Raw genomic sequence first — 45,104 nt, forward strand, 5'->3', positions numbered from 1 at the left:
GGCGTGAGTCAGGAAGCCAGTATCTTAGTGGATTCCATGTGAAGGGCGGGAGGGTACGCCTGCGAGGGGCGGGCGCACGTCTCCGAGAGATCACGATTCGCCGAGCCGAAACCGGCAGTCATGAGAAGGCACCTTGCAGCAGACAGCACCGCTCTCACTGCGCTGCCCGTTGCTCTCCCACAGCCTTGTCCATCACCTCGGCCTGCAACGCTTCACTTGGATTGGTGAATGTTTGCCGCCGCAGCGTTTCAAGCTGCTGCGCGCGGTCCTGTTCCGACAAACCGGCGAACGACACGATCTGCGAGCGCTGGGCTGCGTAATCGTCGTAGCGCTGCTGCCAGGCCTGCTCGGCCTGGGCCTGCTGCTGATAGCGTTGGGCGACCTCGGGACCGTATGCCTGAGCCAGGGACGCACCGATCTCCTGCGTGCTACGTCCTGCCGTCTGCATACTGGCAATCGTCTTGCTGATCGCCTGCGGCCTTGCTTCGGCTTCGCGCGCGGCACGCACGGATTCGGGCAGTGTGGCGTCCAGTGTGGACAGGCGGCGCTGTCGTTCGGCGTCGTCGAGTCCAGGCTGGGTAACTATCTCCAGGCGCGCGAGCATGGCGTCGTCGTAGGCTTGCTCGTCGTCGAACCAGATGGCCACGACGTCTGGCAAGTGGCGCGTTCGCGCGGCATTGCGGTCGGCTATCAATGCGCGCAGGCGTTGCACCTGACTGGTCTCTGGCACGCCGATCACACTGGTCATCGGTCCATCGGAGGCTTTGGGCTGCATCTCGGACAGGTACGCCCGGTAGCGTTGCCACAGTTGCCACGCCTGGTCCTCGGCCGGTTGCGGCACATGTTTGCGGATGTCGTCGCGCACCAACCGGTCCAATGCCGCGGCGTCGCCCACGTCATGGCTGGCGCTCAGAAAGAAGTCGAAGTAGGTGCGCAGCGCGCGCGTCAGGCGCAGATTGCCTTGCGCGTCGGCTTCCGGGCCGGGTGGAATATCGACACCCGCCAACGACGGCATCTCGGTGATGTTGCGTGCGCGCATGCTCTCAGCGGGTGATGCCGATAGCTCCGGCCTTGCGTCCGTGCGGGACCGTGCCTGCAGTGGACCTTGCGTCGGTTCCGTGGGTGCCGTTGCCCAATAGACGGCGGCACCCACGAGCCCGGCTACTACCAGGACCAGGTTGACCCCTGGCCTTCGCTCAGAGCTGATCATTGCGCAAGCGGTTGGCGTGATTCAGGATTACCGTGCGTGGGTCGACGTCCTGATACATACCGAGCATCTGATTGATCTCGTCGAGATGGTTCCAGTAGTAGTCGGTGGAAAGCACGCGTCCCCACTTGGCGCTGCACACCGACACCATCCCGTCGTTGGGGCCGGCGCCCTTCATGCCCATGACACTGGCAGCGGCCGCCATGGCTGCCGTGGATGGGTCAAGCAGGTTCGAGCGCAGCAGGTTGATCGGGCCGCCCCGGCCGGTCCAGGAGTAAGCGGCCTGGGTGTAGGTGACGAGATTTCCGTTGGCATTGCGCCCCTGCCGTTGCTCGGCGACTGCTCCCGGGGTGTCGCAATCCGGGCCCAGCGCGGATTGCGAGCCAGGCGCCAGGGTGGCGTTGAGCCGCGCGTTCTGCTCGGCGGCGCCCTGGCTGGTCAGGATGCGCGCCGAGGCAATCGCGTCCTGGTTCAGCGCCTGTCCATTGAACATGCCGTTGAACCAGCCCAGAAGATTCGTTACGCCCTGAATCACGTTAACCAGCGCCGGCCCCGCAAGTGGAATGCTGCTGATGCCGTTGATGACGTCCAGCACGACGTCGGCGAGTTGGCTGCCGCGGTGCGGGCTACCGATAGTCGTCACCGATGCCACATCCTGCGGCGACATGGCAGCCAGCATCCGCGAGGTGGGCCCGCCCTGGCTGTGTCCGATCAGATTGACCTTGTCGGCGCCGGTCTCCAGCTTGACCGCGCGTACATAGGCCTGCAGCGCCAGCGCGCGTTCTTCATCGCTGTTGAATGACGGCACCGTGGACACGTAGACTGTGGCGCCATTGGCTCGCAGCACCTCAGGAATGCCGTACCAGTAGTCGATCACGCCGCCAATTTTTGCCGCGCCGGTCAGGCCATGCACCAGCACGATCGGATAGCGTGTCTTTGCATAGTCGCTGCTGGCCGTGGCGCTGGCTGGCCAGGCCATGGCGATGGCTGCGGCGATGGCCGCCGCAGTTCCCGCCGCAGTTCCCGCCGCAGTTCCCGCGATGGCGCTCGTGGACCTGCGTGTCCCTGCCTTCAGCATGACGGTGTCATGATGCGCGCAAGCCCGGCCGGGCCCACGACGATTGCCGTGTTCCATCTGGTCTCCTCGGTGGTGGAATCATTTGTTTGAAACAGTAAAGACACCTGACTTTGCGAGCACAATCAAAACCTTAGGTGGTTTCCTCCAAACACTCGCGTATGTCGGGGTTATCCCTTGGGAAGGCTCCGCACTATCGGTAACGGCCACGGGCGGCGGCCCGCTATCGCATCCTCAAAGCCCACCTTCAACAAATGCAAATTGCCGGCCCAGCAGGTCTGCCGCAAAGTCTCCCCCAACTCACCGCACGACAAATTCGCGACAAAGCCGGTGAGCAATGGAAGTCCTGATGCAGAAAACAGGTGGAGACAATGCTACGAATTTTTCTTGCCGCGGTAATGCTTGTGCTTGCGAACGGCTCGGCACTTGCCGATGCCTACCCATCCCGTCCCATCAGATTGCTGGTTGGGTATGCGCCGGGTGGGCCGGTCGATACTGCCGCGCGCATCTACGCGGACTACCTCGGGCGTGTGCTCAAGCAGCCGGTAATCGTCGATAACCGAGCAGGTGCCAGCGGCGCCATCGCGGCCGGCATGACGGTCAGCGCCAAGCCTGACGGCTACACGCTCTATTTCGTGGCAAGCCCCACGATGACGATGACGCCGCTGATCCAGAAGTCCGTCAGCTTCAAGCCGGCACAGGACTTCAGCTATGTCGGCCTGATCACCGACTACACCAACGTGCTGCTGATCAACAAGGATTTCCCGGCCAAGAACGTGGACGAGCTGGTCACGTACGCACGCAAGCATCCCGGTGAAGTGAGCTTCGGTTCCGCGGGCGTGGGTGCATCGAACCATCTGTCGGCGGAACTGCTTGCGCAGATGACGGGGGTGAAGATGCTGCACGTGCCATACAAGGGCAATGCGCCGGCTATGGCCGACGTCATCAGCGGCAAGGTGACCTTCATGTTCGATATCACCGGAACGGCCATCGGTCATATCCGGGGCGGCAAGGTACGTGCGCTGGCCGTGACGTCGAAGACGCGCAACCCCGCGCTGCCCAATGTGCCGACACTGGTCGAATCCGGCCTCAAGCAGTACGACCTGACGGGCTGGTACGCGCTGGTTGGTCCTCCGGGGCTGCCTGCCGATGTGACGGATCGGCTCGTAAAGGCGCAGCAGGCCGTGGGGCAGGATGCGGCCTACCGGGAGCGGATGGTCGACGGTGGCTATGACCTGAACGTGTCCGGCCCGGCCGCGCTGCAAGGGCGTATCAAGAAGGAACTCGCGCTCTGGGGCAACGTGGTCAAGACGGCGAATATCGAGGTCGAGTAAAAGGTATAAGCGAGGTATAAGCGAGGCATAAGCGGTCGAAGAATGGAGGTCGGGCAAGCCGGATCACCCGGCGGTTTCGCGCGGGCGAAGTACTGCTTTTCGAACGGCGAATTGCGCCGGCACCTTGCTGACCCTAGACTTCGACGTGTGACCCGACCGCGCCCTGATCGGGCCCGGTCGGGCCGTGTTCCACTCTCCATGAGGATTTGAGCCAGATGCCGCAGGAGCGACCGATCGCGCATCGGATCAGCGATATCCCCCGCCATTGGGCGACCCGTACCCCGCACAATGTGGCGGTGCGCGAGGGCGACCGTGTCGTCAGCTATGCGCAACTCTGGGAAGGCGTCGAACTGGCCCAGCGTTATCTCGAAGCGCAGGGTGTCAGCACCGGCGATCGTGTGCTGATCGTCGCGGAGAACAGCCTGGCCATGATCACGCTGATCTTCGCCTTGTCGGAGCTTGGCGCGTGGCCGGTTGTGACGAATGCCAGGCTGACTGCGCGTGAGATCGAGGAGATCCGCGCGCATTGCACACCGCGGCTGATGCTCTTCACGCATGCCGCATCCCCCGATGCCTTGCGGCATGGCTTGCGCTATCGCGCCCGCGAAATCTCGCCACCGGGCCTAGGTCCGCTGATGGCCGCCGACGTGGATGCCGGCAGCGAGCGCGAGCCTGCTGAGCTGGCGCGCGACGTGGCCGCGCTGATCTACACGTCAGGCACTACCGGCCAACCCAAGGGCGTGATGGTTACGCATCGCGGGTTGCTGCACTACGCCCGCGTGACGGCGGAGATCCGCCGGATGGGGCCGGAAGACTGCGCGTTCGCGATCATGCCGATGTCGCACATCTTCGGGCTGGCGACGTTGCTGCTCGCCACGTTCCAGGCCGGTGGCAGCCTGTATCTGGTTGCACGCTTCAACGTGGCCGATACCTGCGCGGCGCTGCAACGCGACGATATCTCGATCCTGCAGGGTGTGCCGGCGATGTTCAGTCGCATCCTGGCTTACCTGGGCAAGACCGGCGTCACCACGCTGCATCCGAAGCGTTTGCGTTATCTCTATACCGGCGGTGGCCCGCTCGATCTCGCGCTCAAGCGCAACGTCGAGGCGATGTTCGGTCAGCCGCTGCATCACGGTTATGGCATGACCGAGTACGCAGGCTCGCTGTTCATCACGCGCACGGACCGGCCGCGCAGCGACAGCTCTGCCGGGGAGATCGTGGAAGGCGCGGAGTTGCGCGTGGTGGGGCCGGGTGGCGAACCAGTGCCCGAGGGCAGCCCCGGAGAGTTGTGGGTGAGAGGCCCCGGTGTCATGCGTGGCTACTATCGCGCACCCGAACAGACGGCGGAAGCATTGCGCCCCGATGGCTGGCTCAATACGGGCGACATCGGACGCATCGATCAGGATGGTGCGTTGTTCATCGTGGGCAGAACGCGCGATCTGATCATCCGTTCGGGCTTCAGCGTTTATCCGATCGAGGTGGAGTCGGTCATCAACTCGCATCCGTCGGTCCGCTTGTCTGCCGTGGTCGGCAATCCGGCGGAAGACGGCGACGAGGAGATCATCGCGTTCGTCGAGATTCGCGAAGGCGAGACGTTCGACGAAAGGGATCTTCACGCCTACCTTGCCGAAAGGCTCTCGCCGTACAAGCGCCCGGCGCGCATCGTGCGCGTGTCGGCGGTGCCGACGACGGCCAGCGGCAAGCTGCACAAGCACCGGCTGCGGGGAATGATTGCGGAACTGGTCTAGCCGGGGTCTAGCCGCGGTATGAGCGGCTCGGGGCGTCGGCAATCGTCAGACCGGGTTGCCGATGCCGTCCTCGACCAGCAGTTCCACCAGCTTGCGCGCGAACACGGGTAGCGCGTCCAGGTCCGCCACGCAGATCTGCAACTTGCGCTCGGCCCACTCATCCTCGATCGGTACGATCTTCAGCGCCATGGTCTGGGCAAGCCGGCGCGCGGTGCTCTCCGGCAGCACGCCGATCCCCACGTTTGCCTCGATCATGCGCGCGGCGGTCTCGAAGTTGCTGACCTGGATGCGCCAGCGCAGGTTGCGCTGCAGGTCCGATGCGGCACGCTTCAGGAAGTTGTGGATGGCGCTTTCTTCGGGCAGGCCGATGAAATCCTGATCGAGCGTTTCGACGAAGCGCACCCGCTTCTTCTGGGCAAACGGATGGCTGAGTGCCGTCGCCAGCACGAGCCTGTCGAGCCGATAGGGCATCACTTCCAGGCCTTCCATGTTGACGCCGCTGGCGGCGATGCCGATATCGACCATGCCTTCCTGCACGGCCCTGACGATATCCGGACTGAGGCGCTCCCGGATGTCGACCGTCACGTCGGGGTGATTGACGAGGTACGTACGCAGCACACCGGGCAGGAACTCGCTCATCGCGGTGGTGTTGGCGAACACGCGTACATGCCCCTTGATACCGGACGAATACTCCTGCAGGTCGCCGCTCAACTGCTCGATCTGGCGCAGCACGCGCCGCGCGTGCGCAAGCAGCGTCGCGCCCGCCGGCGTCACCTTGACGCCGAGGCTGCTGCGGCTCAGCAGTTTGACGCCAACCTGTTCTTCCAGGTTCTTGATGCGGGTGCTCGCAGCCGGCAGGGATAGGTGGCAACGTTCTGCACCGCGGGTCAGGCTGCTGGCCTCAGCGATATGCGTGAAGAGATTCAGATCGACCAGGTCGAAGCGCATGACGTTGTCTCCAGAATAGTCAGCGATTATCCCCCCAACGGGCCCATTCGATCTATTCGCGCAACTACGGGGGGGACTTCCGCGCAGGCGAACGCAGGATTCAACACATGCAAATGGCGGGATGGCCAAGGATCGGCCAAGCTGACCGTGGTAGACGAAAAATGGAGACAGGCATGACAGAAGAAGACGGCTTGCTGGTAGAAATTTCGGATGGCGTGGCAACGCTGACGCTCAACCGTCCGAAGCAGAAGAACGCCCTGAACGGTTCCATGCGCGATGGGCTATGCGACGCAGTACAGCGGATTCGCGCCGACCGCTCGGTGCGCGCCGTAGTGTTGCGCGGCGCCGGCGAGGACTTCTGCTCCGGTGGCGACATCCGCGCGATGAACGTGACGGAGGCGGATGCGGGCCGCGCGCGCATGGACGACATGCATGGCTGGATCGCCATGCTGGTGGATCTGGATCGTCCCGTGGTTGCGGCTGTCGATGGGGTGGCCTATGGGGCCGGCTTCAGCATTGCGCTGCTTGCCGATTTCATCGTGGCGTCGCCGCGCGCGCGCTTCTGCATGCCGTTCATGAAAGTTGGCCTGGTGCCCGATTGCGGTGCGCTATACACGCTGCCGCGAGTGGTAGGCATGGCGAAAGCGCGGGAACTGGTGTTCAGCGCGCGCGAAATCGGCGCGGAGGAAGCGCGCCAGATCGGCGCCGTGTTCGAGATCGTGCCGCAGGACAAGCTCCATGCCCGCGCCGACGAACTGGCTCGCGGCCTGGCCGGCGCTTCGCCGGCTGCATTCGCCATGGCCAAACGCGCGTTGAACCAGTCGCTCGGCAGCGATGTGCGTGCCATGCTGGAAATGGAGTCGCTGGGGCAGGGCATCGCGTTCACCACCAGCTACCACCGAGAAGCTGTGCGCCGCTTCAAGGAAAAGGAGCCGCCGCTGTTCCGCTGGCCTGCGGCTTCCCGGGACTGACTCTCGCGACTGATGGCTGCCGGGGGCATCGCCCCCGGTCTCACGTCACCCTCAGGGTCATCCGTCACCCAGCCGTAATGCCGGCTGTCTGGATGACCTTCTTCCATTTCTCGATTTCGCTGTGCAGTCGCTGGCGCATCTGTTCCTGCGTGCCCGGATCGGCATCCGCGCCGGCTTGCACCATGCGCTGGCGCACCGCCGGGTCGTTCATGGCGACGTTGAAATCGGCGTTGAGCTTGTTGAGGATTGGCTGCGGCGTGTGGGCCGGCGCGAACAGCGCGGCCCATGAGTAGGCCTCGTAGCCGGGCAGGCCCGATTCCGCAACGGTCGGCACGTCGGGCAGGATGGCCGAGCGCTGGCGGCTGGCCACGCCGAGCACCTTGATGCGGCCCGTCTTGATGTGCGGCAGGGCAGTCGGGGCGTCGCTGAACATTACCTGCACCTGTCCGCCGAGCAGGTCGCTCATGGCTGGGGCACTGCCCTTGTAGGGGATGTGCTGCAGCTTTGTGCCGGCTTCCATGTTGAACAGTTCGCCTGCCAGATGCGTACCGCCGCCATTGCCGGAAGAGCCGAACGCGAGCGGCTTGTCGCTCTTCTTTGCGTACGCGATGAATTCCTTGATGTTGTTGGCGGGCACGGACGGATGCACCACCACAAAGATCGGATACATCGTCGCGAAGCTGACCGGCGCGAAATCCTTCTCGATGTCATAGGGCAGCTTGCCCATCAGCGACGGATTGACCGAGTGATGGATGGCGCCCACGAACAGGCTGTAGCCGTCGGCAGGTTCCTTCGCCGCGACGGTCGCCCCGATCACGCCACCCGCGCCGGGACGGTTGTCGATGACGACCGGGACCTTCCACATCTCGCCGAGCTTCTGGCCGAAGATGCGCGCCGTGGTGTCCACCGGACCGCCAGGCGGAAATGGCACGATCATTCGCACGGGCTTGGACGGCCAGGTATCGGCCGCGAGCGCGGAAAGCGGATGCGCGACGGCGCCGAGCAGGCCGGCGGCCAGAAGCCGCCTGCGCATGGCGAAGGAACGGGGGGCTTGCATGGGGAGTCTCCTATGACAGCAGTGATGCGGCCTGTTCCTGCAGCTCGCGCTTGAGGATCTTGCCGTTGTTATTCGTTGGCAGCTCTGGCAGCGCCACGATGCGCGCGGGGCGCTTGTACGGGGCCAGACGTTCACGCAGGTGGTTCTGCAGCGCGGCAACGTCGAGCGTGGCGCCGGGGCGCAGTTCCACGAAGGCGATGATCTCCTCGTTGCCATCGCTTTCGCGGCAGCCGACCACCGCCGAGCGCTGGATGCTGGGGTGCGTGTTGAGCGCGGTCTCCACCTCAGCCGGATAGACGTTGAAGCCGGAGCGGATGATCATTTCCTTCAGGCGGCCCACCACGAACAGCGCGCCGTCCGCGTGCATTTCGCCAAGGTCGCCGCTCGCGTACCAGCCGCCTTCGCGCATGGCTTTCGCGGTGGCATCCGGATCGCGGAAATAGCCGGGCATCAGGCCTCGTCCGCGCAGCCACAGCTCGCCGCGTTCACCCAGGGGTAACGGTGTGCCGGTGACGGGGTCGGTGACCTGCACTTCGGCCTCGGCCACCGCATAACCCGCGCTGGTATCGGCACGCCGGTCGCCAAGCCGCGTCACGTGCACCGAGCCTGCGTACTCGGACAGCCCGTAGCCGTGGTGCAACGTCAGGCCAAAGGTGGCCTCCACACGCTGCTTGAGCGACAGATCCAGCGGACCGGCACCGGTGTAGAGGTAGCGCAGCGCGGGCGCCGTGGGTGTCGTGATGCCCTCATGTTGCAGGTGCGCCAGCAGACGCGAATACAGCGTCGGCGGCCCCTGCAATTGCGACACGCCGCAGTGCGCCAGCGCATCCAGCAGGTCGGTCGGATCGAAGTGCGGGCGCATGACCAGTTGCGCGCCGGCCAGCAGCGAACTGAGCAGGACGGTGCCGAGTCCGAAAATGTGGGTCATCGGCACAAACGCATAGCTGCGGTCCACCGGGCTCAGCGCGCGGGCCTCGCAAGTCACGCGGGCAAAGTGAATCAGGGCATCGTGCGTGAGCATCACGCCCTTGGGCTCGCCGGTGGTGCCGGAGGTGAAGATCAGCGCGGCCACCTGGGCCTGCAACGGCAGTCCTTCCGGCGTTGCGTCGGCGCGGACGTGGCTGTGTTCCATGCCGTTCAGCGCGGAAGGCACGGCGTCGAACCGGCGTGCATGGGTGGATGCGGCACGTGACGCCGCCGCGGTGAAGTAGATCACCCGGGCATCTGCCTTGGCGGCGAAAGCGTCGATTTCGGCCGGCGCCATCCGCGCGTTGACGCCGCAGGACCACGCCCCCACACGGCTGCAGGCGAGGATCAGCGCGGCGTGTTCGGGGCAGTTTTCCGCCACGACCAGGACGCGGTCACCCGGCAGGACGCCGAGCGCCAGCAATTCCGCTTCGGCCGCGGTGGTCAGCGCGCCCAGATCGGCGAAGGTCAGGCTGCGGCCGTCCGGCAGATGGATGAACGGTTGATCGGGCGACTCGGTCAGCCAGCGGTCTAGCAAGTGATGAATCCGGGTGGTCACGGGAATTGCCGTCCTTTGTGTTGCGGGGGAAAAGTCCGGCCAGCATCGCTGCAAAGCCTGGCCGGCGCCATTCGTAAATGGCAAGGGGCGGCTTCAAGGCGCTGAAACGGTCGGCTGGTGTGCATTTCGCGTTGTCAAAGGCAGGATTCGGCAAACTTGAACCAGCCCGGCCCGGGCGCCCATAGAATCTGTTCATTAGACCGGAGACAGATTCATGGACCTGCGTTTCACCAAGGAAGAAGAAGCCTTCCGAGAGGAAGTCCGCGCCTTTGTCCAGGCCAACTTGCCGACAGATATTCGCGACAAGGTACTGGGCCACAGGCGTGTGGAAAAGGACGACTACGTGCGGTGGCACCGCATCCTTCATGCGCATGGTTGGGGCGCCCCCACCTGGCCGAAGGAATGGGGCGGCACGGGCTGGAACGCGCTGCAGCGCCTGATTTTCGAGATCGAGACGCTGCGGGCTGGCGCCCCGCGCATGTTGCCGTTCGGTCTCACGATGATTGGCCCGGTGCTGATGAAGTACGCCAGCGCCGCGCACAAGGAGCGCTTCCTGCCACGCATCCCGACCGTGGAAGAGTTCTGGTGTCAGGGTTATTCCGAACCCGGTTCCGGTTCGGATCTCGCCTCGCTCCGGACCAGCGCCGTGCGCCGTGGCGACAAGTACATCGTCAATGGCCAGAAGACTTGGACGACGATGGCGCATTTCGCCGACTGGATCTTCTGCCTGGTGCGTACCGACCCGGAAGCCAAGGCCCAGGAAGGCATCTCGATGCTGCTGATCGACATGAAATCGCCCGGTGTGACCGTGCGACCGATCAAGACGCTCGACGGCGGCCACGACGTGAACGAGACCTGGTTCGAGGAGGTCGAGGTACCGGTCGAGAACCTGCTCGGCGAGGAGAACAAGGGCTGGACCTACGCCAAGTACCTGCTTGGCCACGAGCGCACCGGCATCGCCGGCATCGGGCACTGCTACCGCGAACTGCGCCTGCTCCGGAAGTACGCCACCGAGACCACCGATGGCCGCGGCGGCCGCCTGATCGACGACGTCCGTATGCGCGACAAGATCGCCCGTCTCGAGATGGATCTGATGGCGCTGGAAATGCTGCTGTTGCGCGTGGCCACGCAGGCCGCGGGCACCCCCGGCCCGGAAGCGTCGATCGTCAAGATCCGTGGCTCGGAGCTGCAGCAGGACATCGCCATGCTCCAGATGGAAGTGGCGGGCCCGAACGGCTGGCCTTACTCGACGGACTGGATGGAGCTGGGCGCGCCTCAGCCCGTTAGTGGCGCGGAATGGGCGGCACCGGCTGCCTCGACCTACTACGACATGCGCAAGACCACGATCTACGGTGGCTCGACCGAGGTTCAGAAGAACATCATCTCCAAGATGATCATCGGTTTCTAGGCGAAAGGACGACAAGCATGGATTTCACGTATAGCGAAGAACAGCGGATGCTCGCCGACAGCCTGCGCCGCTTTGTCGAATCCGAGTACACCTTCGAGAAGCGCCGCCGCAACGCGCGCGAACACGGCAGCTTCGACCGGGGCATCTGGTCGTCGCTGGCGGAGATGGGCGTGCTCGGGCTGGCCGTGCCGGCTGACCACGGTGGCTTTGGCCACGGCCCGACCAGCCAGGTTGTCGTGCAGCGAGAACTGGGGCGCGCGCTCGTGCAGGAGCCCGTGATCCCGAGCGGGGTCATCGCCACGGCGATCCTCGCGCATCACGCGCCTGCTGCCCTGCAGGCCGAGTGGCTGCCCGCCATCGCGAGTGGCGACAAGATCTTCACGCTGGCCTACCTGGAGCCGGACTCGCGTTATCGCCCCGAAGTTGCCAAGACGACGGCCCGCAAGGCCGGTGCCGACGGCTATGTGCTCAATGGCCGGAAGTCGGTGGTCTGGCATGGCGCGGTGGCTGATACGTACATTGTTTCGGCGATGCTCGACGGCGCGCTGGCGCTGTTCCTGGTGAGCCGCGACGCGACGGGGCTGACGGTAACCGGTTATCCGACCATGGACCGACTGTCGGGCGCGGACCTGCAACTCGCCGACGTGCCCGCCACGCTGGTCACGACGAACGGTCTCGAGGCCCTGGAGCTTGGACTCGATCACGGCGTTGCCGCGCAATGCGCGGCGGCGGCCGGCGCTATCGAACGCCTGATCGAGATCACCGCCGAGTACCTTGGCACCCGCAAGCAGTTCGGCAAGCCGCTGGCATCTTTCCAGGCCCTTCAGCACCGCGTGGCCGACATGCTGCTGCAGAAGGAACTGGCGCTGTCGATGGCCTACGTGGCCGCGCAGGGCCTCGATGCCACCGATGCGGCCGAGCGCCGCCGCAAGGTGTCCGCCGCGAAGGTCGTCACGGCAAAGGCCGCGCGCTTCGCCGGCCAGCAGGCGGTGCAGTTGCACGGCGGCATGGGTATGACCGATGAACTGGAGGTTGGCGACTATTTCAAGGCGCTGACCATGGTAGACGTCCTGCTGGGCGATACCGACCTCCACCTGGAACGCTACGGCGAAGCCATGGCGGCCTGACAAGACCCGATAACGGATGACTGTTCATGACCATCAATAGCAAGGCATATATCGTCGGGGCGTACGAGCACCCGACCCGCAAGGCACCGGACAAGACCGTGGCCCAGCTTCACGCGGAAAGCGCCAAGGGCGCGCTCGAGGATGCGGGCCTGTCACTGGCCGACGTCGACGGCTACTTCTGCGCCGGTGACGCCCCGGGCCTCGGTATGGTGAACATGGTCGACTATCTCGGCCTGAACGTGCGCCATGTGGATTCGACCGAAATGGGCGGGTCCTCCTACATCGCTCACGTCTCGCACGCCGCGCAGGCCATCGCCGCCGGCAAGTGCAACGTAGCGCTGATCACGCTGGCCGGCCGTCCGCGTTCGGAAGGTTCGAGCGGCACGCAGGCACGCAACTGGGGCGCGAACCTGCCGGACCAGCCGTTCGAGGCACCGTTCAACCCGGTGACGGTCAACCTGTACGCGATGGTCGCCCAGCGGCACATGTACGAATTCGGCACCACGCCCGAGCAGCTCGCGTGGGTCAAGGTGGCCGCGTCGCATCACGCCCAGTACAACCCGAACGCCATGTTGCGCGAAGTTGTCACCGTCGAGGACGTGGTGAACTCCCCGATGATCTCGGACCCGCTGCACCGGCTGGACTGCTGCGTGGTGTCCGATGGTGGCGGCGCCCTCATCGTGGCCCGCCCGGAAATCGCGGCCAAGCTCAATCGCCCGAAGATCAAGATCCTGGGCGCTGGCGAGCACGTGAAGGGTTTGCTGGGCGGCCAGGTGGACCTGTCGTGGTCCGCCGCGCGTTTCTCCGGCGCTGCAGCCTTCGAGGAAGCCCGTGTCACCCCGGCAGACATCAAGTACGCGTCGATCTACGACAGCTTCACGATCACCGTGCTGATGCAGCTGGAAGACCTGGGCTTCTGCAAGAAGGGCGAAGGCGGCAAGTTCGTGATGGACGGCAACCTGATCTCCGGCGTGGGCAAGCTGCCGTTCAATACCGATGGCGGCGGTCTCTGCAACAACCACCCGGCCAACCGTGGCGGTATCACCAAGGTGATCGAAGCCGTGCGCCAGTTGCGCGGCGAGGCCCACCCGGCGGTGCAGGTGAAGAACTGCGACCTGGCGCTGGCCCAGGGTACCGGCGGCTACATGGGCTCACGCCATGGTTCCGCCACGCTGATCCTCGAACGCGAATAACAGGGATGCCACAGATGACGACTCCTTACGTCCCCACTCCGTACAAGGCTCCCGACGAGCAGCCTGACAACACCGCCTTCTGGCAGGCCGCCCGCGAGGGGCGACTGCTGGTGCGCCAATGCAAGTCCTGCGGCAAGCCGCACTGGTATCCGCGCACGCTGTGCCCGTTCTGCATGGGTGACACCGAGTGGAAGACCGCCAGCGGGCAGGGCGAGATCTACTCGTTCAGCATCACGCGTCGCGCCGGCCCCAATCCGTTCTGCATCGCCTATGTGAAGCTTGATGACGGCGTGACGATGATGACGAATATCGTCGACACCGATCTCGATACCGTACACATCGGCCAGCGCGTGAAGGTGCGGTTCGCCGAGACCGACGGCGGCGCGCCGGTCCCTGTCTTCGCACCGGTCTGAACCAGAGGGAAGGATGCCGATCAGCTACCAGCACCTGCGGAACCGGCCGTTCGCGCCGGTCCGTCAGCACTACACCGCGCGCGACACCATGCTGTACGCGCTGAGCCTGGGCCTGGGCAATGATCCGATGAATGCATCGGCATTGCCTTTTGTCTACGAAGGCGCTGCCGGCGGGCTGCGCGCGCTGCCGTCGCAAGCGGTGGTGCTGGGCTATCCCGGCTTCTGGGCACGCGAGCCAGATACCGGTATCGACTGGGTCAAGCTGCTGCACGGCGAACAGCGGCTGCGGCTGCACCGTCCGCTGCCCGCAGAGGCTGAGGTTGTCGGTCATAACCGCATCACGCACCTGACCGACAAGGGCGCCGGCAAGGGAGCCATCATGGTGACCGAGCGGAAGCTGGAAACCGCACAGGGTGAACTGCTGGCGACCGTCCAGCAGGTGTCGTTCCTGCGTGGCGATGGCGGCTACAGTCAGGCGGAAGGCGGGCAACCGAGCGATGATCCACTGCCCGCGCTGCGGCCGACACCTGAAGACAGGGCGCCTGACTTTGTCGATACGCAGCCGACGCGTCCTGAAGCGGCGCTGTTGTATCGCCTGATGGGCGATTTCAATCCGCTGCACGCGGACCCTGCCGTGGCGGCGGCAGCGGGATTCGAGCGGCCGATCCTGCATGGCCTGGCCAGTTACGGCCTTGTTGCGCATGCGCTGCTGCGGCAATGCGCGGGTCACGACCCGGCACGGCTGCGCGCGTTCGATATCCGCTTCGCATCACCGGTGTTTCCGGGCGAAACGCTCGTCACCGAGATCTGGCGCGATCCCGCTCAGCCTAATCAGTTCCAGTTGCGCGCCAAGGTGCTGGAGCGCGACAAGGTCGTGCTCAGCCACGGCTGGGCGGAGATCGCCTGAATACCCAACGAATTCCCATGACGACACCCACCGATTCGACCACCGGTCTGCCGCTGCCGTCCCGGCAGACCGGCGCCCTGAGCCATATCCGCGTGCTGGATCTATCGCGCGTGCTGGCCGGGCCGTGGTGCACGCAGAACCTCGCCGACATGGGCGCGGACGTGATCAAGGTCGAGAAACCCGGCGCGGGTGATGACACCCGGCACTGGGGGCCTCCGTATCTGCAAGACGAAGATGGGCCCACGAGCCAGGCGAGCTACTTTGCCGCGTGCAATCGCAACAAGCGCTCGGTGACGATCGACATCGCCAAGCCGGAAGGGCAGAAGCTGATCCGTGAACTGGCGATGCAGAGCGACGTGGTCATCGAGAACTACAAGACCGGTGGCCTCAAGCGCTACGGGCTCGACTATGACTCGCTCAGCGCGCTGAATCCGCGCCTGATCTACTGCTCGGTCACGGGCTTCGGTCAGACCGGTCCCTACGCGGCACGTCCCGGCTATGACCTGCTGATCCAGGCCATGAGCGGCCTGATGAGCATCACTGGCCAAGCCGACGGAGAGCCCGGCGCGGGCCCGGTGCGCGTGGGCGTCGCCGTGATCGACGTGTTCACGGGCATGTACGCCACCACGGCCATTCTTGGCGCGCTGGAGGCGCGGCACTTCACCGGCCGAGGCCAGCATATCGATGTCGCGCTGCTCGACGTTGCCATGGCGGTCCTGGCGAATCAGGGCGCGGGATACCTGAATGCGGGTGTCGTGCCGACCCGCCAGGGGAACACGCACCCGAGCGTCGTGCCGTATCAGGATTTCCCGACACAGGACGGCGACATGCTGCTTGCCATCGGCAACGACGGCCAGTTCGTGCGTTTTTGCGAAGCCGCCGATGTCGACTGGGCGCGCGATGAGCGGTTCGCCACCAACAGCGCCCGGGTCACGCATCGCCGGACGCTGATTCCGATGATGAGCGAGGTCACGCGGACCCGGCCGACCAGCGAATGGATTCGTCTGCTGGAGGCTGCGTCAGTGCCTTGCGGTCCGATCAACGATATCGCCCAGGCATTTGCCGACGAGCATGTCCAGCATCGCGGGCTGCGCGTCGAGCAGGAGCGCTACGGGGAGGCAGGATGTCCCCCGTCGGATAGCGTGAACCGGATCTGCAGCACGGCCAGCCCGCTGAGGCTGTCGGAGACGCCCACGACGGTGCGTTACGCGCCACCGGGGCTCGGCCAGCATACGGACGAGGTGCTGCGCGACAATCTCAAGCTTGGTTCCGACGAAGTCGCGAACTTGCGCGCCAAGGGTATTCTGTAAAACAAGCCTTAAAAAAAGACCGACAGTGCAAGGCACTGCCGGTCTTTTTTTGTGTGTGGTGCTAGATCGCCCCTTGCTGGCGTAGCGCTTCCAGTTGCGCCTCGGTGTATCCAAGCTTGCCCAGAATGGCGGCAGTGTGTTCTCCGAGATCCGGCACATCACCCATGCGCGCTGGCGCGTTTGCCAGCGTGGCGGGCGGCAACAGGGCCTGGATCGATCCGGCGGGCGTCGCAACCTCACGCCAGCGTTGGCGCGCTGCCAGTTGCGGATGGTTCCAGACGTCGTGCATGTCGTTCAGCGGTGCGTTCGCAATGCCGCCCTGATCGAGACGTTCGATCAGTTCGTCGCGCGTCATCCGGTTCAGGTGCTTGCCGATTTCCACGTCCAGCGCCTCGCGATGATTCACGCGTTCCAGGTTCGTCGTGAAGCGTGGGTCGTTCGCCAGGGCCGCATCGTCCAGAACGTTCAGACAGAAGCGCTGCCACTCCCGATCGTTCTGCAGTCCAAAGATCACGCTGCCGCCGTCGCCGGTGCGATAGTGGCCGTACGGCGCGATCGAGGGATGTGCCAGGCCATGCCGGGCGGGCGGTGTGCCGCCATAGTGCGCGAAGTTCAGCGGATACGACATCCACTCGCCGAGCGCTTCCAGCATGGTGACTTCCACGCGCTCGCCCACGCCGGTGCGGGCACGCAGCAGCAGCGCCGAGAGGATGCCCGAGTAGGCGTACATGCCGGCCGCGATGTCGGCGATCGAGATCCCGGCGCGCGACGGCGCGTCCTCACCGCCGGTGACCGATATCAGGCCAGCCGCCGCCTGGATCAGCAGGTCGTAGGCCTTCTTGTCGCGATAGGGGCCGTGGTCGCCATAGCCCGATATGTCGCACACGATCAGCTTTGGAAAGCGGGTGTGCAGCGCGTCGAAGCCTAGTCCGAGCCGATCGGCGGCGCCGGGCGCGAGGTTCTGGATCAACACGTCAGCCTCGCCAAGCAATTGCTGAAGGATGTCTGCCGCGTCGGGATGCTTCAGATCGAGCGACAGGCTTTCCTTGCCCCGGTTGGCCCAAACGAAGAACGACGACATGCCGTGCACGGTCTTATCGTAGCCGCGCGCGAAATCACCGACACCAGGGCGTTCGATCTTGATGACGCGCGCGCCGAGATCGGCAAGCTGACGGCTGGCGAACGGGGCGGCGACGGCATGTTCCAGCGCGACGACGGTGACGCCTTCCAGGGGAAGAACTGCAGGGGGCACGGCGGGCTCCATTAGGCGTGGGATGGCCGAGTATGGAGTGACGTGTGTGACGAAGCCAGTCGATATTTCCTTACACGGCTTCAAACACATCTAACGCAGGACGGTGTCTGGGAGTGACTCGCTGGATTCCGTCAGAAAGCGAATGAACGCACGCGTGTAGTCCGGCAAGCTCTGAAGGCTGCGCGCGACCACGCGCTGCTCGCGCATGGCCCAGGGTTCGTCCAGCACCACGCCCTCGACGAGCCCTTGCGCGATGGCCGGCGCCGCCACGGAACGCGGTACCAGTGCGATGCCGGCGCCCTCCTGCACGCAGCGGATCACGGCCGGAAAATTCGGCGCATGGACGCGCACATGCGGGACGATGCCGGCGCGCGTTGCCATATCCTGCAGATAGAGGAAATTGCTGCTCTTGCTGCCGATCGATACGAGTTCGTGGCGCAACGCCTGGACCAGCGAGACGCTATCGCGCATGCCCAGCGGATGACGTGGCGGCACCACGAACAGTAGTTCGTCTGCGCCATAGAGGATGGAGTCGAGGCCATGCAGGTCGATGGCGCCTGCCACCAGCCCGATATCGGCGCGTTGCTCCTGCACCGCGCGAACGCTGTCCGCGCTCAGGTGCTCCTCGAGGTCGACATTGACGTTGGGATAGGCCGCCAGAAAGCGGCTGAGGGCCACGGGCAGGTTGCACATCGTGCTGCTGTTCGCGTAAACGCGAATGTGCCCTTCGATGCCATCGGTGTGGCGCCGCATGCCGATCTGCAACTGCTCCACATTGTCCAGAATCGTCCTGGCGTGCTGCAGCATGGTCTCGCCGGCCGCCGTCAGGACCATGCCTTTCTGCGTGCGATTGAACAGCGGCACGCCGACGGTCTGCTCCAGATTCTTCAGCCGATAGCTGGCGGAGGGCGCGGTCAGATGCATGTCGGAAGCACCCATCGTCAGGCTTCCCGCCTCGGCAATGGCCACGAAGACCCGAAGGTCGGTCAACTCAAATCGCAAGGTTGTCTCCTGTTGCCACGGCGCCGATCGGTGCCGTGGGGCCAGGGGCGCTTCAGGCATCGCGGTTCGAATTCTTCTAAGGGGGCTCAGTACTTTTCGACTGGCCCGAGCCGCGTTGTCGATTCTATAGTGATCGCTCGCGCCATGGCATGGCGACATTGCAACGACGTTACCGGTCACCACAGAACCGGACGGAGACAACCTCATGATTCCATCGCTTTACCGGCTTGGCGCAGCGCTGATCTGCGCCGGGGCGCTCCTGGCCACCGCAACGCCGGCAGCGGCTGACGCTGGCTATCCCGCGAAGCCAATCCGCCTGGTGGTGCCCTACGCGGCGGGTGGCCCCACCGATACGTTCGCGCGGGCGCTGGCAGCGGGCTGGAGCCGGCAATTGAAAGCCCAGATCGTGATCGAGAACCGGACCGGTGCGGGCACGCTGGTCGGTACCGAGTACGTGTCGAAGGCGACCCCGGATGGTTATACGCTGCTGCTGACCACGGTGGCGCACGCGGTCAATCCCAGCATCCATGACGCACTGCCGTATCGCACTATCGAGGACTTCGCCCCGGTGGGGCTGGCCGCGCGCGCGCCACTGGTGCTGGTGGTCAACAAGAAACTGCCGGTGGGGAACCTGAAGGAGTTCATCGCTTATCTGAAGGCGCATCCTGGCCAGGTCAACTACAGCTCTGCCGGGGTGGGCAGCGCGCCGCATCTCGGCGCGGAACTGCTCAACTACATGAGCGACACCAAGACCGTTCACGTGCCGTATCGCGGTAGCGCGCCGGCCATGGCCGACCTGATAGGCGGCCACGTGGCCTTCATGTTCGATAGCGCGCCGACCGGACTGGCGCAGGTCCGGGCCGGTACCGTGAAGCTGCTCGCCACCACCATGGCTGCCCGCTTGCCGCAGACGCCCGACGTGCCCGCGGTGGCTGAAGTTGTGCCCGGATACGAGGCCTATACATGGAATGCCGTGTTTGCGCCGGCCAACACGCCGCCGGAGGTTATCCGCAAGCTGACGGACACGCTGGGCGCAACGCTCAAGGAGCCCGCGCTGCAGGCCAAGGCCGTCGATCTCGGGTTGCAGCTGGAACCAAATCCAACACCGCAGGCGCTCGCGCAGTTCGTGCGCGCGGAGATCGCCAAGTGGAAGCCCGTGGCAGTCGCCGCCAACATGAAGGCTGACTGACGTCGCGCCGCAGGAAAAGGAAGACCGAACGATGATCAGACACGAACTCTGCGCCCAGCGCTATTTCGAGGATTTCGAAGTCGGGGAGCGGATGAACCTGCCCTCCCGGACCATGACCGATGCGCTGTTCGCCGCGTTTCAGCTGGCCAGTGGCGACAACCATCCGGTGCACTATGACGTGGAGTACTGCCGCGCGCATGGCATGCCCCATATGCTGGCGCATGGCTTCCAGGTGCTGATCCAGACCGCAGCGGGCGCCGGGTTGTTTCCGCATATGGTCGAGGAATCGCTGAAGGGGTTTATCGAGCAGAGCAGCCGCTTTCTGGCGCCGGTCTATGTCGGGGACACGCTGTATTGCAGCCTGACGGTCAGCGAGCTGATTCCGGGCCGCACCACCGGCGTGCTGGTGATGCAATCCGAGATCCGTAACCAGAACGACGTGCGCGTCATGGAAGGCACGCAGAAGTACCTGTTGCGCAAGCGGGTGCCGGATGCGCGCTAGCACCCGATCCACCCGATCCACCCGATCCACCCGATTCATTCGGCCCATCGCCCTGCTCGCGCTCGCCTTGTGCGCGAGCGCCGTGTCGGCGGAAGACAAGTTCCCGTCTGGCCCGGTCACGCTGATCGTCCCTTACGCGCCGGGTGGCACGACGGACGTCGTCGCGCGTCAGTACGCCGTGGCGTTGCAGACGGCGTTAGGGCAATCGGTGGTAGTGGAGAATCGGCCCGGCGTGTCGGGAACGCTGGGCGCCCAGGCATTGCTGCGGGCGAAACCCGATGGATACACGCTGGCCATGATTCCGGCCACGGTATTCCGTCAGCCGTTTATCCAGAAGACGGCTTACGATCCGGCGAGCGACTTCACATACCTCGCACGGATTTCGGGCTACACGTTCGGCATCGTGGTGCGTGCGGACTCGCCATGGCAATCCTGGGGTGATTTCCTGAAGTCGGCGCGTGCGGAGCCCGGCAAGTATTCATATGGCTCGCCGGGGCAGTTCAGTACGCCGCATGTCACGATGCTCGAGATCGGCGCGAAGACGGGCATCTCGCTGAATGCGATTCCGTACAAGAGCGATGCCGAGTGCATACCCGCGCTGCTTGGCGGTCACGTGTCGATGTGCGCGGCGGGCAGTTCTGCCGGGACGCTGGTCGATAGCGGCAAGCTGAGATGGCTGAACCTCTGGACCGAGCGTCGTTCCACGCGCTGGCCCGATGTGCCAACGCTGCGCGAACTCGGGCTGGATATCGTATCGGCATCCCCCTACGGCATTGCGGGGCCGAAGGGCATGAAGGAGCCGGTTGTGCGGATACTGGAAGACGCGCTGCACAAGGCGGCGGTCGATCCGGTTCACCTCGCGGCGCTGAAGCGGCAGGACCAGGCGCTCATGTACATGGATGGCGCCGCCTACAAGCGTTTCGTGGCGGAGCAGATCTCGGTTGAGCGGGCGATGGTCCAGCGTCTGGGACTGAAGGCGGACTAGCCCCCGGCGGCGTTCAGCGGTCCTGCTGCGCGGGCTTGAACGCCTCGCCTACGACACGGGCGTTGTCGAGGTACAGATCCCAGCCACCGGCCCAGTAGCTGCCCCACCACGACGACTTGTCCTGGTTGCTGGAAGGGGTCTTGTTGAAGGCTGCGCCGTAGGGCAGGAAGACGGTTTCGACTTGCGTGGACATGGTCTGGGCGCCAGATGGCGTGGTCAGGTTGGTCGGTCCCTTGGTTATCCTTGGTGGATTCCCTGATAGGGTTTTCCCGAAGTGTAGCAAGACCACTACTATTCGCGCCATGGGACCGATGGGCATACCGCCCATCAAGGCCGCATGATGAGACGCTTAGGGCATATTGAGGGCTGGCTGCCGCCAGCCCTAGCCCTGGCATTTCATCCCGGCGCCTTATCCCCAGTGCCGCACACGGCCGGTATCGACGTGCACGAAATCCTCTTGCTGGTAGAACCCGACGCCGCCAATCTTCAGCGAGGTGGCCGCATCGCGCAGATCAGCCAGCGCTACGCCGGGCAGCCGGATATCGATAGCCATGCCGTCCATATGCAGGCTGTGCTTGGCCACGCCGCCGCCCCGCGTGTTGCGCAGACGGGTGTTGGTGGCCGGGCTGCGATAGCCGGAAATGACCTGGAACGGGGTGTCTGTCTCAAGCTCCCGTCGCAACGAGAAAAGCAGGCCGAAAAGCTGGGGGTCGATTGTGCCGACCGAACCCGAATAGTGATCCCGCAGGAAGCGGTTCAGCGCCAGCTGTGCCTGTGGCAGCACTTCGCTACCCATCGCATACACCAGCGAGATGTTCTCGCCCGTGTGCGTGTGATGGAACGATAGCGAGCGGGCATTCGGCGGGTTGCCGGGGCCGCTGTCAGGTGTGTTCTCAAGTGTGTTCTCAGGTGTGTTGTCCGGCGTATTGGCCCGTGCCACGCCGGTCGAAAGTGCTGCAATGCCGGTGCCGAGGATCAGGCCGCTGGCGCGGTGCAGAAAGCGGCGGCGCGGGGGAGTCTTCGATTGCGTCATGGTGTGGTCTGCGCGAGCTTGCCGGCGCGTGCGGTGGCCGGCGGGTTGCGCTGCCGCAGCGCCTGCTCCAGCAGCTTGTCCTGTCCGTAGATATCAGGCAGAAAATATACACGTCCATCGGCTCTGGCAATGGCGGTGCCGTACGCCAATACAACAGGCAAAGGTTGCTTCAACGCAATTGTGTTGGATTTCCCCTTGCTCATCGCCTGCCGGATGCGCTCCTCGGTCCACTCGGGCATGTCTTGCAGCACGAACTGCGCCAACTGCACCGGCTCCTCGACGCGGATGCAGCCGTGGCTGAAATCGCGGCGGCCGCGCTGGAACAATTGCGGGGTCGGCGTGTGGTGCAAATAGATGTTCTGATTGTTCGGGAACACGAACTTGATGTCCCCCAGCGCGTTCAGCGGGCCGGGCCGTTGCCGGATGCGCATCTGGCCGTTCAGCACCGCATCGAGATTGGCCGACGACAGCGTGGTAATCGCCTGGCCACCCGAGACGAACTCGAAGCCCTGTCGCGTGAAATACCCGGGGTCGCGCCGCGATTTCGGCACCACCTCGCTGCGCGCGATGGATGGCGGTACGTTCCAGTACGGGCTGAACTCGATATAGCGCATGTCCTCGCGGAACATCGGCGTGCGGGTGTTGAGCGCCTTGCCGACGATGACCTTCATCTCCAGCTTGATGTCCAGCTTTCCGTCGACGTAGTCGTAGGCGCGCAGCATGAACTCGGGAATGTTGACGACGATGACGCGGGGGCCTGCCGTCAACGGTGTCCAGCGCAGGCGTTCCATCGTCAGCGCGATCTGCTTCACGCGTTCGGACGGTGTTGTGTTGAGTTGCGCCAGCGTGCCTTGTCCGATGACGCCGTCGGCATCTAGACCATGCCGCTTCTGGAATGACTCGACCGCGGTTACCAGCGCGCCTTCGTACTTTTTCGGAACCGGCGTGCCTTGGGGCAGATCGCCCAATGCCTCCAGACGCTGCGCCATTTGCGCCAGGCCGTCATAGGGCTGCCCGATGGTCAGCTTGTTGCCCGGCGGCGTCGGCAGCGGGGTGTTCCAGAGCGGCTGGGCGGCCAGGGCCCGATAGCGGCTCAGCGCGTCGCGCAACGTCGGATACAGCGGGAACGATGGCGCCGCCTCGTGAATCGCCGCGGGCAGCCGGTTCGCGGCGACGGCGGCGTGCAGATAGCTGTCGGGGTCGAACGGTGTTTCGTCCGCTACCGAGAAGTTCACGTGAATCTGGCGCGGGTCGATACGCCCCTTGTGCAGGTCCGACAGGTACTGGCGCATCGCCACGGTTAGCGCGTTGTCCAGCCGATCCAACGATTCCGGCGCCAGGGCCGTGCCGGAATCGGCCTGCGCGATGGCCCGCTTGAAGCCATCCGCGTCGTAATCCCGGGGTTCCAGCCCATCCGCGCCCGCATCCGCCAGCGCGGCCACGGCCTGTTGCGCGGCTTGCGTCGGGCGCCCGTTGGCAAACCACAGTGGCTGCGCCCAGGCGGACGTCGCGGCGCCGATGAACCAGGCGCATAGCGCGGCTCGCATCCATGTCCGTTTCCGGCGTGGGTGGGGGGTCGAGGGACGGGTCGAGATAACTGCGGTGGCGGTCATCGGCATTCCGGAAGTTTGAGAGAGAGGCTCACGATGGCATCGTATCCGAAGACGAAGGTCGGCTCGCGGGCGCGCACGATCTGGCGCGATCTAGCGCAATCTATTCGGCCTGCCTGATATTCAGCCGGGCTCGAAGCGGTGCATCCGGTAAGCCAGCGGCGCTTGAATCGACAGGTAACCATGCACCGCATTGCCCACCGCGCGTCGCAGCGCCACGGCATCGACGGGACGCGTCGCGGTCATCAAGGTTTGCGATACCAGACTGTACGTCATCGCGTGAACGGCAAAGGCAGTGGCGCCTAGCGGCGCATCGGCGGGCCAATCCGGTCCGTCGGACAGCGTTTCCATCCAGAGCTGCACGAACTCCGCGTACATGTTCCGGAACGCCTCGATGCCGGACACCTTGCGCTCGACCACAAACAGCGCCGCCCAGTGTTCGGGTTCGGCCAGCGGCGCGGCCGACTGGGCGTCGATCAGGGCATCCACACGTGCGGGCAGGGGCTCGGTGCGGTGGGCGTCGATGCTGGCGCGCATCGTGGCCGCGATTGCCTTGACGCGCAGATGGATGCAGACCGCCGCCAGCGCGTCCTTGCAGGAAAAATACTCGTAGAAGCTGCCAATGCCGACCCCGGCTAATCCGATCACCTGACGGATGGAGATGCGGTCATAAGGCTTTTCGGCCAGAAGCTGGAAGAACGCGTCGCGGATGGCGTCGGCCGTGGCGCGGGCCCGCGATTGCGCTGGCTTGCGGCGCCGGGCGCCGGACGGGTTCGGTGGAATGGGGGTGGTGGGAGCTTTGGGGCGCGCTGCTTTCATGTCTGAGAAACCCGAACACCTTGCGATGGACGGATTCTTATACTGGTTGTCGACAAGACCGGCTTGACTGACGAGCCGGCGCAACGGAGACATGCCCATGGAATGGAGCACGCACGAGGTCACCAACGTGGTGACGGAACTGCAGGATTATAACGTCTACACCACCGATCTTCCCTTGCAGGAGGCGGTGCGCCGCGCGGGGGCGGGTGCCCACGAAACCGAGCTATCCGCCTACGGCGCGCGGCTTGGCAGCGCCGAGACGATCCGCATGGCCGAGGAGGCCAACCACTTCAAGCCCGAGCTGCACACGTTCGATCGCCAGGGCCGCCGTATCGACCGCGTGGAGTTTCACCCGAGCTGGCACGGCATCATGCGCATGGCGCGCGAGCAGAACCTGGTGGCACAGCCGTTCGCCGATCCACGTCCCGGCGCATGGGCTGCCTATGCGGCCGGATTCTCGATGCACGGGCAGATCGAGGCGGGCTCGCAGTGCCCGAACTCGATGACTTTCGCGTGCATCCCGGTATTGCAGCGCGAACCCGAACTGTTCGCGGCGCTCGCGCCGAAGCTCTATTCGCGCACGTACGATGCGCGGGATATCCCGCTGGAACAGAAGGACTCGATCCTGGTCGGCATGGGCATGACGGAGAAGCAAGGTGGCTCCGACGTGCGGGCCAACACCACGCGCGCTGAACCGCTGCGTGGCGAGGGGCGCGGCGGCGAGTACCTGATCACCGGCCACAAGTGGTTCTTCTCGGCGCCGATGTGCGACGCGCACCTCGTGGTGGCCCGCACGGAAAGCGGCCCGGCCTGCTTCTACGTGCCGCGCTACCGGCCCGATGGCACCAAGAACGCGGTGCAGATTCAGCGGCTGAAGGACAAGGTGGGCAATCGTTCCAACTCCAGCAGCGAGGTGGAATTCCGTGGTGCCTGGGGGCGCATGATCGGCGAGGAAGGCCGTGGTATTCCCACCATCATCGAAATGGCCACTTTCACGCGCCTGAACTGCGTGATGGGCAGCACCGGCCTGATTCGCCAGTGCCTGGTCCAGGCGTTGCACCATACCCGCCACCGTAGCGCGTTCGGCAAGACGCTGATCGATCAGCCGCTGATGCGCAACGTGCTGGCCGACATGGCGCTCGAATCCGAAGCCGCCACGCTGATGATGATGCGGCTGACCGAGGCCTTCGCGCTGGCCGATGAAGATCCGCTGCAGCGTGCCTACAAGCGCATCGTCACGCCGGCGGCCAAGTTCTGGCTGGCCAAGCGCAGCGTGGAACTGTCTGGCGAGGCCATGGAGGTCTTTGGCGGCAACGGCTATATGGATGAAGGCCCGATGGGCCGCCTGTATCGCGAAACACCAGTGATTTCGATCTGGGAAGGATCGGGCAATGTGATGGCGCTGGACATGATCCGTGCCATCAGCCGGGAGCCGCAGGCCATGCACGCGTTGCTGGAAGACCTGGCGCCGTTCTGCCGTCAGGACGCGCGTCTGAGCGATGCGGCCACGGCGCTGGTCGCGGGGCTGCGGACCCAGGGCGAGGCGACGGAATGGCTTGCGCGCCGCCATGCGCAGCTTCTGGTGCTGCTGGTGCAGGCCCGCCTGCTCGGCGAACATGCGCCGGCGGCGGTGGCCGATGCGTTTATCGCCAGCCGGTTCGACGCGCAATGGGGCCGCGTGTTCGGCATGCTGCCGGACGGCGTGGCGCACGCCGCGATCCTGGGTCGCGCCTGGACGCAGTAAGGCGCCGCAAGGCCAGCACAAGGCCGGCCAACAAGAGAACATACAAAAGAGAACGTGGAGACGCCCCAATGAACATCGTTGCCTTGCTGGATAGCAACGTACGCAAGTATCCGGACAAGCCGTTCCTGCGGTATGCCGGACAGTCGATCACCTATGCGGAATTCGATGCGTTGTCGCGCGGCGCCGCCATCGTGCTTGCCGACCACGGCGTTGGCGTGGGTGACCGCGTGGCCGTGCTGTGCTTCAACACGCCGGGTATGGTGGCGGCGATGTTCGGTGCGTGGCGGCTCGGCGCGGTGGCGGTGCCGGTCAACCACAAGCTGCAGACGGCGGAGGTCGACTACATCCTCGAACATGCGGGCGTGAAGGTGTGTGTGTTCGACGGCAGCCTGGCTTCCGTGGTCTCTCGCCTGCAGACGCCAGTGAAGCTGTTGGCCACCAACACCGATGCGGCCGGGTTCGATTCGTTCGACGCGCAATTGCCGGCGGCCGCCACCTACGATGCGCCGCCGCCGGCCGACGACGCCATCGCCCAGATTCTCTACACGTCCGGCACCACGGGCCGGCCCAAGGGCTGCGTGCTGACCCATCGGGCCGTGTGCATGGCAGGGATGACCGCCGCGCTGGCGTTGTCGATGCAGCGCGACGAGCGCACGTTGATGGCGATGCCGCTGTGGCACTCGTCGCCGCTCAACAACTGGATGCTCGGCACGCTGTACGTCGGCGGCACCGTTATCTTGCTGCGCGAGTACCACCCGCTGCATTTCCTGCAGACGGCGCAGGACGAGCGCGCCACGCTGTACTTCGGCGCGCCAGTGTCATACCTGCTGCCGCTGCAGATGAAGATCGACGTTACCGCGTTCGATCTGGGGTCGGTCCGCGCATGGATCTATGGCGGCGGCCCGATCGGCGCGGACACCGCCCGCCAGCTTGCGCAGCTATATCGCAGCGATCGCTTCTATCAGGTCTTTGGCATGACCGAGACCGGGCCGTCCGGCACCGTGCTGTACCCGGAGGAACAGGTTGCCAAGGCGGGCTCGATTGGCCGCGTGGCCACGCCGGGTCTGGACATGCGCGTGGTGCGCACGGACGGTGCCGATGCTGGCCCCGGCGAGATTGGCGAAATCTGGATCAAGGCCGACTCCAATATGCTGGGCTACCTCGATAACGAAGCGGCCACACGTGAAGTCATGCGCGATGGTTGGTATCGCAGCGGAGATCTGGCCCGGCTGGACGCCGATGGCTTCCTGTTCGTGGTGGATCGCACCAAGGACATGATCATTACCGGTGGCGAGAACGTCTACTCGAAGGAAGTCGAGGACGTACTGGGGGCGCACCCCGACGTTCAGGACGTTGCCGTGATCGGCCGGCCACACGACCAGTGGGGCGAGACCGTGGTGGCGGTGCTGGTGCCCAGGCCCGGCACGCAGCCGGACCCGGAGGACATCAAGGCCTTCGCCGCCGAGCGGCTGGCGCGCTACAAGGTGCCGCGCGAGTTCCTGATTCGCGACACGCTGCCACGTACCCCCACGGGCAAGCTGATGAAGCACGTGCTGCGCGCGGACTTCACGTAGCGACTCCGGCCGACGGTTGTGCGCCGGACGATGCTTCCGGCCCGCAATCCGCGCCATCCGTATGCCCGGACTAAGCTGTAGGGATGACTGGCACGGTTCGGGCATGCGGGAGGCGCGATGGCAACGCGGAACGGTTTTATCGGCGCAGTCGGCAACACGCCGTTGATCAGGCTCGGCAAGCTCAGCGCGGAAACGGGCTGCGAGATCCTCGGCAAGGCCGAGTTCCTGAACCCGGGTGGCTCGGTCAAGGACCGCGCCGCCCTGTACATCATTGCCGACGCCGAGCGGCGCGGTACGCTGAAGTCCGGCGGCACCGTGGTCGAAGGCACAGCCGGCAACACCGGCATCGGCCTGGCGCATATCTGTGCCGCGCGTGGTTATCGCTGCGTGATCGTGATTCCGGAGACCCAGTCGAAAGAGAAGATGGACCTGCTGCGCGTGCTCGGCGCCGAAGTACGCACCGTGCCGGCTGTGCCCTACGCCGACCCCAACAACTATCAGAAGGTGGCAGGGCGCCTGGCGCAGGAACTCGACAATGCGATCTGGGCGAACCAGTTCGACAACACGGTCAACCGGCAGGCCCACTACGAGACCACGGGGCCGGAGATCTGGCGGGATACCGACGGCAAGGTCGATGCTTTCGTCTGCGCCACCGGCACAGGCGGGACGCTTGCGGGCGTTGCCCGCTTTCTCAAGGCGCAGAACCCGGCGGTGCGAACGGTGCTGGCCGATCCACACGGCAGTGGTCTGTACAGCTTCGTGAAGACCGGGCAGATCCGGGCCGAAGGCAATTCGATCACCGAGGGGATCGGGTCGAGCCGCATCACGGCGAATCTCGCGGACACACCAATCGACGATGCGGTGCGCATCGACGACCAGCGTTGCGTGACGATGGTCTATCGCCTGCTGCGCGAGGAAGGGCTGTACGTGGGCGGGTCGACGGGCATCAATGTGGCGGCCGCGGTGCAGATTGCGCAGGATCTGGGGCCGGGTCACACCATCGTGACGCTACTGTGCGATCGTGGCAGCTTGTATTCGGCACGGTTGTTCAACGCCGAATGGCTGGCGCAGAAGGGGCTGGTGGCGGGTTAGCCGCGCTTGGTGGTGCCGTGCTGGTGCCGTGCTGGTGCCTTGGCGCTGTAATCGACATTTCGCGTCGCCGTGAAACATCCAGTGAGATGCCGAACCATACTGGGTGGCATCTACAAGATGCGAGCAGGCCATGCCCCCCAACGCTTCCCTTGCCCCCGCCGATCCAATTGCAGCCGTCACGCACGCCGATCCTTATCCTTACTATCGTGACCTCGCGAGCACTCGCCCCTTCCACTTCGATCCCGCACTGAAGCTGTGGGTCGCCGCCAGTGCGGCGGCTGTCGCGGAAGTGCTGGACCATGCCGATGGTCGCGTGCGGCCAGTCGCGCAGCCCGTTCCGCCGTCGCTCGCCGGATCTGCCGCAGGTGACCTGTTCGGACGGCTGATCCGTATGAACGACGGCGTGCCCCATGCCCCGTTGAAGGCAATCGTGGCGCGGCAGATGGCGGCGCTGGATCTGTCCGATGTACGCGGTCGCGCCCGCGCGCTGGCAGCGGCATTGCCCCGCGTGGACCACGACGACGCGCACGAAGCCAATCGCTGGATGTTCACGCTACCGGTGCTTGCCATTGCCGATCTGCTGGGCCTTCCACTCGAGCGCGATGCGGACGGTCACGTCTCGACGCGGGTGGCCGGTTTCGTTGCCACGTTTGCCACGGCCATGTCGCCGCTGGCATCCGCTGCGGATGTTGAGGCTGGCGTTGCTGCCGCGCAATGGCTGACGCGCCTGGCGCAAACCGCCGGCGATCGCGCTACGGCAGGCAGCGGCTTGCTGGTCGCGCTGGCGCAGGCAGGGGGTGACAGCAAGTTGGATCCGGCCACGCTGACGGCAAACGCGATCGGCCTGATGATCCAGTCGTGCGAAGCGACGGCCGGGCTGATCGGCAACACGCTCGTTTATCTCGGCAGATCTGGCTGGCAAGGGGCCGATATCGCAGCGAGCGTAGATCGGGTGGCAAGGATCGATCCACCCGTGCAGAACACGCGCCGTTTCATGGCAGCGGATGCGATGTTGTGCGGCCAGCAGGTCAAGGCGGGCGATGCGGTGCTGGTATTGCTGGCCGCCGCGGCGCATGATCCTTCCGCCGCCGTGGACGATCGCGCGTGGACCTTTGGCGCGGGGCGGCACGGTTGCCCAGGCGATGCGCTGGCTCGCGTGCTGGCCACGTGCACGGTCGAGGCGCTGCTCGCGCGCGACGTACACCCGGACCGGCTTGCTGTCAGCGTGCGCTACCGGCCATCCGTCAATGCACGCATTCCCAGCTTTTCATCCAACAACTAAATGGAGCCCTCAACCATGATCGCCATCATCTTCGAAGTCGAGCCCGCGCCAGGGCGTCAGGACGCCTACCTCGAGATTGCCGCGCACCTGAAATCGACGCTGGAAACCATTGATGGATTTATCTCGGTGGAGCGGTTCCAGAGCCTGACCACGCCGGGCAAGCTGCTCTCGCTGTCGTTCTTCCGGGACGAGGCGGCCGTGATCGCCTGGCGCAACACGCTCGACCACCGCAAGGCGCAGGCGGCCGGGCGCGGTGGCGTGTTTGCCAACTATCGGCTGCGCGTGGCGCAGGTGATACGCGATTACGGCATGAATGAACGCGACGAAGCGCCGGCCGACAGCCGCGCGGTGCACGACGCGGCGCAACCCTGATCCCCGGAGCCAATGCGAATGACGTCGTTCGATATCGGGCAGGAGATTGCATTCATCGGCCTGACATTTCTGTTGGCCGGCTTCGTGAAGGGGGTGGTCGGGCTGGGCCTGCCGACAGTGGCGGTGGGCCTGCTGGGGCTGGTCATGCCGCCTGCCCAGGCCGCCGCGCTACTGGTGGCGCCTTCGATGGTGACCAATGTGGTCCAGCTATTCAGCGGCCCGCGTTTTGGCACGTTACTGCAGCGGCTCTGGCCGATGCTCGTGGCGATCTGCGCGGGCACGTGGATCTGCGCGGCGCTGGTGCCGGCCCGGGTTCTCGGACATGCCACCAACGCATTGGGCGTGGCGCTGGTGCTCTACGCGATCGTCGGGCTGGCCGCCGTGAGGCTGCACGTTCCGCCACGCGCGGAAGGCTGGCTGGCGCCACTGGTCGGGTTGGTGACTGGTGCCATCACGGCGGTGACGGGTGTATTCGTGATTCCGGCCGTGCCTTACCTGCAGGGGCTTGGGCTGGACAAGGAAAGCATGGTCCAGGCGCTGGGGCTGTCGTTCACCGTGTCTACCATTGCGCTGGCGGTCAGCCTGGCGCTGGACGGCGCGCTGCTGCACACGCCGGTTCTGGGGGCCTCGGCGCTGGCGCTGGTTCCCGCGCTCGGGGGCATGTTCTTCGGGCAGTGGCTGCGCCACCGGATCAGCGCGGAGCGCTTCCGCCGCCTGTTCTTCTGTGGTCTGTTGTTGCTTGGCGTCGATCTGGCGCTACGCGGAGCATTCTGACCCCATCCGCCGAGGATTCCTGACATATTCGCCTGCCATACTGGCTCCCAGATCGCGGCGCTAGCATGGCCTTGCCGCACCGGACACGAAAGGGCGATGCGGTATGAAGCGGCGCACGGGCGGTACCAGGCTGTTGGCAACGCTGGGCAGGCAGGCGGCGCGGAGCGCGCGCCGGCTGCAGCGCACCGTGGCGCAGACAGTGACAAATCCGATGTTGCGCGTGGCGAGGCAGCAGGGCCAGGCGGTCGGCAAGGCCATGGGGCGTGCCGTTGGCAAGGCCGCGCGTCAGGCCTTCACAGGGGTTGTGACTCCAGCCCCATCCCCGGTCAGCAAGGGCGGCGGTATCTGGGAGGAAGGGCTGTGGGGCTTCAGCCTCGGTATCGGCAGCATGGCGCAGCGCCGCTATCGCGTGTTCGTGCCGCCCGGTGTCAGCGCGGCGCGGCCAGCGCCGCTGCTGGTGTTGCTGCACGGCTGCGGCCAGGATGCCGCCAGCTTTGCGGCCTGCGCCCGCGTGGCCACCGTGGCGCGCGACGCCCGCTGGGTGGTGCTGATGCCGGAGCAATCGCTGCAAGGCAACGCCCAGCGCTGCTGGAACTGGTTCCGGCCCGCTGAGCGCGGCGCATCGGAGGCGGCGCTGCTGATGTCGATGGTCGATCATGCGTGCCGGCGCTACGCGGTTCTGGCCGACCGGGTTTGCGCGTTCGGTTTGTCTGCTGGCGGCGCCATGGCGATGATGCTGGGTCTGCGCTATCCCGATCGTTTTGCCGCCGTGGGTTCGCATTCCGGCGCCGCGCCGTTCAGTGCCAGCAACGCGTCGCAGGCGTCACGCGCGATGCGTGGGGAGCGGGCGCCTGACATTGACGCGGCGCGGTTGCTGCTGGCTGGACGTCGGCCTCCGCCGCTGCTGCTGATGCATGGCGACGAGGATGCGGTGGTGTCCTACGACAACGCCACGGCTACGGCTGCCATGTGGCTCGACCTCGTGCCACATGGCGTGCATGCACCTGCCCCGTTGCCGCCAAAGCGCGTGCGCCGCGGCACGCGCAGGGAGATGGACGTGCTCGACTGGCAGAGCGGGGCGCGCCCGTACCTGCGGCTGGTAAAGGTGGAGGGTCTGCGTCACGCCTGGAGCGGTGGCGCGCCGGGGCAGGCGTTCGCCGACCCCGCCGGCCCCGATGCACTCAAGATCGCGCTACGGTTCTTTTCGGTGAACGGTCGTCACGATTGAGTGTGGGTAGCGCGCGGATCGAGCGCAGATAGAGCGCAGATAGAGCGTGGGCAGGGCTTGGCCCCTGGATGATGGCGCGATCAGGCCGCGCCAACGGGTTCGAACACGACGTCGCTGGTCGGACACGCCACGCAGGGCAGGATGTAGCCATCCTCCTTTTCGTCGCGGCTCAGGCCTGGCCATTCCACGCGGTAACGCACGCTGCCCGCGTGGAGTTTGCTGATGCAGGCGCGGCAGGTGCCATTGCGGCACGAACTGGGCAGCGACACGCCATCGAGCAGCGCCGCCTCAAGCAGACTCAACGAAGCCGGCGCGGCAAACCGTGTATTTGCGGGCAGGACGCACGCCGTGTATTCGGTGTCGTCGAAGGTGTTCCCGTCGCCAGTCATGCCTGCTCTTCGGTATCCGGGAATCGGGCTCGGCCGTGCGTGGCGTCGCGCAGCGTGGCAATCGCGCCATCGCGCAGCGTGGCGGGCAGGCGGATCAGCAGCGTCGCCAACGCGTCATATCGGGTGTCGACCAGCGTGCAGCCTTCGGCGGCTGACAGCTCCAGCCAGCGTCGCACGCGCGATTCGTCGGCATAGTCGATCTCGATGGCAAACGTGGTGTACGCAATGCGTTCGATACGCTCGGCGTCCTTGAGCGCGCTGGCGATGGCGTCGGTATAGGCCCGCACGAGGCCGCCCGCGCCCAGCTTGACGCCGCCGTAGTACCGCACCACGGCCGCCAGCACGCCGTCGAGGTCGTGATGGCGAAGAACTTCGAGGATCGGCCTGCCTGCCGTGCCAGAAGGCTCGCCATCGTCTGACATGCCCGACTGTCCGCCCGCCAGCAGCGCCCAGCACACATGGGTGGCGGTGGGATGCTGCGCCCGCAGATCCTGAATCACGGCCATCGCCGCGTCACGATCGGCCACCGGCACGGCCAGCGCGATAAAGCGGCTCTTGCGGATCTCGATGTCGGCGTGAACTGGAGCGGCAAGCGTGTAGGTAGGCAAGACGGGGAAATGCAGTGGTCGCTGGGCAGGATGGCGAGTGTAGCGCAGGCCGACGGTTGGCTACGGAAACCAGGCCGCATGACAGCTCGCTGACCGTCAAAAAACTGTCATGCTGGGTGCTTATCATCCGCCACGGGGCGTTCCGTCCACATTGCCCCGGTGCCCGATTCGCATAACTATCCACCCATATAAAACCATCATGTCCGACCAACCCCTCGTTGCCCGTCGCCGTGCCCTGAAAATCCTTGGTGGAGCCCCGATGCTCCCGATCGGCGCGGCCGCCGCGAGTCTTGCGGGTGGGATGACCGCGATGGAGGCCGCGTTCGCCGCCGCGCCCCGGCGCAAGGCTGGCGCGGCATTTACGTCGGCAACGTTCACGGGCATGGCCGCGCCGTCGCTCGACAATCCGGCTGCGATGGCCACGACGACGGTTGGCTCGTCGATCAAGGTGTCTTACAGCGACGACAGCGCGCAGGAATATGCGCTGGCATACCAGCCCTTCTTTGTCACCGGCGACATGCTGCCCGATGGCAAGGGCGGCAAGGTGCTGGCAGGCGGCTACTACGACATCCATAACCGCCCGATCATGGATACCTCGGTGCCCGGCAAGACGCGTCAGTTCTTCTCGGACTGCCCGGACGGCAGCTCGCTGCTGACCGTGCGCGGCGCGCGCGTGCATGGCGTGAAGGGCAATACGGTGTTCGCCGTGGTGCAGTTCGAATACACCACGCGCGACCAGGCCAACGGTGACATGTACGGCATGCTGCCGTCGCCGATCGCCGTCATCACGCTCGACCAGGACCCGAAGACTGGCAAGCTCACCCCGGTGCGCTATCACAACGTGGATACGTCGGCGGTGAACGGCCTGTGGATCACCTGTGGCGCGAGCCTGTCGCCGTGGAACACGCACCTGTCGAGCGAGGAGTACGAGCCGGATGCGGTCAAGGCCGCCACCGACAAGCGCCTGCGTGGCTTCAGCCAGAACCTGTATGGCGACGCAGACCGCGCCAATCCCTATCACTACGGCCATCTGCCCGAAGTCACCGTGCACGCCGACGGCACGGGTTCGATCCGCAAGCATTACTGCCTGGGCCGCATCTCGCACGAACTCGTGCAGGTGATGCCGGACGAACGCACCGTACTGATGGGCGATGATGCCACCAACGGCGGCCTGTTCATGTTTATCGCCGATCGTCCGCGCGATCTGTCGTCGGGCAAGCTCTATGTGGCCAAGTGGCACCAGACTTCCGGCACGGGGCCGGGCGCGGCCACGCTGTCGTGGATCGCGCTGGGCAGCGCGACGAGCGACGAGATCCGCAAGCTGGTGGATAGTGGCATCAAGGTCTCCGACATCATGGACGTCAAGGCCAAGGACCCGGCAGATAGCGCTTACACGCGCATCCTGATCGATGGCAAGCCGAACTGGGTAAAGGTGGCACCGGGCCAGGAAAAGGCGGCGGCGTTCCTGGAGACCCATCGTTACGCGGCGCTCGTGGGTGGCAGCCTGGGCTTCACCAAGATGGAAGGCACGACGGTCAATATCGCGGACCGCAAGGCGTACTCGGCGATCTCGCGTATCGAATCGAGCATGTTGGCCGGCAACGCGGCGAACGCGGGCGATATCCGCGTGGAAGGTCCCTACTCCGGCGCCGTGTACGAACTGAACCTGAGTGGCGCCCAGACCGACCATGCTGGCGCGCGCATCGACAGCGAATGGGTGCCCGTCGACATGGCGCCGGTGCCGGCACTGGTATCCGAAGACCTCGGCGGCGGACCCAAGAAGGCGCAGGATGCGCTTGGCAACTTCGCCAACCCCGACAAGGTGGCCACGCCGGACAACCTCAAGTTCTCGGAGTCGCTGCGCACGCTGTTCGTCGGCGAGGACAGCAACACGCACGTCAACAACTTCCTGTGGGCGTACAACGTCGACACGAAGCAGTTGTCGCGCGTGCTGTCGTGCCCGGCCGGCGCGGAATCGACCGGACTGCACGCGGTGGACGAGATCAATGGCTGGACGTACATCATGAGCAACTTTCAGCATCCTGGCGACTGGGAAGCAGGCCTGCACGACAAGGTCAAGGCACAGCTCGACCCGCTGGTCCGCGCCAACTACAAGGACCGGTTCGGCGCGGCGGTGGGCTACCTGACGGCGACGCCGGCAGCGATCCGCCTCGGCAAGCGGGCCTGACGCCGCGTTCCGCCCGGTCCTGCTAACCTGTGGGCTGCGCGCCTGGCATCCGACCGGGTGGCAGCTCCACGAGAAACCCCATGACCGCTGATCCGACCGCGCGCCGCATGGCGCCCGCCACCGATCGCAACCGCGAGCCGATCCTGGCCGTGCTGCGCAACGTACTGCCGCGATCGGGCACGGTACTGGAAATCGCCAGCGGCACCGGGCAGCACGCCGTGCATTTTGCGGCGGCGCTTCCGGGTTTGACGTGGCAGCCGAGCGATCTGGATGTGACGCACCGCGAGTCGATTGCTGCCTGGACCGAACATACGCAGGTCCAGAACGTTCTCCCACCCCTTGCCATCGACGTTCGCCAGGAACCGTGGGGCATCGATGCCGTGGACGCCATCGTCTGCATCAATATGATCCACATCGCGCCGTGGGCCGCGGCCGAGGCGCTGTTCGAGGGCGCGGGCAGGCGATTGGCGCCGGGCGGCGTGTTGTACCTCTATGGCCCCTACCGCCGCGAAGGCGCGCATACGGCGCCAAGCAACGAGGTGTTCGACCGCCAGTTGCACTCGGCCGATCCAGACTGGGGCGTGCGCGACATGGAAGCCGTGATCGCACTCGGCACGACGCACGGCCTGACGTGCGATGCCCCGATTCAGATGCCGGCCAACAACTTCAGCCTGGTGTTTCGCAGGCAGGCGTGAGCGGCGGCTGGCGCACTGCCCCGAGCGGCCCGGTAGGGCTGCTAAACTTCGCCGCGAAACACTGTCTATCTGCATTCAACGTGAACCTGTCCAACCTGGAACGCCAGCTTTCCTTCCTCCGGGAAATCGACCTGTTGAAGAGCGTCGTCCGGATGACGCCGCTTATCAATCAGTCACGCCGGGAGAACAGCGCGGAACATTCGTGGCACCTGGCCATGTATGCCCTCGTCCTGTCGGAACATGCGGCGGCACCTGTCGACGCCCTGCGCGTGGTGAAGATGCTGCTCATCCACGACATCGTGGAAATCGACGCAGGCGACGTGCCGTTTCACGACCCGGCGGCGAGAGCCGGTCAGGCTGCGCTGGAGGAACAGGCGGCAGAACGGATCTTCTCGCTGCTGCCGGCCGCGCAGGCAGCGGAGTTCCGGAGCCTGTGGTCCGAGTTCGAAGCGGGGGAGAGCGACGACGCACGGTTCGCGAAATCGCTGGACCGTCTGCAGCCGTTACTCCACAACGCAGCGACCGGGGGCGGTAGCTGGGTGGAGTGCGACGTCACCGAAGAACAGGCCATGGCACGTTACGGCCCGCCGATCGAGCGCGGCTCGCCAGTGCTTTGGGAAGAAGCGGCCAGGCTTGTGCGCGAGCATTTTCAGAAGCCTCGGGAAGGGTGACGTGGGTGGGGTGTGAACCGCGGGCGCCGGGTGTGCATACGCAGGGTGAGGGGCGGTAGCCACACAATGCTGTGAATCCGTGTCGGATTGCGCTTTCGCCGTTGCAGTGATTGAGCCGTGTCGGGCCATTGCATAAGCTGTCCTCGTCACGTCACTGCACCCGAGGTTCAGCATGTATCTCGATCTCATGGCAGGCTTGCAGCCGCTGCCAAAAGCCAATACGCACAGCAGGCTGCGCCAAGGTGGCCGCCCCGGCCAACTGCCATTTTCGGACTCCCCGTGTGCCGTGCTCGGGTCCAGCCGGCTGCCGATTGGCCATCTGACGGTCGCGGAGGTTTCGGCGCAAGGACTCGTGAACCTGACGCCTTTCGAGTTGCATCGCGCCATCGAGGCGGGCCACTTCTACGCCGAGGGCTACGATCCCGCCGGAATGCCCACAATACTTCCGGCCTGGCAGTTCGTACCGCCTGCGCCGGCCCTGATCACGCCGATCATCATGGCGCTCCGCAACGAGCCGTCAGGTGAAGATCCCTTTTTCTGGATGATCGCCTACGAAGAGTTGAATGATCTCACTCCGGCTGAAGTGCTATGCGGAAGGCTGCTTTGTACCCGCGGGTCGGTGTCGATCGGGCAGGTGCATCATTTGCATCAGTCCGATGCCGAACGTCAGGCAACGGTCATGGCGGCACTAGAGCTGCTCCCGTCCCGGTTGCTGCGAGCCGGCCCGTGAGGTGCGATCTGGAGTTGTCCTTGGGCGCCACCGTTATGCCGGCAGACGTCGCGGCACAGATGCCGCCGCGTGGATTGGTCACGGATGTGATGGCCTCGAGCGTTTGCACGCTGAACCGTGGGACGTTGCTGACCAGAGCCGCCTGGAACGCGGCGACGGCGCTGCCCGATTTCGCGACGCGTACCCACCGATGGGGGCCGCCGGCCAGTTGCAGGCAGGCGGCAGGCCGCTTTCCTTTCCATTGGCTGTATGTCGCGGAAGATGCCTACACCGCGATATGGGAGGGGCGGTTTTGCGAGAAGGTCGAGAGATTTCCGGGCGCCTTCAGACTCAACGAGGCTGCCAGTGACGGCCTCCTGGTCACCATGCGGCTGAAGTCGGATCTGAATTTCCTCGAGATTGGCGGGACGACAGCCGCCAGACTCGGAATCTATGATCGGTTGTCAGACCCAGACTATCAATGGTGCAGGCATTTCGGTCTGGAGATGCACCATGTTCTCGAAGCGCTTTTCAATCGGACAGGTGCGATTGGCATTCGCTATCCATCAAGGCGCCTTCGCAACCATGCCGCACTCGCGGTTCATTCCCGCCATCTTGGCAGGTGGAGAGAATCGGTAACGATCGATACGGCACGTTTCGGGGACTTGCCCATATACGGTGAGCTTCTCGACGATCCGTGTCGACTGCCCAAGGCGCTATCAAAATGAAGCGAAGCGGTGCTGGCTAGACGCGCGGCCACAGACAGTACAAGTAGTACGGCGAGGCCGCGCAACGACGCCAGATTCATTTTGATAGCGCCTCTACAGCGCGCGAGGCTGCGCCGGTGCGACTCACCCTCGCACCAGCATCACCACCGCCGTTGCGATCAAGCACAGCGCGAACGCCGCGCGCAGTTTGCGTTCCGGCATACGGTGGGCAAGGGCCACGCCCCACGAGATCGTCAGCATGCCGCCCAGCGAGAGCGGGATGCCGCTGTACCAGTCGACGTGGCCGGCGTTGGCATAGGTGAACAGCGCGACAACCGCGCCGGGGGTGACCAGTGCCAGAGCCAGGCCCTGTGCGGCGGCCTGGCGCATCCCGAACAGCCCCACAAGCGCGGGGGCGGCTACCACGCCACCGCCGACGCTGAAGAATCCGGAGAACGCGCCGCCGACCACGCCCACGGCGGGAATCCACGAGGGAGACAGGCGTGCATGCGGTTGTGTGGTGGCGCGGCCCGGCAGGAGTCGCCACAGGAAGTACAGTGCCAGGCCGATCATGAAAATGGCGAAGATGCGCCGTAGCAGTGCCGGGTCGATCGACGTGGCGAACTTTGCGGAAGCGTAGGTGGCAAGCACCGCAGACAAGCCAAGCACGATGGCTGTCTTCAGCTCGATATCGGCGCGCTTGCGGTATTGCCAGAATCCGATCAGTACGTTCGGCGCGATCATCACCAGCGAGGTGCCCTGTGCGAGCTGCTGGTCCATGCCATAGAGCAGGCCGAGGGCCGGGATGGCGATCAGGCCGCCGCCGATGCCAAACAGGCCGCCCACGCCGCCGAGGAGTCCCCCGAGTCCAAAGATGAGCAGGGCGGACAGCAGCGAGTGGTCGGGCATGGTGAATCGGGGGCGGGGTTACGAGAAGCGGCCTTCAGAAAAGGCAAGTCCGCGATCATACGCGGACATGGGTAATACATGGCTGTGGTGCGTCGGGCGGATCGGGTGGAAGACCGGCACCCGCAGGTGCCGACTCCTGACCGACGCGGTCAGTCGACCTGCGCGCCAGACTGCTTGACGATCTTCGCCCATTTGTCGATATCGCCGCGCAGCATGGTGGAGAACTGTTGCGGCGTGCCCGTCAGCACTTCGGCGCCCTGGGCAGCAAGCTTGTCGCGGAGCGTCTTGTCGGCCAGCGCGGTCTGCATCGTGGCGGCAAGCTTCTGCGTGACATCCTTCGGCGTGCCGCGCACTGCGAACAGGCCGACCCAGAGGTCGCCGCTATAGCCGGGCACGGTCTCGCTGATGGCGGGGATGTCCGGGGCAAACGGCGAGCGCTTGGCCGAGCTCACGCCCAGGGCGCGGACCTTGCCGGCCTTGATATGCGCCAGCACGGAGGGCAGGCTGGCAAAGGCCATCGGCACCTGGTTGCCGAGCACGTCATTGAGCGCCGGGGCGACGCCCTTGTACGGCACGTGCTCGAGCTTGATGGCCGCCATGCTGTTCAGCATCTCACCCAGCAGATGGTTCAGCGTGCCGTTGCCGGCGGAGGCAAAGCGGTAGTAGTCGGGCTTGGCCTTGGCCATCGCGATCAGTTCCGACATCGACTTGGCCGGGAAGGCGGGGTTGACCACCAGCACGTTCGGTACGGTAGCTACCGGGGCGATCGGCTCGAAGTCCTTGATCGGGTCGAACGGAATCGAGCGGTAGAGCGACGGGTTGATGGCCTGCGTGCTGCTGATGGTCATCAGCAGCGTGTAGCCATCCGGCGCGGAGCGGGCCGCCGTCTGGGTGCCAATGTTGCCGCCAGCGCCCGGGCGGTTTTCCACTACTACCTGCTGGCCAAGGCGTTGCGACAGGTCGGCCGCCACCAGTCGGGCGACGATGTCGTTGGTGCCGCCCGGCGCCTGCGGCACGATCATCTGGATCGGCTTGGACGGATAGGTGTCGGCTTGGGCGTGGCCGACAACGGACAGGGCCATGGCGATACCGGTGATGGCGCGGATTGTACGAAGCATGATGTCTCCTCGGTGGCTTCTGGCGGGCCCATGCACTTGGAGGCCCGCTAATGTGGCGCCCACTCTAGCGGAGCCATCCGCCAAGGAGAAATTCAATCGGTGACTATGGGCATAAGGTTTTCTTATCGGACCGGGCGCGGCGGGCCGGCCATCCACCCATCCACCCATACGCCGACACCAGGAGTCGCCGCTCCCATCAACCCGCTGGCGCCAGCGACCCGCCCAGGGCAATCCGTTCTCCGACTATCTCCCGCAACACATCGGCCACCGCCTCGGCCGCATTCGAGCGCGGCAGCGCGCGCGGCCAGCACAGGGACAGCGTGCGTCGGAGTTCCGGAACGATCAGCCGCCGAGGCACGGCCGCATCGCCATCGCCAAGCGACGACGCTGGCAGTATCGTGCAGGCCAATCCTTCCCGGGCGGACGCCAGCAGGAAAGGCAGGGAATCGAGATCGGCCACCACATTCAGGTTCATGCCGGCTTTGGCAAACGTGCGCTCGACCACCTCGCGCAACCCCTGCGAGCCGCTTGGCAGCACCAGCGGGATACCGTCGAGCGCCTTGAGCGGGACCGTATCCGCCGTGGCGCCGCCCCGTTTGCCCGGGCGCGGCGCGGTCACGGGTGGCGTGCCGATCAGGTAGAGCGGTTCGCTGGCCAGCGGCTCCGGCTCCACCGCGCGCGATGGCGTGTCGCGAAACAGGATGGCGAAGTCGAGCCGGTTCTGGTTCAGCAGCTCGGAGATATATCCGCTCATGCTTTCAAAGAGTTGCAGCCGGACCTGCGGGTAGCGCTGGCGCACGGTGCGTATCAGCGCCATGCCGAAGGCCGCTGCAGCCGTGGTGGGCAGGCCGATGGCCACGGTGCCCGAGACCTCGGCGCCGGCCACGCGCACGTCGGCGCCCGCGATTTCCACCTGTCGCAGGATATTGCGCATGTGACGGTAAAGCGTCTTTCCGGCTTCGGTGGGTCGCACGCCTTTCGCGCTGCGGTGCACCAATGGCACGCCGAATTCGTCTTCCAGCGTGGCAAGCTGCTGCGACAGCGCGGGCTGCGCCACGCAGACGACCTCGGCGGCGCGGGTCAGGCTGCCTTGGTCGACGATGGCCACAAAATAGCGCATGGCACGGATGTCCATGGGTTCTCCAGAGGGTGCATGGGGGACGCACCGGGGGTGCAGGCTATTGATTCTACTTATGGAGCCTTCTGCAATCCCTATTTCACAGGTCGGAGGCAGGCGGGTAGATTGGCGGCATTGCGCTACCTACCCAAGACACCGTCATGTCCCGACCCCTTGAAGGCATCACCGTCGTTTCGCTCGAGCAGGCCATCGCCGCGCCGTTCTGCACCCGTCAATTGGCCGATCTCGGCGCGCGCGTCATCAAGATCGAGCGGCCTGGCCCGGGCGATTTCGCGCGTGCCTATGACGGCCGCGTGCGCGGGCTGTCGTCCCACTTCGTCTGGACCAACCGTTCGAAGGAAAGCCTGACGCTCGACGTCAAGGCACCTGCCGCCGCCCCGGTGCTGGAGGCCCTGCTGGCCAAGACCGATGTGCTGATCCAGAACCTGGCGCCGGGCGCGTCGACCCGCCTCGGGCTGGACTACGAGACGCTGTCGAAGCGCTTTCCACGCCTGATCGTCTGCGATATCTCCGGCTACGGCGGCGATGGTCCCTATCGCGACAAGAAAGCCTATGACCTGTTGGTGCAGAGCGAATCGGGCTTCGTGTCGGTCACTGGCACGCCGGAAGAGGGCGTGAAGGCCGGTGCTTCGGTGGCGGACATCGCCGCCGGCATGTACGCATACAGCAACGTGCTGGCCGCGCTGATCGAGCGGGGCCAGACCGGCCGCGGCAAGCATATCGACGTGTCGATGCTCGAATCGATGGTCGAGTGGATGAATTTCCCGATGTACTACGCGTTCGATGGCGCCGAACCGCCGCCGCGCGCCGGGGCGTCGCACGCCACGATCTACCCGTACGGACCGTTCCCGACCGGCGACGGCAAGACCGTGATGCTTGGTTTGCAGAACGAACGCGAATGGGCGGTGTTCTGCAAGGTGGTGCTCCAGGAGCCGGATCTGGCCACCCACGCGGCGTTTGCCACCAACAGCCTGCGCAGCGCCAACCGCGCGCAACTGCGTGCCCGCATCGTCGAGGCGTTCGGGCGGCTGACCGCCGCGCAGGTGGTGGAGCGGCTGGAGGAGGCAAAGATCGCCAACGCCAATGTCAACACGATGGCCGACGTCTGGGCGCACCCGCAACTGGCGGCCCGCAAGCGCTGGCGCACCGTCGATACCCCGGCAGGGCAGATTCCGGCCCTGCTGCCGCCCGGCATGACCGACGCGCGCATGGACCCGGTTCCGGCGGTAGGCGAGCATACGGACGCGATCCTTGCCGAGACCGGCTGCACCGCCGAACAAATCGCCCGGCTTCATGCCGACGGCGTGGTCTGACGGAGGCGGGCGATGACAAGCACCCGAGTGCCGCGCAGTTATCTGTTCGTTCCGGCATCGCGTCCGGAGCGCATTGGCAAGGCCATCGCGGCTGGCGCCGACGCCGTGATCGTCGATCTCGAGGACGCAGTGGCGCCGGATGCCAAGGCGGCGGCGCGGGCCGGCCTGGCCGAGCCCTGGCGCGACTTGCAGGCCCAGGCGGATGCCGCTGGCGTAGCATTGCTGCTCCGCATCAATGGTGCCGACACCTCGTACTTTGCCGAAGACGTGGGCTTCTGCCGCGCATGCGGCGTTCGCGAGATCGTGCTGCCCAAGGCCGACAAGGCGGCGCTGGCCGCGCTGCGTGCCGATCTGCCCGAGACGCCGTGCTGCGCCTTGCTGGAGAGCGCGGCCGGGTTTGCCGATCTGGCCCATGTGGCGCGCGCGCCAGGCGTATCGCGACTGCTGTTCGGCAGCATCGACCTGATGTTTGATCTCGATGTGGGTGACGACGACGCGCCGCTCCACCATTTCCGTAGCGAACTGGTCATGCATTCCCGGGCGGCCGGACTGCCGGCGCCGGTCGACGGTGTCTGCACGGCCATCGGCGATGCCGACGCGCTGGCCGCCGATACCGCGCGGGCACGGCGTTTCGGGTTTGGGGCCAAACTGCTGATTCATCCGAATCAGGTGGGGGGTGTCCATGCCGCCCTGGCGCCATCGGCCGAAGAACTGGCCTGGGCGCGTCGTGTGGTCGAGCAGGCGGCCGCCGCGCAGGGCGCTGCGATCGCCGTCGACGGGAAGATGGTCGATCGTCCAGTGCTCGAACGCGCACAGCGTATCGTCGCGGCGGGTGGCGTCTGACGACGCTTTCGGCCCCCCCGAATTGGCGCCGATGGGGTGTCAATGGAGCGCCAATGCGTGTTTTCCCTGAGCGTGGGATTGCTGCAAAACCCGCCGGTTTGCCATCGGTGTGAAAGGTATTTGTAATGATGTTCAGGCTGAATAGGCGCGCGAGATCATGCACGCTATGCGGGAGAACACGAAGATGAATGTCCTGGGCCTAAGACAATAAAGCTGTCTTCCCGGTGCACCGTTTGGCGGACATGATCGTTAATTAACTTCCGATCACGTCGAAACGAGCCAGACTGACCGTGCATTCTTCTGTTTCCCGAGTCGCCGTGGCGACGTTGCTGGCCATGGCCTCCGTGGGCTCCATTGCCGCCTCGGCCGGGCAAGCCGCCAGCGGACCCATGCCTCCAGATGGCCCCTGCACGCCGCCGCCGGCAAAGGCCGCGCTGACCCTGGCGCAGGCACGTCTTGACGCGCTGCGCTGCAACCGCGACATCATCTCGGCCCGTCGTGGCGAGGAAGCCAGCCAGGCCGACATCCAGATTGCTTCCCAACGCCCGAACCCGGTCCTGAGCCTGGGCGTGGCCAATATCAACCCGAATCTTGGTGTAGGTGCCGGCAACTGGCGCAGCAAGACCGTGGACTCGACGGTGCGCGTCGACCAGGTCATCGAGACCGCCAACAAGGGCAACCTGCGTACCGACGCGGCCCGCAAGGCCAGCGCCGCCGCCGGCGAGCAGACGCAGGCGGTGGTGGCCCAGCAGGTCAGTGCCGTGGAACAGTCGTGGTACGACGCGGTAGCCAGCCAGAGCCGGGTAGAGGTGCTGACCGAAACCGTCGGTCTCTATGGCAAGACTCAACAAGCGAACGAGGCACGGCTCAAGGCTGGTGACGTGGCACGCGCCGATGTGACCAAGCTCCAGCTCGAAACGCTGCGGGCCCAGAGTGACCTTCGCGCCGCCCAGTCGGACTATGCCACCAGCAAAGCAGCACTGGCCGCCACAATCGGTCTTCCGGGCACGCTGTTGGACAACCGGCTCGTGCCGGACTGGCCTGCGCTCGATGCCCCGGTGCCGCCAGTCGATCCTGAGGTGCTGCAGCGCCGCCCGGATGTGACGGCCGCCGAAGCCCGGCTGGCCGCCGCCGC

At 65.3% G+C, this 45,104-nt stretch carries 43 protein-coding genes; 27 read left to right on the top strand and 16 right to left on the bottom strand.

The window, feature by feature from the left end:
* Positions 1-154: 154 nt before the first annotated feature.
* Together D769_RS26950 and D769_RS26955 are read right to left on the bottom strand one after the other, a co-directional pair.
* Complete coding sequence (locus D769_RS26950; RefSeq protein ID WP_081596868.1) at positions 155-1,210, bottom strand: lipase secretion chaperone; 1,056 nt, start codon at positions 1,208-1,210, stop codon at positions 155-157.
* Positions 1,197-2,342, bottom strand: a complete 1,146-nt coding sequence (locus D769_RS26955; RefSeq protein ID WP_008651461.1) for a triacylglycerol lipase — start codon at positions 2,340-2,342, stop codon at positions 1,197-1,199. Before D769_RS26955 ends, D769_RS26950 begins: the two co-directional genes overlap by 14 nt.
* 311 nt (positions 2,343-2,653) lie before the next feature.
* Between D769_RS26955 and D769_RS26960 the strand changes: the two genes are divergently transcribed.
* Positions 2,654-3,616 carry a tripartite tricarboxylate transporter substrate binding protein gene (locus D769_RS26960; RefSeq protein ID WP_008651462.1) on the top strand — a complete coding sequence of 321 codons (963 nt, stop codon included), beginning with the start codon at positions 2,654-2,656 and terminating at the stop codon, positions 3,614-3,616.
* Positions 3,617-3,831: 215 nt separating this feature from the next.
* Positions 3,832-5,364: an AMP-binding protein gene (locus D769_RS26965; protein ID WP_008651463.1), complete on the top strand. Its 1,533-nt coding sequence runs from the start codon at positions 3,832-3,834 to the stop codon at positions 5,362-5,364.
* 45 nt (positions 5,365-5,409) lie between these two features.
* Here D769_RS26965 and D769_RS26970 read toward each other — a convergent pair whose 3' ends face one another.
* The gene (locus D769_RS26970) at positions 5,410-6,312 is read right to left on the bottom strand and encodes a LysR substrate-binding domain-containing protein (RefSeq protein WP_008651464.1); all 903 of its coding nucleotides are present in this window, start codon (positions 6,310-6,312) and stop codon (positions 5,410-5,412) included.
* A gap of 173 nt (positions 6,313-6,485) precedes the next feature.
* Between D769_RS26970 and D769_RS26975 the strand changes: the two genes are divergently transcribed.
* The gene (locus D769_RS26975) at positions 6,486-7,283 is read left to right on the top strand and encodes an enoyl-CoA hydratase/isomerase family protein (RefSeq protein ID WP_008651465.1); all 798 of its coding nucleotides are present in this window, start codon (positions 6,486-6,488) and stop codon (positions 7,281-7,283) included.
* A 64-nt stretch (positions 7,284-7,347) separates the two neighbouring features.
* On the opposite strand, the gene D769_RS26980 is transcribed toward D769_RS26975, so the two are convergent.
* Positions 7,348-8,340, bottom strand: coding sequence for a tripartite tricarboxylate transporter substrate binding protein (locus tag D769_RS26980; RefSeq protein WP_008651466.1), 993 nt, complete (start codon positions 8,338-8,340; stop codon positions 7,348-7,350).
* A 10-nt stretch (positions 8,341-8,350) separates the two neighbouring features.
* Positions 8,351-9,865: a class I adenylate-forming enzyme family protein gene (locus tag D769_RS26985; RefSeq protein WP_040011291.1), complete on the bottom strand. Its 1,515-nt coding sequence runs from the start codon at positions 9,863-9,865 to the stop codon at positions 8,351-8,353.
* A 214-nt stretch (positions 9,866-10,079) separates the two neighbouring features.
* Here D769_RS26985 and D769_RS26990 point away from each other — a divergent pair, with 214 nt between their 5' ends.
* From D769_RS26990 to D769_RS27015, 6 genes are read left to right on the top strand one after another with little or no spacing between them, the layout of a single operon-like run.
* Entirely contained in the window at positions 10,080-11,273 is a 1,194-nt protein-coding gene (locus D769_RS26990; RefSeq protein WP_008651469.1) for an acyl-CoA dehydrogenase family protein, read from the top strand.
* Between the two features lie 17 nt (positions 11,274-11,290).
* Complete coding sequence (locus tag D769_RS26995; RefSeq protein ID WP_008651471.1) at positions 11,291-12,400, top strand: acyl-CoA dehydrogenase; 1,110 nt, start codon at positions 11,291-11,293, stop codon at positions 12,398-12,400.
* A 26-nt stretch (positions 12,401-12,426) separates the two neighbouring features.
* Entirely contained in the window at positions 12,427-13,593 is a 1,167-nt protein-coding gene (locus D769_RS27000; RefSeq protein WP_008651473.1) for a thiolase domain-containing protein, read from the top strand.
* Between the two features lie 14 nt (positions 13,594-13,607).
* Positions 13,608-14,006, top strand: a complete 399-nt coding sequence (locus D769_RS27005) for an OB-fold domain-containing protein (protein WP_008651474.1) — start codon at positions 13,608-13,610, stop codon at positions 14,004-14,006.
* 13 nt (positions 14,007-14,019) lie between these two features.
* Positions 14,020-14,913, top strand: coding sequence for a MaoC family dehydratase (locus D769_RS27010; RefSeq protein WP_008651475.1), 894 nt, complete (start codon positions 14,020-14,022; stop codon positions 14,911-14,913).
* A 17-nt stretch (positions 14,914-14,930) separates the two neighbouring features.
* Positions 14,931-16,223: a CaiB/BaiF CoA-transferase family protein gene (locus D769_RS27015; RefSeq protein ID WP_008651482.1), complete on the top strand. Its 1,293-nt coding sequence runs from the start codon at positions 14,931-14,933 to the stop codon at positions 16,221-16,223.
* Positions 16,224-16,284: 61 nt separating this feature from the next.
* On the opposite strand, the gene D769_RS27020 is transcribed toward D769_RS27015, so the two are convergent.
* A complete protein-coding gene (locus D769_RS27020; protein ID WP_152415081.1) occupies positions 16,285-17,475 on the bottom strand; it encodes a CaiB/BaiF CoA-transferase family protein in 1,191 nt (396 codons plus the stop codon).
* A 90-nt stretch (positions 17,476-17,565) separates the two neighbouring features.
* On the bottom strand, positions 17,566-18,477 hold the full coding sequence (locus D769_RS27025; RefSeq protein WP_008651484.1) for a LysR family transcriptional regulator: 912 nt from the start codon (positions 18,475-18,477) through the stop codon (positions 17,566-17,568).
* Between the two features lie 205 nt (positions 18,478-18,682).
* Here D769_RS27025 and D769_RS27030 point away from each other — a divergent pair, with 205 nt between their 5' ends.
* From D769_RS27030 to D769_RS27040, 3 genes are read left to right on the top strand one after another with little or no spacing between them, the layout of a single operon-like run.
* The gene (locus D769_RS27030) at positions 18,683-19,666 is read left to right on the top strand and encodes a tripartite tricarboxylate transporter substrate binding protein (protein WP_008651485.1); all 984 of its coding nucleotides are present in this window, start codon (positions 18,683-18,685) and stop codon (positions 19,664-19,666) included.
* 31 nt (positions 19,667-19,697) lie between these two features.
* Positions 19,698-20,168: a MaoC family dehydratase gene (locus tag D769_RS27035; RefSeq protein WP_008651486.1), complete on the top strand. Its 471-nt coding sequence runs from the start codon at positions 19,698-19,700 to the stop codon at positions 20,166-20,168.
* Complete coding sequence (locus D769_RS27040; RefSeq protein ID WP_152415082.1) at positions 20,158-21,153, top strand: tripartite tricarboxylate transporter substrate binding protein; 996 nt, start codon at positions 20,158-20,160, stop codon at positions 21,151-21,153. Before D769_RS27035 ends, D769_RS27040 begins: the two co-directional genes overlap by 11 nt.
* A gap of 13 nt (positions 21,154-21,166) precedes the next feature.
* Here the strand turns inward: D769_RS27040 and D769_RS27045 are convergent, their stop codons facing one another.
* The 4 genes from D769_RS27045 to D769_RS27060 all read right to left on the bottom strand — a co-directional run bounded on the left by D769_RS27045 (position 21,167) and on the right by D769_RS27060 (position 24,615).
* Entirely contained in the window at positions 21,167-21,346 is a 180-nt protein-coding gene (locus D769_RS27045; RefSeq protein ID WP_008651488.1) for a hypothetical protein, read from the bottom strand.
* A gap of 216 nt (positions 21,347-21,562) precedes the next feature.
* Positions 21,563-22,186 (bottom strand): DUF882 domain-containing protein, encoded by a 624-nt coding sequence (locus D769_RS27050; protein WP_008651489.1) that lies wholly within the window; start codon positions 22,184-22,186, stop codon positions 21,563-21,565.
* On the bottom strand, positions 22,183-23,733 hold the full coding sequence (locus D769_RS27055) for a L,D-transpeptidase family protein (RefSeq protein ID WP_008651490.1): 1,551 nt from the start codon (positions 23,731-23,733) through the stop codon (positions 22,183-22,185). Before D769_RS27055 ends, D769_RS27050 begins: the two co-directional genes overlap by 4 nt.
* 186 nt (positions 23,734-23,919) lie before the next feature.
* Positions 23,920-24,615: a TetR/AcrR family transcriptional regulator gene (locus D769_RS27060; protein WP_008651492.1), complete on the bottom strand. Its 696-nt coding sequence runs from the start codon at positions 24,613-24,615 to the stop codon at positions 23,920-23,922.
* A gap of 97 nt (positions 24,616-24,712) precedes the next feature.
* On the opposite strand from D769_RS27060, the gene D769_RS27065 reads away from it, so the two are divergent.
* The 7 genes from D769_RS27065 (at position 24,713) to D769_RS27095 (ending at position 32,681) form a co-directional block, all read left to right on the top strand.
* Positions 24,713-26,359 carry an acyl-CoA dehydrogenase family protein gene (locus D769_RS27065; RefSeq protein WP_008651494.1) on the top strand — a complete coding sequence of 549 codons (1,647 nt, stop codon included), beginning with the start codon at positions 24,713-24,715 and terminating at the stop codon, positions 26,357-26,359.
* A 68-nt stretch (positions 26,360-26,427) separates the two neighbouring features.
* A complete protein-coding gene (locus tag D769_RS27070) occupies positions 26,428-27,933 on the top strand; it encodes an AMP-binding protein (protein ID WP_008651495.1) in 1,506 nt (501 codons plus the stop codon).
* Positions 27,934-28,050: 117 nt separating this feature from the next.
* Entirely contained in the window at positions 28,051-29,025 is a 975-nt protein-coding gene (locus tag D769_RS27075) for a cysteine synthase A (protein ID WP_008651497.1), read from the top strand.
* A gap of 130 nt (positions 29,026-29,155) precedes the next feature.
* Positions 29,156-30,307: a cytochrome P450 gene (locus D769_RS27080; RefSeq protein ID WP_008651498.1), complete on the top strand. Its 1,152-nt coding sequence runs from the start codon at positions 29,156-29,158 to the stop codon at positions 30,305-30,307.
* A 15-nt stretch (positions 30,308-30,322) separates the two neighbouring features.
* Positions 30,323-30,679, top strand: a complete 357-nt coding sequence (locus D769_RS27085; RefSeq protein ID WP_008651500.1) for an antibiotic biosynthesis monooxygenase — start codon at positions 30,323-30,325, stop codon at positions 30,677-30,679.
* Between the two features lie 18 nt (positions 30,680-30,697).
* The gene (locus D769_RS27090; protein ID WP_008651501.1) at positions 30,698-31,453 is read left to right on the top strand and encodes a sulfite exporter TauE/SafE family protein; all 756 of its coding nucleotides are present in this window, start codon (positions 30,698-30,700) and stop codon (positions 31,451-31,453) included.
* 103 nt (positions 31,454-31,556) lie between these two features.
* A complete protein-coding gene (locus tag D769_RS27095) occupies positions 31,557-32,681 on the top strand; it encodes a PHB depolymerase family esterase (RefSeq protein WP_008651503.1) in 1,125 nt (374 codons plus the stop codon).
* Between the two features lie 80 nt (positions 32,682-32,761).
* Here D769_RS27095 and D769_RS27100 read toward each other — a convergent pair whose 3' ends face one another.
* Together D769_RS27100 and D769_RS27105 are read right to left on the bottom strand one after the other, a co-directional pair.
* Positions 32,762-33,070 carry a 2Fe-2S iron-sulfur cluster-binding protein gene (locus D769_RS27100; RefSeq protein ID WP_008651504.1) on the bottom strand — a complete coding sequence of 103 codons (309 nt, stop codon included), beginning with the start codon at positions 33,068-33,070 and terminating at the stop codon, positions 32,762-32,764.
* Positions 33,067-33,678 (bottom strand): YigZ family protein, encoded by a 612-nt coding sequence (locus D769_RS27105; protein WP_008651505.1) that lies wholly within the window; start codon positions 33,676-33,678, stop codon positions 33,067-33,069. The genes D769_RS27100 and D769_RS27105 overlap by 4 nt, the downstream gene beginning before the upstream one ends.
* A 199-nt stretch (positions 33,679-33,877) precedes the next feature.
* Here D769_RS27105 and D769_RS27110 point away from each other — a divergent pair, with 199 nt between their 5' ends.
* From D769_RS27110 to D769_RS27130, 5 genes are all read left to right on the top strand, one after another.
* The gene (locus D769_RS27110; RefSeq protein WP_008651506.1) at positions 33,878-35,866 is read left to right on the top strand and encodes an alkaline phosphatase PhoX; all 1,989 of its coding nucleotides are present in this window, start codon (positions 33,878-33,880) and stop codon (positions 35,864-35,866) included.
* A gap of 80 nt (positions 35,867-35,946) precedes the next feature.
* A complete protein-coding gene (locus D769_RS27115; protein ID WP_008651507.1) occupies positions 35,947-36,561 on the top strand; it encodes a DUF938 domain-containing protein in 615 nt (204 codons plus the stop codon).
* An 80-nt stretch (positions 36,562-36,641) separates the two neighbouring features.
* On the top strand, positions 36,642-37,232 hold the full coding sequence (locus tag D769_RS27120; RefSeq protein ID WP_008651508.1) for an HD domain-containing protein: 591 nt from the start codon (positions 36,642-36,644) through the stop codon (positions 37,230-37,232).
* Positions 37,233-37,404: 172 nt separating this feature from the next.
* Positions 37,405-37,962, top strand: coding sequence for a hypothetical protein (locus D769_RS27125; protein WP_008651509.1), 558 nt, complete (start codon positions 37,405-37,407; stop codon positions 37,960-37,962).
* Between the two features lie 20 nt (positions 37,963-37,982).
* Positions 37,983-38,669, top strand: a complete 687-nt coding sequence (locus D769_RS27130) for an RES family NAD+ phosphorylase (RefSeq protein WP_241227910.1) — start codon at positions 37,983-37,985, stop codon at positions 38,667-38,669.
* Positions 38,670-38,792: 123 nt separating this feature from the next.
* On the opposite strand, the gene D769_RS27135 is transcribed toward D769_RS27130, so the two are convergent.
* The 3 genes from D769_RS27135 to D769_RS27145 all read right to left on the bottom strand — a co-directional run bounded on the left by D769_RS27135 (position 38,793) and on the right by D769_RS27145 (position 41,810).
* Entirely contained in the window at positions 38,793-39,557 is a 765-nt protein-coding gene (locus D769_RS27135) for a sulfite exporter TauE/SafE family protein (protein ID WP_008651511.1), read from the bottom strand.
* A gap of 149 nt (positions 39,558-39,706) precedes the next feature.
* The gene (locus D769_RS27140) at positions 39,707-40,675 is read right to left on the bottom strand and encodes a tripartite tricarboxylate transporter substrate binding protein (protein WP_008651512.1); all 969 of its coding nucleotides are present in this window, start codon (positions 40,673-40,675) and stop codon (positions 39,707-39,709) included.
* Positions 40,676-40,871: 196 nt separating this feature from the next.
* Positions 40,872-41,810, bottom strand: coding sequence for a LysR substrate-binding domain-containing protein (locus D769_RS27145; protein ID WP_008651513.1), 939 nt, complete (start codon positions 41,808-41,810; stop codon positions 40,872-40,874).
* A 143-nt stretch (positions 41,811-41,953) separates the two neighbouring features.
* On the opposite strand from D769_RS27145, the gene D769_RS27150 reads away from it, so the two are divergent.
* The 3 genes from D769_RS27150 to D769_RS27160 all read left to right on the top strand — a co-directional run.
* Positions 41,954-43,126: a CaiB/BaiF CoA-transferase family protein gene (locus D769_RS27150; RefSeq protein ID WP_008651514.1), complete on the top strand. Its 1,173-nt coding sequence runs from the start codon at positions 41,954-41,956 to the stop codon at positions 43,124-43,126.
* Positions 43,127-43,138: 12 nt separating this feature from the next.
* A complete protein-coding gene (locus D769_RS27155; RefSeq protein ID WP_008651515.1) occupies positions 43,139-43,969 on the top strand; it encodes an aldolase/citrate lyase family protein in 831 nt (276 codons plus the stop codon).
* Between the two features lie 335 nt (positions 43,970-44,304).
* Positions 44,305-45,104 (top strand): TolC family protein (locus tag D769_RS27160; protein WP_193750068.1); only part of this gene is annotated, 800 nt, incomplete at its 3' end.

The sequence above is a fragment of the Cupriavidus sp. HMR-1 genome (assembly GCF_000319775.1).
Classification (GTDB): Bacteria; Pseudomonadota; Gammaproteobacteria; order Burkholderiales; family Burkholderiaceae; genus Cupriavidus; species Cupriavidus metallidurans.

Bases quoted from the DNA above. Each gene is read 5' to 3' on its own strand.
- D769_RS26950 (WP_081596868.1), bottom strand. From the start codon at position 1,210: ATGATCAGCTCTGAGCGAAGGCCAGGGGTCAACCTGGTCCTGGTAGTA.
- D769_RS26955 (WP_008651461.1), bottom strand. From the start codon at position 2,342: ATGGAACACGGCAATCGTCGTGGGCCCGGCCGGGCTTGCGCGCATCAT.
- D769_RS26960 (WP_008651462.1), top strand. From the start codon at position 2,654: ATGCTACGAATTTTTCTTGCCGCGGTAATGCTTGTGCTTGCGAACGGC.
- D769_RS26965 (WP_008651463.1), top strand. From the start codon at position 3,832: ATGCCGCAGGAGCGACCGATCGCGCATCGGATCAGCGATATCCCCCGC.
- D769_RS26970 (WP_008651464.1), bottom strand. From the start codon at position 6,312: ATGCGCTTCGACCTGGTCGATCTGAATCTCTTCACGCATATCGCTGAG.
- D769_RS26975 (WP_008651465.1), top strand. From the start codon at position 6,486: ATGACAGAAGAAGACGGCTTGCTGGTAGAAATTTCGGATGGCGTGGCA.
- D769_RS26980 (WP_008651466.1), bottom strand. From the start codon at position 8,340: ATGCAAGCCCCCCGTTCCTTCGCCATGCGCAGGCGGCTTCTGGCCGCC.
- D769_RS26990 (WP_008651469.1), top strand. From the start codon at position 10,080: ATGGACCTGCGTTTCACCAAGGAAGAAGAAGCCTTCCGAGAGGAAGTC.
- D769_RS26995 (WP_008651471.1), top strand. From the start codon at position 11,291: ATGGATTTCACGTATAGCGAAGAACAGCGGATGCTCGCCGACAGCCTG.
- D769_RS27000 (WP_008651473.1), top strand. From the start codon at position 12,427: ATGACCATCAATAGCAAGGCATATATCGTCGGGGCGTACGAGCACCCG.
- D769_RS27005 (WP_008651474.1), top strand. From the start codon at position 13,608: ATGACGACTCCTTACGTCCCCACTCCGTACAAGGCTCCCGACGAGCAG.
- D769_RS27010 (WP_008651475.1), top strand. From the start codon at position 14,020: ATGCCGATCAGCTACCAGCACCTGCGGAACCGGCCGTTCGCGCCGGTC.
- D769_RS27015 (WP_008651482.1), top strand. From the start codon at position 14,931: ATGACGACACCCACCGATTCGACCACCGGTCTGCCGCTGCCGTCCCGG.
- D769_RS27030 (WP_008651485.1), top strand. From the start codon at position 18,683: ATGATTCCATCGCTTTACCGGCTTGGCGCAGCGCTGATCTGCGCCGGG.
- D769_RS27035 (WP_008651486.1), top strand. From the start codon at position 19,698: ATGATCAGACACGAACTCTGCGCCCAGCGCTATTTCGAGGATTTCGAA.
- D769_RS27040 (WP_152415082.1), top strand. From the start codon at position 20,158: ATGCGCGCTAGCACCCGATCCACCCGATCCACCCGATCCACCCGATTC.
- D769_RS27045 (WP_008651488.1), bottom strand. From the start codon at position 21,346: ATGTCCACGCAAGTCGAAACCGTCTTCCTGCCCTACGGCGCAGCCTTC.
- D769_RS27050 (WP_008651489.1), bottom strand. From the start codon at position 22,186: ATGACGCAATCGAAGACTCCCCCGCGCCGCCGCTTTCTGCACCGCGCC.
- D769_RS27055 (WP_008651490.1), bottom strand. From the start codon at position 23,733: ATGCGAGCCGCGCTATGCGCCTGGTTCATCGGCGCCGCGACGTCCGCC.
- D769_RS27060 (WP_008651492.1), bottom strand. From the start codon at position 24,615: ATGAAAGCAGCGCGCCCCAAAGCTCCCACCACCCCCATTCCACCGAAC.
- D769_RS27065 (WP_008651494.1), top strand. From the start codon at position 24,713: ATGGAATGGAGCACGCACGAGGTCACCAACGTGGTGACGGAACTGCAG.
- D769_RS27070 (WP_008651495.1), top strand. From the start codon at position 26,428: ATGAACATCGTTGCCTTGCTGGATAGCAACGTACGCAAGTATCCGGAC.
- D769_RS27075 (WP_008651497.1), top strand. From the start codon at position 28,051: ATGGCAACGCGGAACGGTTTTATCGGCGCAGTCGGCAACACGCCGTTG.
- D769_RS27080 (WP_008651498.1), top strand. From the start codon at position 29,156: ATGCCCCCCAACGCTTCCCTTGCCCCCGCCGATCCAATTGCAGCCGTC.
- D769_RS27085 (WP_008651500.1), top strand. From the start codon at position 30,323: ATGATCGCCATCATCTTCGAAGTCGAGCCCGCGCCAGGGCGTCAGGAC.
- D769_RS27090 (WP_008651501.1), top strand. From the start codon at position 30,698: ATGACGTCGTTCGATATCGGGCAGGAGATTGCATTCATCGGCCTGACA.
- D769_RS27095 (WP_008651503.1), top strand. From the start codon at position 31,557: ATGAAGCGGCGCACGGGCGGTACCAGGCTGTTGGCAACGCTGGGCAGG.
- D769_RS27100 (WP_008651504.1), bottom strand. From the start codon at position 33,070: ATGACTGGCGACGGGAACACCTTCGACGACACCGAATACACGGCGTGC.
- D769_RS27110 (WP_008651506.1), top strand. From the start codon at position 33,878: ATGTCCGACCAACCCCTCGTTGCCCGTCGCCGTGCCCTGAAAATCCTT.
- D769_RS27115 (WP_008651507.1), top strand. From the start codon at position 35,947: ATGACCGCTGATCCGACCGCGCGCCGCATGGCGCCCGCCACCGATCGC.
- D769_RS27125 (WP_008651509.1), top strand. From the start codon at position 37,405: ATGTATCTCGATCTCATGGCAGGCTTGCAGCCGCTGCCAAAAGCCAAT.
- D769_RS27135 (WP_008651511.1), bottom strand. From the start codon at position 39,557: ATGCCCGACCACTCGCTGCTGTCCGCCCTGCTCATCTTTGGACTCGGG.
- D769_RS27140 (WP_008651512.1), bottom strand. From the start codon at position 40,675: ATGCTTCGTACAATCCGCGCCATCACCGGTATCGCCATGGCCCTGTCC.
- D769_RS27145 (WP_008651513.1), bottom strand. From the start codon at position 41,810: ATGGACATCCGTGCCATGCGCTATTTTGTGGCCATCGTCGACCAAGGC.
- D769_RS27150 (WP_008651514.1), top strand. From the start codon at position 41,954: ATGTCCCGACCCCTTGAAGGCATCACCGTCGTTTCGCTCGAGCAGGCC.
- D769_RS27155 (WP_008651515.1), top strand. From the start codon at position 43,139: ATGACAAGCACCCGAGTGCCGCGCAGTTATCTGTTCGTTCCGGCATCG.